We start from the raw sequence: 55,890 nt of genomic DNA on the forward strand, positions 1-55,890 counted from the left end.
CACGCGGACGAGTTCCTCGCGGTCGCGGCGGCGCTGAAGGACGGGCGCGATCTCAAGAAGACACCGGTGATGGGTTTCATCTGCGAGCAATCGATCTTGGTGTGGATGGATCGACGCGATGCCCCCAGCGCCCCCTTCGATGCGCCGCCGGATATGCCGTTCGCCTCGTCCCCCATGCCACCTGCGCCTGAGACAATGCCGAATGCCACCCCCGAGGCCGCGGACAAGTTGACCAGGCTGTTGCAGCCCGCCGGGCTGACCGAGCCCTGGCTCGAGGGCTATCTGATGGGGATCTGCACCGCGCCGATCTTCGTGACACCGTCGGATTGGCTCACGCCGCTGCTTCACATCGTCGGGCCCAGCATCGAAGCTGAGAAGGATCTGACCTGCTTCGTCAATCTGCTGATGCCGCGCTACAACGGCACCGTTGAGAAGCTGAGGGCGCCATACGAGGAGCTCGTCCCGGCCGACATGCCGCTGATCCCGATCTGGGCGGACGGCTACCTGACGGCCTGGGGGGCGACGAAACTCAACTGGCCCGTCAAGGTACTGGGGCCGCAGGGCAAGACAATCCGCAAGGCGCTCGAGCAGGCGACGGAGGGTCGGATCAAGCCGTCGGTGTTTCGGGACACGCTGCCGACCTGGCTGCGAGAGCGCTTCGCCGTGCAGAAAGGGTAATGGGCTCGGACAGGAAACGGGAGGGCGCTGGTCGTACCGTGCCTGATGGCCAAGCCATCCCGGGATGGCTACCCCGTGTGCTTGGACTTGAGGTTGCCCTGCCGGTCGTATGCGGGGATTTCGATGCGGTGATGTGGCGGTTTCACATCCTTGCGGTCTCGCGCCCGAGGGTGCCGATCCAACCAGGCCGCCATGCATGCTCAAGGGCCACAACCGTTCGGCCTCAGTCACCACCGTGACTAGCGGGGGCGGGATGAAGTACGTCCGGAAAACGCGGGCATCGGGGACGCTTAATCGGCCGTCGGCGAACGGCGTGTGACTACAGCCAGAGGCGGGCGCGGGTCCTGCAGCTGACACGGGTCGCTGTGAGCGATCGCCTGGCATTCTCCCGACAGTACGCGTTCCCCGGTTTTCTCGGCCAACCGCTCTCTCCCCGTTACTCCGTACAAAAGAAACACGGATCCAGAACGAGGGAACAGATTTCCCGAACCCTTGCCGGCTCTGCAAATCTGTTCCCTTGTTTTAGTCCTGTCGTCCCTCGCAGCCGAGCGGAGCGTTCCCCTCGGTATCGACCCGCTGCAGATCCGTCCCGGTGCGCGAGGTTCGGCATTCTCCATGTCTCGATGATGCCCACCGCCTTACCGATGCGAGAGGCGCGGAGGTTCAGCGGGGTTGTCACGGCAGGGGACTGAAGCTCGGGCGGCAGGGGAAACTTTGAGCCGACATGGAAGAGCTGAACCGAACTTGCCGCGCTATCATCTGCACCGGCTCAGCGCGCATCCCATCGAACGGCACACAGTGAAGGGCAGTTCCTTCTCCTGGAACGCGAATCACCAAGTGGGTGGGAGGGCAGGGGCGGCGCCGGAAAGGAGAATTGCCCCTCATCCACGGCGGTTATTTGGAAGGTCACGGCCTATGACGTCGCGTCAGTCGAAAAAAAACCTGCCGATCCGATTGCGGAGCTTATTCTTGCCAAAAACAGGAGGGGAACAGGCGCACGCTTCGACGCGAAGCGCAAAAAACCCTTGCATTCATACCTATACAGCAGGCCGCATGCATTGTCAACATTAGTTCGGGCCTTTTTTTATCCTTTGTTTCTAGAGGACAAAGACCTCCAAGGACAGGAGGCGCGGCCAAAACCGCGGCGCCGCGGCTCTTCTCGACCAATCCTTCGGTCTGTATACAAATCCTGGCCCGCCACTGAAGAGCGCTGCCATAGAAGAGGATTATACATGAGGACAGCGACGATTTCGCAGGCGCATCAGCCTCCCGATCTCAAGCACAAGGCGGCCACGCTCGACGAAGAGCTATCGGCGATGCGGAGGAAGCGCAGCCGCGCGCTGCGTGTTGCCCAGGGGTGTGACCACGTGCGGCTCACCCATGACATCGAGTTCACATTCCCGACTCGAGGCATCAGGCGAGAGCGCCTGAGCGACACCATCGCCGGGCATATTCCGGACGGCCCAGAGCCTAAGGCCCCGGGGGTCGATCAGCCGGCAAACGGCATGGGCTGCTTCAAGGTCTGGCTGTCTCCTGCAGCAGCGGCGGAAGCTCACACCTTGCGGAATGGAGCGGCGCAAATGTCTATCTAGACCCGTTCCCGCTCCGGCGACCCTTCCGTCGCCTGCATTTTCCAACCTGACTGAGGGCAAAGCCTGCGCGCATACAGCGTGACGGGACGGATGACGCACGGACATGCGCATCCTCCCGATCACGAAGCACGGGTTTAACCGCAGTCATTCACTTCGAACTCGCGCAATCCCGCACGGGACGCCGACCGGCTGCACGGTCGGCGCACAGACAAGGACGACATCATGAGTAAGTACACGCCCGACGCGTTCTCTCACTACCAATCCGCCTCGGAGATCGAAAACGATCTCTCGATGCAGGTCCCTTCGGTGACTCTGCTCACCTCCGAAGGTCCGCCATTGACCAAGACTACCTGTATCAGAGGTGACCACCTCTGCAAGACCTCATTGCCAACATTGAGCCACGGGATCGCAGAAATTCGATCCGTAGCCACCGCGAAGGCCCTGAAATGCCTGCTCGAAAGCCTCACTCGCAACCAGGCCATCTCGATCGGTGTGCTCAAAAAAGGCACTTCCGCTCGGATCGGGAGGAAAGGCCGCCTGAAGGGCCGCGAGATTTCCCGGACAAAAGACCATTTCCGCTTCCCGGTGGGCTCCGCCTGGCTACTATGGGACTACGATGCGAAATCGATGCCGCCGGAAGTCGCCCGGCGTGTCGAGAAGCTCGGTGGCCCACTGGAGGCCTTCTATCATATCTGCCCCGACGCCCGCTCCGCAGCGCAGGTTGTCCGGCCGTCATCTTCTGACGGCCTGTATGCGCCCGGGGTTCCGCTCGAAAGGAGTGCCGGTCGCCATGGGTACTTCCTCTTCCAGGAGGGCACCCGGATACCCGAGGCGCTCCGCGTCCTGCAGGAGCGGGCCTGGGAGGCCGGGCTGGCCTGGTTTGCCGTCAGCGCCAGCGGCGCCATTCTGGAGCGCTCGATCGTCGATATCACGGTCGGTTCGCCCGAACGCCTCATCTTCGAAGCCCCTCCCATCCTGATTGCCCCCGTCAAGCGGGCGCCCAGCCCCACTCTCGTGCAGGAAGGGGGGGCCATGGCGATCCCGACGCTGACCGAGGAAACTCGTATCCAGGCCGAAGCGCTGAAGACGGCGGCCAGACAGGCGGTCAAGCCGACTGCGAAGGCCACCAAGCAGCGCTTCGTCGAAGCGCGCACCGACGATCACGTCAGGTGCCTCGGCGTATCCAGAAGGGCGGCGGGACGCGCCGTGCAGGCCCTTCTCCAAAGCCGGGCGCTCGAGGACGACAGCCTTCTCGAGCTGGCGGATGGGCGCCGGGTTCGCGCCGGGGATCTGCTCGATGGCAAGGCAGGGCATCATCACATGTCGATGCCGGATCCTGTCGAGGGGATCGGCTACGGCCGAGACAAGGCCACGCTGTTTCTCGAGCCTCGCCCGGGGCATCCCGATGACGATCCATGCATCGTATCCCACGCGCACGGGGAGAAGGTGGTCTACCGTTTTGCACGCTTCGAGAACGCGGCCGTGGCGCCAGCCCATCCGATGCCGCCGACCGGTGACGAACGTGCGCCTGCCATTGCCGCCATGCGCGAGCGGATCGCCGAGTGGGGTCGCCTGAGCGACCAGTTCGCCCGAGCGCACTTCATCTCGCAAGTGGAGGCAGCGGAGACGATGCACTGCGGCGCACTCTGCCCAGGGCAGGATGCAACAGAGGCGGCCGCGGGCCGGGTCGAGGTGCTGCAGTGAAGGGGGGCGATATGAACATGAACGCCGCGCCGCAGATGGCCACGGGTCCGCGGGCCCAACTGCTCACGGGTGCTCAGGGCATCGGCAAGACGGCGGCCCTCGTCGGGCGGGATGGCCAGCCCGGACTGCTGCATCGCGGTCACGGACAAGGCTATGTGTCCGCCTTCTTTTCCCCGGACAATGCCAAGAGCGCCGAGGCCTACGCGGACTACGATGTCAATCGGCCGAAAGACGCGCCCAGCCCGGAGCCCTATCTCGTGCTGGGGCGCAGCGCCTGCGACCCCGAGAGCGGGGAACGGATGTGCCAAGTTCACGAGCTGGCTGAAGCGGCCGCGCGCCAGGGGGTCAATGTGCGCAAGGTGCTCTGCAGCCGCTGCCCGTTCGCCGAGAGCTGTCGATACCTGAAGCAGGAAGGTGCACTCGAAAAGGCGGGAGAGAGCGAGAAGGGCGTCGTAATCTTCGCACCGCATGAGTACGCGTATATCGCCCTGCCGGGCCATCTGCGGCCGGCGCGGGCGATCATCGACGAGCGGCCGAGGGACTTCGGCTGCCACTCCCATGTCGTGCCGGTGAGCGTCTGGAATGATTTCCGATCTCCATTCATGCGCAGCGACCGGTCACATGGCGCGATCGCGGATGCCTTCGCCGAGTACGACAGCCTGGTTGCGCCGCTGCTCGAGGCCATTCGCCACGCGGTGATGAAGCAGCCTGCCAGGGGGCTGGAGCTGATCAGAGAGGCAGTGCGGCAGCTGGCAGCGCCCGTTGATGGCGCATCTGCGCCTTTCACGATCTATGAAGGAAAAGAGCCGGCAGAGCTCATGAGACGGGCCGCCCGGCTTCTGCGCCAGTGGCGGGACAGGTCCCTCGAGCGCCAGATGGAACTGACCCTGTCCCGGGAGGGGCAGGACAGCCCGGACGCCGGCACTTTTCGGGAGCGGCTGAAGGGCCTTCTGCAAGCCCCCATGCCATCTTACGGGCGCGCGATGATCGGCATCTTCGAAGCGGTCGCCAAGGAGCTCGAACAGGATCACGGTCCTGCCCTACGGGCCGTGCATCGGCTGGAGCTGACCGGCGAGGAGAGTATCGTCGCGGAAGCCGTCAAGCCGCTCGCGCTCCCTGCCGGCATTCCGCTGCTGCATCTCGACGGCACCGGGGAGCTAGACCTGGCGCGCGCTCTGTTCGGTGCTGACATGGTGCGGTCCCATCACCCCGTCGAGCGGCTCGGCACCGCACTCTTCGTGTCGGGTCACAGCTTCAGCACCGCCTCGCTGACCGGGTCCGGCTGGGCTCAGGGTCGTCCCTCGCGCCCTGAGCGCGCCGAGGCGGTCCGCGAAGACTGGAAGCGGGTATTCTCGCAGCATCCGAAGAGCTTCATCGCCCTGCCTAAGAAAGCTGTCGAGGCCTTCGGCCTGCTCAAGGGGCATGAAGTCCGCTGGTTCGGGGCGCTGCGCGGACGCAACATGGCGGAGCAATGTGATACGGCGATCGTGATCGGTCGGCAGCAGCCCCGGGCGCGCGACATCGAGCGCATCGCACGGGCGGTGGCCGTTGCCCTGGACCGGCCGTTCAGTCCACTCCCCGAGCCGCAAGACGGATCATACGAGGATTACCCGGTCCGGCGCGTCGGGTTGCGGATGCGAGATGGAACGGGACACGCAATCAAGGTGGCTTACCATCCCGATCCGATCGCCGACATGGTGCTGCGGCAGGTCAGGGATGCGGAAACGACCCAGGCCGCAGACCGGGTTCGGGCCCACTTTCGACCGAAGCAGTTGATCCTCGCGGGGGCTTCGGTCCCGGATGTCACCTTCGACCGGGTCGTGCCATGGCACGAATTCAAGAAGGGCGGGACGAGGATCGAGCGCACGCTGGAGAGCCAAGTGCTGCCTCTGGCACCGGTCGAACTCGTTCGCGCCTTCCCCGACATCTGGCCGAACCGCAGAGCGGTGGAGCGGGATGAAGCAATGAGAGCTGTGCAAGAGGCGGTCGAGGTCGGACGTGGCATACAGGAGCACCTGCCTTCGGGGGATAGCCTGCCGCTCCAACTGGTTTCCTACACGCGTCCTCCGAGCGGCACCGGACGTGGGCAGCGGGCTCGGACATTCAAGGCGTTGGTCCTGGCTACCCCAGACGAAACGCCCGCACTCATCAAGAAATGCCTGGGTTCCGTGATCAGGATCGAGGTCCAGCCGCTTCCATCGTCGTCCTGAGGTTGAAGCTGACCACTCGCCATGCTGTCCGGCAACAGCATGGCGAATGGGTTCTTCCGAGATGCGGTTCGATCAATCGCCGATACGGGCGTGCCCGCGCCGGGACAGCTACCCATGTCCCGGCGCAGATTTTCGAGTCTGCCGCGCGCCCACTTCGGCGATGGGACGATGCCGCGCGCGTCCGCTGCCGGAAGATCACTCGAGTGGCATCTCCTCGTACGCATCCGGGGGAGGGCCTGCGATTGATCTTCGGCTGTCTGGCCGCTCCTGACGGCCGCAGCTCAAGGCCGCAAGATAGACAGCAGCATCTCGAGATCGTCGCGGGTCGGCTCCTGGTCGGCATCGATCAAGCGCTCCAGTTGGATCGCAGCGGCACCAGCTTGCCACATCCCGCCACCTTCGACGATCTCCAGAACTTCCCCTCCGACATCCTCGAGCGGCAGCTCTTCCATGAGCTCCGGCTCGGCCTGCGCCATGGCCCTGCGCGTCTGCTCGACGGCATGGTCTTCATTTCGAGCCCACCCGATCCAGCCATAGAGGCCTGCTTCCCGGCAGTCAGTTTCCCACTCGATCAACACGGAATAATATTTCAGTCGCTCTTGCACATCGGCCCCGCAAATACATGACGCAATTCATGATAGCGAAGCCGGATTTCGCCTGGATTAAGAGGGGCCAGGTTCTGGGCATTGGAAAGGCTTTGCGGCGTGCATCCCCTGGGTGCGACAGGGCAGGGTGAAAGTGCCCCGCCATGGCTTTCTTGGGGAGAGCGGAGGGGGTCCTTTCCGTGGATGAAAACCGTGTCCAGGGCGCGCGCCGTTCAGGACATCGGTGCATGTGGAACCACGCGGGGCAGCCGGGCCAGCCCGATGGAGCTTGACCCTGTTGATCCGGTCGCCTGGGGGGCAGGGGGACGAACCGGGGTGCAAAGGTGCCGGCACTTCCGAGGGACCCTGCATTGTCAACATTATGGTTTTCTTGGAAAAAAACGCCGCGTGGGGCCAGATAACTCTTGTCGAGCGGTTTGGCATTCGCTAGAAAGAGGACAACGGAAACGAGCGGCTCGAATGAGAGCGGCGCATCGAACCGTTAGCCGCCTGGCGGCTTAGAATACACATGGGTCAAGCTGCGACAGCTCCTGATCCAGAGGACGAACTCCCTGGAGAAGTCCGACCCTTCCGCTTTGGCGGCTTAGCCCCGGAGATCGATCTCCGGGGTTGTTCCCTTCAATAAGCTGGAGTGCACTAGTTGGCCATTCGGCCAGGGCCGCCAAGTGTATAGAAGGGCGTGGTGATTTCGGGCAGCCTGTCCGCTCTCTAGCAGAGTGCGAGTACAGGGGCGCCACACTCCCGGTCCCCAAGCATCGATTGCCAGGTCTAGCGCGATGTGAGGGCTTGGATCAGCGAAAGCGTCACAAGGGCCTTTCGGATCACGCGCGCAGGATTACCCCGTATTTCCTTCGTCAAGTCGGAGAATCCGGAAAGGCTGGACATAATGTGAGATCAATATGGCGAACCGGTGTCTAATTCGGCATGAGCTCGGATTAGGAGGGATGCTCTTGGGCGTGAAGTCGCGGCCCGGCCCCAAGGCCGGTGAGGACGACGCGGGCGGACAGATGATCATTCCAGCGATCAGGGCAATGGTCAACCGCAACAATTAGTCCCGTCAGGTCATTTTCGCCTTTAATCCATCCGGACCATCTTCTACAGGACGTATCCAAAAGCAGTATTGCGCCTAGATCGCGATTCAGGCGGCGCGCAAATCTTTGAGCCGATCCCGATGTCACCGGGCTCGAATCCTTTTGCGAAGGCATGGGAAGTATATTTTATGACCAGAATCGCCGTTGTTGATGACAACCTGAATCTATTGATCTCCGTGTCGGCAGCTCTGGAGGCAGAGGGCTTTGAAGTTTCAACGTATCGTGATGGAGCTACCATTATCAAGGAGTTTCCGAGGTTCGAGCCTGAACTGGTGGTGCTGGACGTAAAAATGCCCGGCATGGATGGCCTTGAGGTTCTCGAGCAGCTGCGCCAGATAAGTCAGATCCCCGTAATACTATTGACCGGCAAAGCTACCGAGGTTGACGAAGCGCTAGGGCTGCGCTTGGGCGCGGATGATTATGTGATCAAGCCCTTCTCCCAGCGGGTCCTCACGGAGCGCATATCTTCGCAATTGCGCAGGCGCGAGGCCCGGCTGGCAGAGCGGGGCACTCCTCACGTCCAGTCCCTCGGCGAAACTGATCCCGACGAATCCGATGCGCCATGCATCGATCATTCGAAGCTGGCAATGGATCCGCGCAGTTTTTCCGTAACATGGCAGAATGAGAATGTACCGCTTACGAAATCGGAATTTGCTTTGGTGTACTTCCTCGCCAGCAACCCGGACGTTCTCATGTCCAGAGACCGGCTCTTGGATGTTCTATATGCAGAAGATGCAAACGTGACGGACCGGAGCATAGATGGTCATATCAAGAGGATCAGGGCAAAGTTCCGTCACGTGGATGAGGGGTTTTCTTCCATCGAAACGATGTATGGAATTGGTTACCGGTACACCGGGGGTGATTATCGCGGGCGGCATAACGTTTTGCAGTCTCGATGACGTTGTCTTGGTGCCCGCAGATTCAGGCCCCTCCCTCCTTCTCTGGAACGCAATACGGCATTTCTAATTCAAACTTCCTGGTTCGGCCGGGGCTGCATCATGATGCTCCAACGCTGATCGGCAATATACGCCGTTACCCTCCATGTCGAAGAGCACTCCCGGCCCCGCCGGGCGCAGAAGGCAGCCGTCGCCGCCGATGGCGATCTGCCATGAGAGGCTTCTGGGTCAGCCAGGTTGGTACGTCGGAACTAACCGGTCGAGGCTGCGGGTTATTTCTGGAGCATCGGGGCAACCAAGATGATCCCCATCCCGGTAAGGCAAAAGATTGCGCCGATGATATCCCATCGGGTCGGGATCTGACCCTCCCCGGCCCACAGCCAGGCGATGGATGCAGCAATGTATATGCCGCCATAGGCCGCATATGCGCGGCCGGCGAACTCGACTTCGACCCTCGTCAACAAGTAGGCAAACAAGATGAGGGAGATGATGCCGGGGATGAGCCAAAGGGGCGAGCGGTCAAGGCGCAACCACACCCAGAATGCGAAGCATCCCGCGATTTCAGCGAGGGCGGCCAGCACATACATGCCGAAAGAGGAGAATACGTTGATTATGAGCATACTGCGCTCCAGCTCTGCGGCGACAGTTAGTTGAGGCGATTGACCTTGTGATCGTAATGCAGTCGAGGACATCGACGAGCCAGGCTTGCGAGTCCAGCCCACTCATCTCCACCGTCTCGATCAGGGTCATGGCCAGAGCCAGTGTCTCTCAACTGCTGTCGCAACCGGCGAAGAGCCGGTAGCGGTGGCCAATGCCTATCGGGCGCACCGCACGCTCGGCCGGATCGTTGTCGATCCCGAGGCGGCCGTCCCTAGGAACAGTTCGAATGACGACCAGCAAGAGGGCCCTCGAGGCTGTTCGGCCTCGTCTCATTGCCCCGCCGGCATTTGTGGCCTACGTGTCTCCCACCGGGCCTGGCTCATCCTGCTGGCACGCGGAGGCCTGGGCGGTAACGTCTCGCCCTGAAGGTCGGGCAAGGACATGATGCGCCGAGCATAGCAGAGCGGGACGGGCCGCAGGCCCTTGAGGGGCGGTTCAGATACGACGATCCGTATAAAGATACTTCCTATATAGCGGTGCGTCGCATCAGAAGCGCATTGCCCTTCCCGTTCGTCACCCCCAAGCCCGCGCCGCATGTGGCGGGCTGAAGCCTCGCCGGAATATCGAGAGTGACGCCCACGCCTCCAACCCGGACACCTCAGGGCGGAATGCCCGGCGATATCGCAGTCTGCGAGCGCTCGCTTTGTCCAGCGCATGCAAGCACCGCCCTCAGTCGCCCGGCCGTCAATCCCCTTTGTCCCATAGGGGCGATAAATGCCGGCCGTTCGCGCTGATACGTATCGCGCCGGATCTGGCTTTGGTCTTCGCCTTTCCCCGGCATGACAATTGCTTTTACGAGATGATCGAACCGAGCCAATACCCTTGTCTCCGTACTGGTACGGCTTGACGTCGCGGAGAATGACCCAGGCAAAGCATGTTGCTCCGGTTTGGCTTTTCTTGGGCGGCCGGACCACCTAGTTGGCGGAAGTCTTCGCTTGAGGCGCGAACCCGGTTTCGCCGCGTGGCCTCAAGTGAACGCAGCAATTACGACCTAGAGCTGAAAGGGTGACGATGAGCGACTTTGATCTGGACGACATGGATCTCGACGACCTCAAGAAACTGCGCAAAGCAGTAGATCGGGCAATTCAGGACTACCAGGAACGCAAGCGGACGCAGGCGCGGAATGCTGCCGAAGCGGCTGCGCGTGAGTTGGGCTTTTCCCTTGAAGAGTTGGTTGCCAGCAAGGGCACCAAGAAAGGTCGACCGACGTCACCAGCGAAGTACCGCAATCCGGACGACCCCGCGCAGACCTGGTCCGGCCGTGGTCGACAGCCGCAATGGATGAAGGATGCGATCGAAAGCGGCGCCGACAGAGATGACTTCCTGATCGAACGCTTCGAAGGCGGCCCTGCCGCCGGCTGACGGGCAGGAGCGTCACGAAATCTTCCAGCCCTTCTTCCCTCTGTTCTGCTGGCAGATGGAAAGGACGACCGAAAATTTCATTCGGTCGTCCTGGTTCTCTCTTCGGCATGGACGCTGAGAAGAGAGGGCCTTACCCCGGCCAAGCCGTTGGGGGCAGCATCTCTTCCGGAACAATGTCACTCAGATGCCTGCCGGACGCCTGCCCGCCATCATCTGCCGGGTGCGCTCCCGCAACTCGTCGGACGAGAAGGCCGCGGCCAGCGCGGTCGGCTTGGAGGGTGGCCGTTTGGCGTTCGCTGGCATGTCGATGAGACGAGCTTCGGTTGTGCCGCTCGGAGCGGGCGATAGTCGAACTGCCGGCTCCATGCCGGTAAACTTGCATGAACGACGGTGCCATCGAAATGCCTGCGCAAGGCGCTCGGTGACGCAAGCAGGAACGCATTCCTCTCCACTGGCCGCAGCCCCTCGAGATAGGCGAGGATCTGTTCATCTTTCAGCCGTGCGGCGATTTCCTGACGCTGATGCGGCGTGGGCGCTTGGAGATACGCCTTCATCGCCGGCACCAGGCGTGTGGGATCCGGAGCGTCCGATGACGCCTCGGGAGCAGGCGCACTCATTTCGAACTCCCGCGCGCGGTGCGCGGCCTCTGCTGCTGCATCGTGGGTACCTCCACGGCTCGATCCGAAGCCCAATGCGCGACCGACCTTCTGCGCGGCAATCAATGGTAAGCCGAAGAGCTTGAGAATGAAGTTCAGGATCTGGCGCGTCAGCTCCTTCAAGGCCTCCCAGGCCGCCTGGCTCAAGGTCTCAGGCCCGGGTGCGCTGGCGTGTTTCCGGCGACGAATGGGTAATGATGTCGGCATGTGTCTCTCCTTTCGCTGTGTACACGCTGGAGAGATCCGAGAGGCGGACGCATAGCACAAACTCGGGGTGCTGCGCTGCGCGACGGGCATCAGACGGTTCTGGACCCCGTAGCCTCTCGCTCGGCTGACAGATACGCAACGATGGACTCGAGGTCTGCAATCTCGCTCAGGAGATCGGACTGCGCCTCTTCCAGCGCATCACGCTCGGCCTCGGCTGCCAGTGCGCGCGCTTTCCAGCGCGCAAGGTAATCTCCGGTGACATTGGCGACCCGGTAGCCCTCGGGATCGAGTTCCACACGGCTACGCGGAGTGGTCGCCTGCGACAGAAGAATCGCGGTATTGAGAAGGCCCAGCATGGAAATCCCCTTTTGGCTCAATAACCCAATTGGAAAGAAATTCGTCATCGAGATCAATGGGCGAATTTCCAGGAAATCTAGCTTTGGTCGAAGCCGTGGTACATGTACCGAGGGGCGAAATTCACACTTTATAAATGACCGATAATGCCTCCCCTGCTACAGCACAGATGGATCCGCAATTGTAAGAAGATCGTCCTGGAAAAGAACGCCCTCTCACTCCAGTGAATGAACGCCGTGATGGTTCGCGCTTGACGCTGCCCGGACAGACCTCTACGGTCTCTGCATGGTCGCTCGCATCCTCATATCCCGTCTTTGATTGCATCCCTCATGCCAATGGCATGGGGACGTTTTCTCATGACGGGAGATGAAAAAGATGACCGACGATCCTTCTCGGGATAATAACTCTATCGATCTGTTCGCGGATATCGGCGATATCCCAGACCTGTTTCCGGAAGAAGATGGCTTCAGCTTGGCGGGTCTTGCCTCGGTTCTGATGTCCGAATGCATTCCGGAGGCGCGGGCAGAGGCCAAACAAAAAGCCAACCGCGCAATTCGTCGCTGGTGGGAGCGCCAAGGCGAAGCCGAACGTGCCGCCGCTGCGCAAGCTTGCCAGCTGCACTATCGGCCCGAAGCGGACCCGGCCGCAGGCAGGCGGACTTGCGACGATCTGTCGGACCTGCAGGAGGAGCTCTTCGAGATCCAGCTGCAGGATGCCGCCTTGCAGCTCGAGTTGGACGAGATGTCGCGCGAGGTCGAGCGGCGCGTCCAGTCGCGCCTGGCGGAAGAACGCGCCCGCAGGAAGCCGCCGGTTGCCGCCGAGGCCATCCCGCCGGAGTTCGATATGACCGGGGTGGCGACCGCACCGAACGAGGCCAATACCGAGGGCATGGGTCGCTACCTCCTCGATCCCGGCGCGCTGAAGAACCTGCCCGAGGGCGGCAAGCAGATCGAGCGGAACGCAGCCTTGCATGCGGCCTGCACCGGGCTGCTGCCATACCGGGAAATCCGGGATCGTGATCTCTTCGCTCGGATCCGACACCAGCTTGGCGAGAAGTACCCCCACGCCACCTCGGTGATCGACGAGTTATTGCGACCGCTGGAGCGCAATTTCGACATGGGAGAGGCGCGCTTGAAGCTGCGGCCCACGATCCTTGTCGGGGCGCCGGGCACCGGCAAGACCGCGCTCCTGCGCGACCTGGCGGCCGCTCTCGATCTCCCGCTCAAGGCGCAATCGGTCGCAGGTCAAACGGACAGCAATCTGTTCGGGGTTTCGGCGGGCTGGTCGTCCTCGCTGCCATCGCTCATGACAATGGTGATCGCATCGACGCAGGTTCTCAACCCGCTGATCGTGATGGACGAGCTCGACAAGGCCCAGACCTCGCACAACGGCTCGATCCAGGAGAGCCTCCTCCCTCTGCTCGAGCCGCTCGAGGCCGGGCACTATCACGAGCGCTACCTCGCCTCGGCTGTCGATGCCTCGCACATCAACTGGATCTTCACCGCGAACACGCTGGAGCGCATCACGGTGCCGCTGCTGTCGCGCTGTGACGTGTTCGAGATGCCCCATCCAAACGTCGCTCACGTGGCTCCGTTGGCGCGGTCGATCTTGCGCGCCTACGCGGACGGTCTTGGCCTGCGGCCGGACTTCTTCCACCTTACCCGGGGGGATCTGGAGTTCTTGGAGGAGACCTTCCCTCGGCACCGCAGCATTCGCGTGCTCGCGGAGCTCGTGCGGCAGCTCATCACCGACAATGGGCGGGGGATGGCGCATGCGTAAGCCGACATACGAGGCTGACCTCGCGCCGCTGGAGACGCGCTACAAGACACTGTTCACCACCTGCCTCGAGGACGGCACGCCATGGTCGCCCTTCTGGGGGTTCGAGATCGGCGCCGGATGGGCCGCACTTGTCAGCGATATGCTGGCCGAGATCGAGGCACAAAACATCGACGTCACGATCTGCAACATCCGCGAAAAGTGGGGGTGCCTGGATGTGCTCTACTGGACCCAGGATGCCGACATCGAGCCGATCATCGATCGGGCCGAAAAGCGCGCGGCGCAGACCTGCAAGCTCTGCGGCAACTCCCCGCGATTTGACCACCCGATCGATTGGGAATTGTGTCTCTGCAAGCCGTGTTGGGACAACTGGCCCACAAAGTCGAAGCTCCCGCTGCCAGGTGCCGGGTGAAAATGGGGAGGGGGAAGGTCGAAGACGTCCTGCCCCCGCCCCCCGACAGATGCCCTCCGCTTTGGGATTTCTCTAATCATTCCTGCCTAGGATCGATGGGGTGAACCAAGGAGGACACCATGTGAAGACCCTGCACCTGCAAGAGTTCGAGCGGCATCTCAAGAAAGCTCATTTGAAATCGCAGTACGTCTATATGCCGAATGGAAATCGCGTCCCCCCAGATTTCGCATGGGGCTGGATCACGAACGAACTCATCACGAGGGGTGCTTCCTTTCAGGCCATCGCAACTTTCTGTCACCCAAGGGGGCTTCCTGCTCTCGCCAATATCCGGCCTTTCTCTTCGAGAAAGGCTTGCCTGGATCATGTAGGATTTCACCTGCTCGATGAAACAGGGGCGGATGCAGATATGGACGAGGTCTGCGCGCGCGTCATCACTCTGAGGCCGGAACTAAGGATATTCGATGCTGCATTTGTGGAAGCCGAGACCGAGAAATGGGTCAGGATCGATCGAAGGGATCACCGAACATATTGCCTGCAGGCAGTGGGACGTCCCGATCTCGTGTTCGATGGCAGTATCCTGGAGTGGGATTATATCCTCGATGAGGAGGAAGAGAATCCGGTCTGGACGGAGCGGACGAAATACAGAACGGCCCGTGGAGGGTTCGTCGCCTTGAGGGAGCAAACAACGTTCCAAGGCCAAAAACGTCTTCTTTCCAATCACGAGTTTCAGACATTCCTCACGGAGGAAGAGGCAGACGAATTCCTCTATAGAGAGGAACGGCCAGATGGCTCACCAGAGGAACGGAGCCGCGCTCGAGCTCCTGACGCCGGCATGTCGCTTTTTTGAATGCGGATTGGACGCGTGAGTGCGTATCAGCAATGTCGGGCGCCAAAGACACGCAATGATTCTGATGGGTTGCGTTTTAAGATGCGATTAGACATCGCTCCACATCGGACCGGTCCGCGCTAATGAAAGACCCTCCCTGAACCTTTTTGAAAGGTCGCTCGAATACGTTCTTCGAGGGCCAGTAAAGTTCAGGGGCGGGATGGATGCTGTCATCTTCCGATATCAATATCGTGGAGCAAAGTTTCCTGGGTGATCTGCGAAGGTACATAGCTGGCGAGGCATGGCTATGCACTGCATGTCACTGGATCATTGATGAGCGACTGCGTGCGCATGCTTTGCTGCTCTGCTGTCAGGGTCTTGAGCAGCGCGGATACGGGCGTTCGGGGCAGGGGACCCAGGGTACATCACGCAGGGAGCTGCAGGCCTTGGGGCGGGATCTGTTCGCCGAAGCCAGGCCATTGATATGGTTTGATCGCTCGGTCTTCCTGACGAAGTACGCAGCTTGTGAACGTGCGCTCCGTCACGCCATCGAACAAGAGCCGACGATCCAGCGGAATAAGCTGGATATCGACAGCGCATCCTGGATCGGGTTCAAGGGGCCCGCGGCTGATGGCGGTCTTGGTGAAGGCGGGCGAACAGTCTGAGATGTACGCCCGCGAGGCAGGGGGGGGCGCCAGCAGCCGACAAGCACGAGCCGATGCGCTTGATTGCAGAACATACTCGGACTGCACTCGGTATTCGCAGGCGGACAACGCGATCTTTGCCGGACTGCCTCCACAGACTGCCACTCCAAAGACATACCTATAGATCCCCGCCACCCCTCAGAATTGTCAACATATTAGGCTCATGCTCATCGGAGCGCGCCGACCCGGCGTAGGCAATATCTTGCTTGCCGGGTTATTGGAATTGCGCCGTGACTGCCTAGTAGATAAAAAAGGCATGCAGCAAAGACACGGGCCGGTCACCCCGCTATGGGACGACCGACCCGCAATAAAAATAATATTCGCGAGGGAGGAGCTGCGCCCCTCCGGAATGAGCATGAGGAAAGCAGGATGTACTACATCATCGAGAGTAAATATGTTGGGCCAAATCCGGAAGAGATGGTGGATGAGGACCAAATCTTCATCACGACGGCGCCGGCACTGATGAACAGCAATCATGAGCCGTGCATTTCGGGGTGGTGTGGGACAACAAATGACAAGTCCATCACTGGCCACGGTGAATACCGTACGTGGGAAGAGGCTGAAAAGGCCATGTCGGATATCTTCGGCGATGTCCGCCAGTCAGATATTGATTGGGGGCCTCGGCTTTCCATGAATCCTGCAAAAGATCCCGCAGGCCTTACCGTTGCCGTGTATCGTCCAGGCGCCTATCAACCGCTGTCGCGGTCAGCAACAGAGGATTGGGTATCGGCTGCGCTTGCCCCGATCCAGGCTGACACCACGGACGAGCAGCTCGAGGAAATCGAAGAAGAACTGGAAGCAGAGGCGAACGAACAGGGCATGACCCTATATAGGGAGAGCCTCGGGTCGCTTCTGGAAAGAAAACGCGACGAGCTACGAGAAGAGCTCGAGGAAACCGAATAGCGCCGCCTGCTTCCGGTCGGCAATGCTGCCAATCTATCGGAGTTCGATGCCCGGCTAATGGTTGTCCCTGGCATCGAAAACCAATCGATGATGCAATCAGTCTATAGGTGAGCAGCCGGCATCCGATAGCGACTGGACCGCCAAACTGGCTGAGGAGTCATTGATAGCTACTCAGAATCTCGTGGTCGTACATCGCGGCGGGGTCATGGTCGGCGATGCCGGCGCGGACTTGCTCGATTATCGCGAGGGCAACGCTTTGGTCCAATCCGAGCTTCGTCGCGGCATCGCATGCCCGTGCAATATTGGCGGGAGAAATGTCTCTATGGCTGACCCTCGAGGATGAGGTGGCCTTATGGCGCTCCTGCCGAAGTTCCGAAACTCCGGCGGGGGCGAGCTTCGCTGTCGCGCCACTCCAAAGGAAAGAAGGGCCACGTAACTTTGCGTCGGCATGATCGATGAAGATGTCGAACACGATCCGGCGGAACAACTCGCGCCACGCATCTGCTTGGTCATACATGGGTTCTTGGCGGGACAGGGCGCCTGCCAGATACGGCCATCCGACATTGCATTCCTGCTGACCGGAGAGACCAGTGAGGGTCCGCCCGGATATGACTCCCTGCCTGCTTGCCTTGTCGCTCGTGCGGTCGAAGCGGTCTACGAGCAAGACCTGCCGGTCACCGACCTTCCGCATCTCAGCCTGCGGCACATCGATGTGACATGACCTGGCCAGCTGAAGCATGCTGAGCTCGTCCAGCAGCACGTCATCTTGGTCATGCACACTCGCAAACCGCGCAATGCAACAGCGGCCGTCTATATCGATAATCGCCTTGGGCCGCGAACCGCCGATCGTCACGGCATGGGTCAGCGGCGCTGCCAGCTCAGGGGGAAGTGGCAGACCCAGCTCCACTCGGGCGACCGCCTCGGCCAAAGCCTCAAGTTCAGTCACGGGGGCCAACCGTGCTTCGAAGCTGGTTGCTGATGCCTGGTAGGAAAGTGCGCCGATGCCATCGGTGCCGGCAAGTAACCCGTATCCGATATCTCCTATATCGATCTCGATTTCCGCTCCGCGTCGGTCGAGCTGTAGAGCCCGCAATACCCGACGCCCCCAAGCGCCCGGAGTGGCATCTCGTAGCGTACCGGTGAGCTCTGCGCCGGGAAGTGCACGCATGCCGGACGACAGGGGCAGATCCGGACCGAGCGCAATGGCATTCGGTCGATCGAGGTAGTCCGACATGTAGCCGAAATCATGCCGACCGTCCGTACCACGATGCAGCCGTCCAGCCGGTACGGGCTGGACCTCGCCCGGCAACCAGGTCCAGATGAAGGCCGATGAGGCTTCGGCTAAAGCGTGGCTGCGCGCAGTGGTCACCATCGAACTTTCACAGACAGGCGCAGTCCGCGCGTCGTTTCGACTATACCCCGGTTCTGGCCGGACGGCGACACCCAGGACCAAGGCGATATAGGGGAACCTGTTGCCGCGGGACTGCGGCTGCTGGAGGCCGAGGAGCGTCAAAGTGCTGCGCTGCAGGCTCAACTCAGCGCTGGCCTCGATGAGGCCTTGGCTGGCAGGCGTGCTCCCGGATCGGGGGAGCAGGCTGTTCGCCGCGCTTTTGCGAAGGCCCGCCAGCGGCACGCCGAAGGATGAAAACCTAGCGGCTGACGCCGCGCGCCGAACAGAGCTTGGTCGACATAGCGCTTTGGACGCTGGAGACGTTCGGGCCGCGTCAAGCTGATATCTACGAGACCGAACTGCTCGACAGATGCGCCGCCTTGGCCACCGGGCGGGCTGCCAGCCGCGATTGCTCGAACCTTCTCAATCGCGAAGACGACATCGGGTTGCGCTATGCCCGGGCGGGCGAGCATTTCCTGATGTTCATCGACATGTCCGATGAACTCGTCATCATCGACATCCTGCATGAGCGCTGTGACCTGCCAGCGCGCATCGCGGCGAACCAAGCGCGGCAGTGAGTGGCAGTCGAGGCATATCAACACCAGGCTAAGTTGAATGTCGTTCGATTTGCTGCGCTGCTTATAAGCGGCCGCTTCGCGCAGGGAGCAGACCTTAGTATAGCTGGAAGCCACAGCTCCACGCACTTGCGTTAACAGCAGATAGTGCAGCTGAAACCCTCCTTGAGAAGTTGCTCCACATCCATGATTGAGTAATAGTGAGCGCAACCAAAAGTTAAGGACGCAAATTGTCAACTCAACCGAAAACAACCGACGAAGAAGATGTTGAGTTTCAACAGCGCTTCATTGAGCAGGCAGAATATTTAGATCCAGAGAACTTTCTGGAGCTGAACGCCGAGCATCCGGATCAAGAGGTAATATTAGGAAAGCTTAAAGCTGGCGGGGCGAAGCTACTAGTAGGGCCGCGCGGATGCGGTAAAACCACCTTGATGCTCCGCGCCTACCGGGAGCTTCTCAGCTCGGAAAGTAGCTCGCTACCTATTTACGTGAACTTCAAGTTGTCCCTGAAACTCGAGCCAATGTACATCAACTCGCCGAACGCGAGTTTTTGGTTTCGCACATGGCTGGGGCTGCGAGTGGTTGAGGGAATGTGGAATGCTATTCTGGAGAGCGAGTCCTTAAGGCCCACAGACGGCCTTCCCGCAAAAGGTCAAATTGCGGACGCCATCTCATCTATTGAAGGCGGAGGCGACCTCCCACAAGCCATGCTGGAAAAGTACTCTCTTTCCAGTGTCGTTCAGTATATTGAAGAATATTTATCCGAGACAAGTTTGAAGCGGTGTGTGCTTCTTCTCGACGATGCAGCTCATGCCTTCTCACCAAAGCAGCAAGAAGACTTCTTCGATTTCTTCAGAGAGATTAAGAGCCGTAGGATTGCGCCGAAGGCCGCGATCTATCCCGGCATCACTACCAGTTCAGCGACCTTTCATGTGGGGCATGACGCCGAGAAAATTAATGTTTGGGTGAAGCCCTCTGGCGATGTGTACGAGAAGTTTATGCTGGAGCTGGGTGAGAAAAGGTTTGGGGGGCAATTCCCGAACGTCATCAGGGAATCTCCAGGCGTCGCGGAATTTCTGGCATACTCATCTTTTGGAATACCTAGGTCCTACCTTAACATGTTGCGGGCGATCGTAGAAGAAAAGGATAGATATACATCTCGAGACGGTACCTTGGATCGAAGAAAGGTTTTCGAACTATCCCGAGCTTCTCGAGAGATGAGTCATAACGTCTATGATTCTCTATCCATGAAGCTCCCTTCATACGCGAACTACATTCAAAGTGGTGCTAATATCTACCAAAAGATAGTCGCTGAGATAAAGGAGTTTAACAGAGGAAAGGACAACAAAAGTCACGCAGTGGAAATCGGCCTCAAGAAACCATTGAGTTCTGAGATTGAGAGAATCGTTGGATTCTTGCAGTATTCCGGGTTGCTGATGCCGTCAGGAGAAAATTCTCGGGGCGTCAAAGGGACTTTCGAAATTTATTCCGTGCATTTTGGAGATTTGATTACCCAGAATGCAGTTGTCGGCGCACGAACGAAAACGATCCCCCCGTTCTTAGAGGCGTTTAGATCTAAGCCACATCAGGCATGGCCCAGGCTGAGTTCTGCGACCCTTATGCAGCTAGGAACTTTGGGTGAGCACGCCTTTGACCTGACTCTTCCCCACTGCCAAAACTGTGGCGCAGAACGGATCAGTGAACACGCTAGATTTTGCCACAACTGCGGCGCTCAACTTAAATCGTCGTCGCTCTTTGAGGAGCTCGTTAGTCAAGACATTTCTGCATTACCCATCTCTGCCACCCTCGTAAAGAGAATTAAAGAGGGCTCGAAAATAAAGAAAGTTCGGGATATTCTTACTGACGCTGACAAGACTAACTTGCGCAGTGTTAAGATGATCGGCCCAATTCGCGCTCAGAGAATAGCACACTGGGCGGAAGAACATGTGGCTTGATCTGTAATGAATATTGAAGATTTTGCAAACGAAGCCCCATCAAGCGTTCGACTCGGTGACATTACAAAATCGCTACAGCAAATCAAAAATGAAGCTCCGATAGATTGCTTTTTGCGGGAGTTGCGAGCGACCTTACAGTACGGAACTCCGGCGCAAACCGAATCTAATGACTTTATCGGCAGGCTACTCGTGCTATCAATCGTTTCCGCTGCTGAGGGATATTTTCGCTCCATCCTGTCAGATGTAATCGAGATTTGCCCGACCGCCCAGGGGTGCTCTGCAGAAAAGAATGTGCAGCTTGGTGGGGTTTTGTGGCACGGGACGTCCGGATATAGCAGAAGCGTCTTTGAGCATTTCTCCTTTGCATCTGCGAAGGAGCTCAGGAAGGCCTCCAAGGAGTTCATTGGCTTTGACCTGAAAGATGCAAAGTTCGCTACACCTTTGGAGGAGTTTGACCGGGTATGCCATATTAGACACGCAGTCGTACATAATGGGGGCGTCGTTCCGGGAAAGAACGCGCTGCAGCTTCAAATTGCCCGATCAGGCGGGCAGCAAAAGCTCGTAATTGGATATGCGCAGCTTCAGGATATAGCTTCGGTTGTTGCAACGTTAGTGACGACATTTAATCGAGAGCTCTTCTTCGAAATGTGTCGACGCTGGGCAGTAGTATGGCGAGCTCGCACCGACTGGGATCCTACAAGAGAAGACAGGCTATTCAGTATGGTTTGGGCGAACTTCCACAGCAGAGAAGAGTTAGTAAGCAGAAGCGGTCGAACAAATATCACAAGAAAAAAATGCCTTGAGGGCGTTCGAGATGAGTTTGGTCTATGATCTGACTTCAAATGCAGGCGGCACATTTATAATTATGAAGTCTTGAGTGCAGTCCGACTAGGCTTCGGTTTAGTCCAATGTCAGCTTAGGGCTGTGAGTCACCGCCGCTGCGTCTGTCACGAATGACCGGTTTGGGCGGTTCGTGGCAGTATGCCGCCGCGAGCAAATCCTCTTGGAAAGGTTTGCCATCCACCTATAGTAGCCATATTAGAGGACGGAAGCGATGTATGGAAGTTAAGCATCTAGATTCATTGCAATTTGAGATCACTCGTTTTCTAGCCGCCAAAGCAGCGCTTAAGCAGCGAACGACATATCAACAAGTCGGGGAAGCGGTCGGTTGGAACCATCCGAACGGCCGCGGCTTGGGTACCCATCTCGAAGTTATTCTTCACTATCTTGCTGAGAAAAAACTGCCGCCTCTGACGACAGTTCTTGTCAGGAAGGGAGAGCGGTATCCCCATGAAGACGCGATGGAGTACATCCGCAACGTCCTCGGTAACATTGACATCGAGTCTACCCAGCAAGAGGTTTTTGCCTTTGATTGGGCCAGCGTGCCAGAGCTTCAGCCGGACCCGACTAAGCTTCCCGATGGCCGCGAAGTCTGGCTAACTTCGTTTTGGGGGTTTGATCCTTCACAATGGGGGTGCATCGGCTTTGCAGATGAGGCCAAGCGGACCCGTTTCCTTACACAATCACGGCCAGGTTCGCTGGTTGCCATCTATGTAACCAAGGGCAAAGGTCCCGAGGAAATGCGTGGCAAAGTTGTTGGTGTGCTGGAACTTTCTCACGAGATAGGCCATGCCCAGAACTATATCTCGGGTGATCGCTGGCGGAAGAAAGAGCTTGACCCCGCTTCCAAGGGTAAATGGCTACATGCCGTCAAAGCCACTCGCGCTTGGAGTATCGTCCCCGAAGACTGGAAGCGCGTGGAGGATATCTTTCCCGAGGCTTACGGTAGCGCACATCCTGAATTTATCGGCGCGAGCGGCGTCAAAATCGGGGCCGACGAAGCTGAAAAGCTGCTGCAATTAGACGTTCATGAAGTGCATGTCTACGGTAGCACCGAAGTTGCCGATCTGACGATCCAAACCCTTGAGAGCGCGCTCTTACCTAGTCGTGCTGTTCCGCCACCTTCCGCGCCTTATACGGTTGGCGAGACTGATGGGCCGAAATTTCTCTACATTCTTGAGTTGCAGGGGGATATTGCAGCGTATTTGGGATGCCCTGCCTCCGACGTCGAGGAACATTCGATCATCAAAGTCGGCTTCTCGAAAAGTCCGCTTGCGCGCAGGAACCAGATCCAAAGCGCCTATCCCTTTGGCTCGTATGAATGGTCAGTTCTGTTTCCCTCAACGATACCGGATGAAGCGCCTTATACAAATGCTGCGGTCGCTATTGCAGGGGAAGACGCAATGAAGAAGCGTTTGGTAGATGAAAATGCAAGGGCGCTTGGTGGCGAATTCTTCCTAGCGGAAGACTGGCTCGTCCGCAAAGCCTGGGCGGCCGGTAATTATGCCGCTCAGCAGGAGCAAGGTAAGTCTGAAATCAAATCTTAGACCTTATAATTTGGGGCGGGGCTGATCTTTCAACAGCGCAAATTCAGAGATGATCAGTAGGGCAGCCCGCCTATTGTTCTGGCATGTTCGCGCTACGGACTACACGGCGACTGCCACTTGCGGCAGCTTTGGGCTTGCTACGCTGCAGCGGTAGGGGACGAGACCAACGACGGCTTTGGGCTGCATTCGGCCAGTTAAGTTCGACAGCGTACGCTTCCCTCTAGGAAAACCTAAATTATTACATAATGAGCATTACACGCATAGGTTGTGTGTAGCGGGGCACTTTTTAAGAATTGGGTTGCGACAAACGCTCTATCCTGTCGCAAACACAGGAGTTTGGAAGATGGCCCACCGCGAGCTGGATCTACGAGAACGGCGTCTGCTCGAAGACCTTCTACAGGCGAAGATGTCCGTCGCAAACATTGCGGCGAGATTGTCCCGCCATCGCTCGACGATCTACCGCGAGATCCAGCGCAATCGGTTCGAAGACAGCGAGCTGCCCCAGCTCAGCGGCTACTACGGCATGCTGGCCCAGAAACGGGCTGCCGAGCGTCGCCACAGGCGTCGCAAACTGATCCGGATGACGGCCCTGCGCGAGGCCGTCATCGATCGCTTGAAAGCCGGTTGGTCGCCAGAACAGATCGCCGGGCGGCTCCGCTTCGAAGAGCATCGCAGCACCATCTGCCATGAAACGATCTACGCCTTCGTCTACTCGCAGGATGGTCGGAGCCAGGGCCTGGCGCGTCACCTGCCCGAGCGTCGCCGCCAGCGCAAACCCCGTTATGCCCGTCGACCCCGAAGTCTCGTCTTCCCATTGGAACGCGCGATCCAGAACCGGCCGGATCACGTCAACGACCGCAGTGGGTTCGGCGACTGGGAAGGCGATTTGATGATCTTTCGCAAGGAGTTGGGCAAGGCCAACGTCGCCTCGCTGGTGGAGCGCAAGACCCGCTATGCCGTCCTGTTCCGCAACAACGACCGCAGCTCCAAGCACTTGATGAACCGCCTGATCGCCCTGCTGTCGCCCCTGTCCGCACGGCGCTCGATCACTTTCGACCGTGGGCTTGAGTTCAACCGCTGGCGTGATCTGAGAACGGGAATGGGCACCGAGGCGTGGTTTTGCGACCCGCAGGCGCCATGGCAGAAAGGCTCGGTCGAGAACCTGAACAAGCGCGCCCGGCGCTATCTGCCGCGCGATACGGCCATCGCCGCACTGTCGGACCACGCGATGGTCGAGATCAGCGCGCAACTGAACGCCACCCCGAGACGCTGCCTCGGGTACTGGACACCCGCCGAGGCCTTCGCAGAGGAACTCCGCCAACTCGACCGGTCCTGAACCCGTGTCGCAACCAGCATTGAATTCACAAACCCTCAACCGGTCAATATCTTAGGGCCACCCTGTCCAGCCTCAGGGGCGCATTCCAGTGGGCCAGTGAAAATTGCGCTTCAGCGTGAGCCCACACCGGTCCGTCAGACCCCCTCGAGCGCCACGGCGATGCCCTGACCCACACCGATACACATGGTCGAGAGCGACTTCTCGCCCGAATTCAGATCGAGCGCGGCGGTGCCGGTGATCCGTGCACCCGACATGCCCAGCGGATGGCCGAGCGCGATGGCGCCGCCATTGCGGTTCACCCGCGCGTCGTCATCGGCGATGCTGAGATCACGCAGCGTGGCGAGCCCTTGGCTCGCGAAGGCCTCGTTCAGCTCGATCACCGCGAAGTCGCCCGGCGTCAGCCCGAGCCGCGCCATCAGCTTCTTCGAAGCGGGCGCGGGTCCGAAGCCCATGATGCGCGGCGCGACGCCCGCCGTCGCACCGCCGAGGATGCGCGCGATCGGGGTCAGCCCGTGCTTCTTCGCCGCCTCGGCGGAAGCGATAATGAGCGCCGCCGCTCCGTCATTGACGCCCGAGGCGTTGCCCGCCGTCACCGAGCCGCCCTCGCGGAACGGAGCGCGCAGCTTGGCCAGCGCCTCGAGCGAGGTGGCGCGGGGATGCTCGTCGGTGTCGACGATCTTCGGATCGCCCTTGCGCTGCGGGATCTCCACCGGGGTGATCTCCCGCGCCAGCCGCCCCGAGGCGATGGCCTCGGCGGCCTTGACCTGGCTGCGCAGCGCGAAGGCGTCCTGATCCTCGCGCGAAATGGCGAAATCCTCGGCCACGTTCTCGGCGGTCTCGGGCATAGAGTCGACGCCGTATTGCGCCTTCATCAGCGGGTTCACGAAGCGCCAGCCGATGGTCGTGTCGAATATCTCGGCCGAACGCGAGAAGGCGGTTTCGGCCTTGCCCATCACGAAGGGCGCGCGGGACATGCTCTCGACCCCGCCGGCGACGATCAGCTCTGCCTCGCCAGCACGGATAGCGCGCGCGGCGGTGATCACCGCGTCCATGCCCGAGCCGCAGAGCCGGTTCATCGTGGTGCCCGGCACCGTCACCGGCAGACCGGCGAGCAGGGCCGACATGCGCGCGACGTTGCGGTTGTCCTCGCCCGCCTGGTTGGCACAGCCATAGATCACCTCGTCGACGGCTTCCCAATCGACACCCGCATTGCGCGCCATCAGCGCGCGCAGCGGGATCGCCCCCAGATCGTCGGCACGGACCCCGGCCAGAGCGCCGCCATAGCGGCCGATGGGGGTGCGAATGTAGTCACAGATGTAGGCGTCGGTCATGTCAGAGCTCCGGAACGATAAGGTCGGCCACCGGGCCGTCGAGATTGAGCGTCGCGCCGGTCACGGCCTGTAGATCGCCCAGCGAGATCGCGGCGAGCTTCTCGCGCAGCACGAAGCGGCCCCCCTCGATATCCACCACCGCCAGCGAGGTGTAGACCCGCGTGACACAGCCCACGCCGGTCAGCGGCAGCGAACAGCGCTCGACCAGCTTGGGCGCGCCGGTCTTGGTGACGTGGTCGGTGATCACCGCGACGCGCTTGGCGCCATGCACGAGATCCATCGCGCCGCCGACCGCGGGCACGCCGCCCTTGCCGACGCTCCAATTCGCGAGATCGCCGTTCTCGGCCACCTCGAAGGCACCGAGGATGGCCACGTCGAGATGGCCGCCGCGCACCATGGCAAAGCTGTCGGCATGGTGGAAGAACGCCGCGCCGGGATTGAGCGTGACCGCCTTCTTGCCGGCGTTGATCAGGTCCCAGTCCTCCTGCCCCGGCGCCGGCGCGGGGCCGAAATCGAGGATGCCGTTCTCGGTGGTAGATCGCCTTGCGCCCCGCGACCTGGTAGCGCGCCACCATCTCGGGGAAGCCGATGCCGAGATTGACATAAGCGCCGTCCTCGATGTCCTGCGCCCCGCGCCAGGCGATCTGCGCGTTGGACAGCTTGATGTTCGCGATGTCGCTCATGCGTAGACCGCCCCCTCGATGTTGAGATCCTCTTCCTGGCGCGCATCCGGCACCGCGATCACCCGGTCGACGAAGAGCCCCGGGGTCACGACATGCTCGGGATCGATCGCGCCGGGCTCCACGATGCGGGTCGCCTGCACGATCGTGGTGGCGGCAGCCATGCACATCAGCGGGCCGAAATTGCGGCCAGCCTTGCGATAGACGAGGTTGCCGTGCCGATCGGCGGTCTCGGCCTTGACCAGCGCGTAGTCGGCCTTGAGCCAGCGCTCCTGCACGTAGCCGCGCCCCTCGAACTCCGCGGTGGGTTTGCCCGCCGCCAGCTCCGTGCCGAAGGAGGTCGGCGTGTAGAAGGCGGGAATGCCCGCACCGCCCGCGCGGATCCGTTCGGCCAGGGTGCCCTGCGGCACCAGCTCCAGTTCGATCCGGCCAGCGAGATAGGCCTCGGTGAAGGCGCGGGGATCCTTGGACTTCGGAAAGGAGCAGATGATCTTGCGCACCATGCCGGCGTCGATCATCGCGGCGATGCCGATCCGGCCGTTGCCGGCATTGTTGTTGATCACCGTCAGATCGCGCGGGCCGCGATCGATCAGCGCGTGGATCAGTTCGATCGGCGCGCCCGAGCCGCCGAAGCCACCGATCATCACGCTCGCCCCGTCGGGGATGTCGGCCACCGCGGCGGCGGGGCAGTCCCATGTCTTATCCATTCCTCGACCCCCTTGAGACGCCGCACCCGCGCGGCCCTGTGGTCTTCCTCCTACGAGGCTGTTGATCCGAGGGATAAGAGAAGTCGTTCGCATCTCGACATTTGTTCGGACTAAGGCCAATCCTGTGCGCATGCCGAACAAGACCCCCGATATCATCGCCTCATTCGCCAAGGGCCTCAGGGTGATCGAGGCATTCGACGCGGCGCATCCGCGGCTCTCGGTGGCCGAGGCGGCGGCGCGCACCGGCCTCGACCGTGCCACTGCACGGCGTTGTCTGCTGACGCTTGTCGCCGGGGGCTACGCCACCCATGACGGCAAGTATTTCACCCTGATGCCACGGGTGCTGCGGCTCGGCATGTCGGCGCTGGCGACGCTGCCCTTGGCGCAATTGGTGCAGCCTTGGCTCGACCAGCTGTCGGAGCGGGTCGGACAGTCGGCCTCGGTGGCGATCAGCGACGACACTGAGATCGTCTATCTCGCCCGCGCGGCGCAGCGGCGGGTGATGTCGATCGGGCTGATGCCCGGCTCAAGGCTGCCGGCGCATTGCACTTCGCTCGGTCGGGTGCTGCTGGCGGCCCTCCCCGAGGCCGAGGCCCGCGCCCTGATCGAGCGCAGCGACCTCGCGCCGCGAACACCGCTCAGCCTGACCGATCCGGAGGCAATCATGGCGCGGGTGTCGGCAGCACGCGCCGACGGCTACGCGATCATCGACCAGGAGGTCGAGCTGGGCCTGCGCTCGATTGCGGTGCCGCTGATCAATGCGCGCGGGCAGACCCTCGCCGCGCTCAATCTCGGCATGGCCGCGACCCAGGAGCGCGCCGAGACGCTGGCCGAGACCTACCTGCCCGAGATGCGTCGGGTCCAGGCGGGTCTAAAGCGCGTTCTCGCTTGAAGGGCCGATTTGCTCGACCGCGTCGCACAGCGCGGCGGCGGCGGCGAGCGCGCGACCTGTCGCCTGCGCCATCTGCGGCAGCACCATCCATTCGAGCTGCCAGGCAGCGCCCGAGCGTTCCTGTTCGTGGACCAGTGCCTGATGCATCGCCGACAGCTGGGTGGCGTTGTAGCGCGCCAGCGTGACCAGCAGCTCGGCCGCGACCGGGTTCTGCTTGTGCGCCATCGCCGAGGAGCCCCCCGCGCCTGACAGTGTCACCTCGCGAGGGGTCTGCTGGGCCATCAGGCACAGATCCTGCCCCATCTTGCCCAAGCCCCCCGAGATCAGCGACATCAGCCCCGCGAATTCGGCCACGCCGTCGCGTCGGGCGTGCCATTGCGGCGCGGGCGCCAGCCCTAGCGCCGCCGCCACGCGCTCCGCCACGGCCGCGCCCTGCCCGCTCAGATCGGCACGTGTGCCGACCGGCCCACCGAGTTGCAGCCGCGTCACCAGCGGCATGATCCGCTCCAGCCGGTCGAGATGGTCATCGAGCGGCCGCGCCCAGGTCTCGATCCGGTCGGCCACCGAGATTGGCAGCGCCGCCTGCATCCGCGTCCGCCCCATCAGTGCGCGGTCGCCGAAGCGGACGCGCAATGCCTCGAGCGCGGTGCGCAAGATGCCGATCCGGTCGCGGAGCAGCTCGCCGGTGTCGCGCAGCGCGCAGGCCAGCGCGCTGTCGATCACGTCCTGCGAAGTGGCGCCGCGATGCACCGCGCCCGCATCCTCGCCCGCCGCCCGCTTGAGCTGCGCGACCAGCGCCGGGACCGGCAGCCCGTCGCGCGCGGTGCCGTCGCGCATGGCATCCATGTCGATCCGCGCCGCCTCGATCGCCCGCGCCGCGCGCTCGGCCATCGCCGCATCGGCCAGCCCGGCGGCACCCAGGGCGCGAGAATAGGCCGCCTCGAAGGCGATCATCCGCGTCAGATCGGCCTCGGCGCTCCAGATCCGTGCCGCCTGCGGATCGCCGAACAGCCCCGACAGCCAGGGATGGTCGAAGACACCGCTCACCCGACCCGGTCCAGCATCTCGCGGATCATCGCCGCGACCTCGTCGGGCCGCTCGATGCAGGGCAGATGCCCCGCCCCGTCGAGGCAGCGATACTCGGCCCCCGGCACCAGCGCGGCGAGGGCCTCGACCAGTTCGGGCGGGGTCGCGCCGTCGTCGCTGCCCGCGAGGCAGAGCGTCGGCACGTTGATACTACGCGCCGCCTCGGTGAGGTCGGCGTCACGGATCGCCCGGCAGACCGCCGCATAGCCCGAGGCCGGGGTTCGGGTCAGCATCATCCGCCAGCCTGCCAGCATCTCGGGCTGCGCGGCGCGGTAGCCCGGCGAGAGCCAGCGTTCAAGAATGGCCTCGGACATCGCGGCGATGCCCTCGCGCTCGACCGTGTCGATCCGCGCGTTCCAGCTGGCGTTGTCGCCGATCCGATGGCCGGTGTTCGACAGGATCAGCCGCGCCACCAGATCGGGGCGGTCCGCCGCTAGGGCCTGCGCGATCATGCCGCCCACCGACACGCCGCAAACCAGCGCACCCGAGAGCCCGTGCAAATCCATCAGCCCGGCGAGATCGGCAGCATGCCCTGCCATGTCGGTCTCGCCCTCCTCGGACAGCCCGTGGCCGCGCTTGTCCCACAGGAGGATCGGGGTGTCAGGGTCGAGCCCGGCCACCACCGCCTGCCAAATCCGCAGGTCGGTGCCGAGCGAGTTGGCGAACACCACCGGCCGTCCCTGGCCCTCGCGGATCACGTGGTGCAGAACAGTGCCGTTCGGCGCGGCAAAACGCAGCCCACTCATGCCACGCCCTCCGGCATCCGCAGTCCCAGCATCTCGCGCGCCTGCCGCCATGTCGCGACGGGCCGCTCGTATTTTTCGCAGAGATCGACGGCGCGCTTCACCAGCGCCGCGTTCGAGGGCGCGAGCGTGTCACGGTCGAGCCGGACGTTGTCCTCGAGGCCGGTGCGGGTATGCCCGCCCTTGGAGATGGCCCATTCGTTGATCGTGAGCTGCGCCGCGCCGATCCCGGCGGCGCACCACTGCGCGTCGGGCGCGAGCCGCTTCAATGTCTCGATGTAGAAGTCGAAGATCGGCTCGTCGACCGGCATGGCGTTCTTCACCCCCATTACGAACTGCACGTAGAGCGGACCCGCGATCCGCCCATCTTGCGCCATGCGGGTGGCCTGCACGATGTGGCTGAGGTCACAGGCTTCGATCTCGGGCTTGATGCGATGCTTCACCATCTCCGACGCCAGCCAGTCGACCAGATCCGGCGGGTTCTCGTAGACCCGCGTCGGGAAGTTGTTCGAGCCCACCGAGAGCGAGGCCATGTCGGGTGCCAGCGACAGCATGCCGCCGCGCGCCTGCCCGGCGCCCGAGCGGCCGCCGGTCGAGAGCTGCACGATCATGCCGGGGCAATGCCTCTCGATCCCCTCCTTGAGCCGTGCGAAACGCTCGGGGTCCGAAGTCGGTCTGCCCTCGTCGTCGCGCACGTGGCAATGCGCGATGGTCGCACCCGCCTCGAAAGCCTCCTGCGTGCTCTCGACCTGTTCGTCGATGCTGATCGGCACCGCCGGATTGTTCTCCTTGGTCGGCAGGGAGCCGGTGATCGCGACGCAGATGATGCAAGGATCGGACATGCAAGGTTCCTCAGATGTCGAAGAAGATCGTCTCTTCCTCGCCCTGAAGACGGATGTCGAAGCGATAGGTGCCGTCGCCTTCGGGCTGGGCCATCAGCGTGCCGATCCGGTCGCGGTGCTCAATCCGCGACAGGATCGGGTCGGCGGCGTTGGCCTCCTGCTCATCGGCGAAGTAGATCCGGGTCTGCAGCCCGAGATTGATGCCGCGCGCCACGATCCAGACCGAGATGTGCGGCGCCATGAGCCGCCCGTCGCGGAACGGCACCGGGCCGGGCTTCAGAGTCTCGAAGGCGAACTCGCCGCTCTCCATGTCGCCCGCCTGCCGGCCCCAGCCGGTAAAGGCGGGATCGGTGCCGTCCTGCCCGGCATATTTGCCGGAGGTGTCGGCCTGCCAGATCTCGACCATCGCGTCCTTCAATGCCGCGCCGGTGCCGTCATAGACCGTGCCGCGCAGGGTGATCCGTTCGCCCCGAGCGTCGCCCAGGATCATCCGATGGCCGAGGTCTTGCGCGTAAACCCCCTCGATGTCTGCGAAATTCGGCAGCGCGCCGATATGCACATAGGGCCCCGCCGTCTGGCTCGGGCTTTCCTTCAGCCGCTCGATCCGCTGCATTACAGCCCCTCCATGCGGTTCTCGAACAGGGTCTGCCGCCGCCCCCTGAGCACGATGTCGAAGCGATAGACCCGCGCGTCCATCGGGATCGTCGCGGCCATATCTAGGCGGGCAACGAGGCTCTCGATCCCCTCGCGCGAGGGAATGGTGCCGACGATCGGGCAGTGCCAGATCATCGGATCGCCCTCGAAATACATCTGGGTGATCAGCCGTTGGCCCCAGCTCTGCCCGAAGACCGAGAAATGTATATGCGCCGGGCGCCAGTCGTTCGGCCCGTTGGGCCACGGGTATGGGCCGGGCTGGATGGTGCGGAACTCGTAGTTGCCGAATTCGTCGGTGATGCAGCGCCCGCAGCCGCCGAAATCTGGGTCCAGCGGGGCGAGATAGCCCTCCTTCTTGTGGCGGTAGCGCCCGCCGGCATTAGCCTGCCAGACCTCGACCAGCGAATGCGGCACGCCGCGTCCGTCCTCGTCGAGAACGCGCCCCTGCACCACGATCCGCGGCCCGATCGCGCCCTCGGGCGACTTGGCATAGTTGTGGATCAGGTCGGCATCGAGCGACCCGAGCAGGTCGCGGGTGAATACCGGACCGGTCTCCTCGCTCACCGTCGTCGGGAATGAGATCGGCGCGCGCGAAGGCGAGCGCGCCACCGAGGTCTTGTAGGCCGGGGTCAGCGCCGCCGGGTGCCAGGCGCGGTCGCGGGCATAGAGACCGCCGCCGGGGGCGACATGGCCGCCCGGCGTCTGGGTCACGGCCTGTTTCTGCTGGAACGCGCTCATGCCGCCTCCATCTCATCGAAGGTCTTCTTTGCGATGGCGATCGCGTGGTTGGCGCGCGGCACGCCCGCATAGATCGCGACATGCAAGAGCGCCTCGAGCACGTCCTCGCGGCTCGCGCCGGTATTGGCGGTGGCGCGGACATGCATCGCCAGCTCGTGGTCATTGCCCAAGCCCGCCAGCAGCGCGATGGTCAACATCGAGCGCTCGCGGTCGCTGATCGTGTCGCGGCTCCAGACATGGCCCCACGCCGCGTCGGTGATCATCGCCTGGAACGGCGCGTCGAACTCGGTCTTGGCCGCCTCAGCGCGGTCAACATGTGCATCGCCCAGCACCCGGCGGCGCGTTGCCATGCCCTTCTCTCTCATCTCGGTCATCGCGTTCCTCCCTATCTAGTATGGCAGGTCGATATACTTCTCGACCTGTGTGATGAGGGCGATCCAGTAGGCATAACAGCGCCGCGACGGCGACGATCCTTCTATGAAAAGTCTATATTGAAGCGCTTATGCCTGCTCCCCACTTACTTACTTCGGTATCTAAGTTAGACATGGATGAAAAGTTAATTTTTCATGGTCTTCCTAAATAGAAAGCATGGCGACGGCGATGTTGCGCAAATCAGCCTCGAGCATGACTGTTCCCTTTACCGCATTTCTTCAGCGGACGCCCTCGATCTCGGCCCTGCCGAGGGCCGAGCAGCGGTTCATGATGGCGATGCGGATCTGGATTTCGGCGGTTTGGTGGTCCGGGTCTCGTGACATGATCCTCTCGCCGCAAAGCTTCAGGCAGTTCATCACAGCCTCGACCCGACTTCGGACGTGATAGCCGGTCCACTTCTTCCAGAGAGTTCGCTCTAGATGCCGGGTCGCCCGCAGGATCGCGTTTCGCGCGGTAGCAGCGGGACAGTCATCTTTTCAGGCACGGCCATTACGGCAGATCGGTATGCCCGCGTCGGCGCCTCGGTCGATGATCGAGCCATGGCATCGTCGTGTATCGTAAGCGCCGTCTGCGGTGACCGTACCGATCGTCTCCTCCGGCGGGATCTGCGTCAGCAGGTCCGGCAGCAGAGGGCTATCGCCTTGACGGATCGAGGTTAAACTCGAACGCGCGCACATCCCCGGTGCCCGCGTTCATGGCAATGTGGACCTTACGCCATTGCCTCCGACGTGACGGGCCATGCTTGCGGGGCTGCCATTCGCCATCCCCACGAAACTTGATGCCGGTGCCGTCTGCAAGCAGGTTCAAGGGCTGTCTCATCTGGGCTGGGGCACGGTTTCTTGAGACAGTTCGTAGCGCTATTTCTCTGGATCAGGGGAGTACGATATGGACGACAAGAAGACGGCAACATCAGGCGCAACGGGGGCCACAGCCTCGTCGGCGCGCGCCCCCGACGCTGGCGACGAGGGGGCCGTGGCCGGCGGTACGAGGCGCTTCTCTGCGAAGCGCAAGCTGATGGCAGTTCAACGGCTGATGCGTGGCGAGAGCCTTGAGGCGGTGTCGCGTGATCTGAACGTTCCGGTCCACCGGCTGTCGGAATGGCGCGATCGGGTTCTCATGGCGTCGGAGAGCGCCCTGAAGGAGCGCGAGAGGGATGACCGCGACGAGGAGATCGCGCGGCTCCATGCCAAGGTGGGCGAGATCACCATGGCCAACGAGTTGTTGTCCGCGAAGATCGGCAAGCTGGAGAGCGGACGCCCTTTGGTCCGGCGGAGGTCGAAGAGATGAGCCGGGCGCATTCGATCTCCACACGGCGGCGCTACGGAATGGCGCGGGTCAGTGACGTCTGGAAGGTTCCTCAGGCCACCGTGTACCGGCATCGCGTCTCGAGCAGCGCCGCCAACGCAACGCAGCCACCCTGTCGCCGTGGACCCACAGGGGCGGCGCCCGATTGCGTGCTTCTGGAGAAGATCCGCGCCGTCATCGCCTCATCCCCCTTCTCCGGGGAGGGCTACCGGAAGATCTGGGCGCGGCTGCGGATACTGGGCATCCGCACCGCTGCGCGCCGTGTACGACGGATCATGAGGGAGAACGACCTTCTGGCCCCGCACCGTCCGGTCCAGCGGGACGCCCGCGCTCATGACGGGGCGATCGTGACCGAGAGGGTCGACCAGGTGTGGGGCACGGACATGATGTCAACGGCGGAGCAAAAACCGGCCACGTGGCGGCGCAATACCAGGCCAGTGACAGGGCGGGAGGCGCCATGACGCGCCCGCTTGCCCCGTAGCTGGGGCGTGGCAAGACAGACGCTGCTGATGCCGAGGCGATTTGCGAGGCAGTGACGCGGCCGACCATGCGCTTCGTTGCTGTGAAGAGCCGAGAGCAGCAGGGCGTGCTGATGCTTCACAAGACGCGCGACCTGCTGGTCCGGCAGAGAACGGCACTGATCAACGCGCTGCGTGCGCATCTGGCTGAGTTCGGGATCGTCACCGCCACCGGGCCTGGTGGCGTGAAGGCGCTGACCAAGCTTCTCCACGACGCGCGGGATGAGCTACCGGCTCACGCGCGCACCGCCCTGTCTTCGCTGGTTGCGCAGCTCGACAAGCTTGCCGCTGAGATCGAACGACTGGAAGCCGAGATCATGATCTGGCATCGGTCAGACGACACCAGTCGGCGCCTCGCGACCATTCCCGGCATCGGTCCCATCACGGCCTCCGCCATCGCCGCGTCTGTCCCCCACCCGACCCAGTTCAGGTCTGGCAGGTAATTCGCGGCCTGGGTCGGCCTGACACCAAGGTCGAACAGTTCGGGCGGCAAGGAGCGCCTGGGCGGTATCACCAAGCAAGGCGCCGGATATCTCCGACGTCTTCTCGTCGTTGGCGCAACCGCTGTCGTGCGCATGGTGCGGCGAGATCCACGCCACCAGCCATGGCTTGCCAGCCTGCTCGAGCGAAAGACCGTGCGTGTCGCGACAGTGGGCCTCGCGAACAAGACGGCACGGATTGCGTGGGCGGTCATGACACGGAAGGAGACCTACGCGGCCTGAACGGCATTCCCAGCGCCGGTCCACGAGGCGCCGGGATGGTGGAAGGGGCTGAGTGGTGAGGACGAACCGGTCAGACCGGGGATCGGCCAAACCCGGGGGAGCAGAGCGCTGTTAGCGCGTTGACCTGGTTAGGGACCCGATCTGCGGACTTCATCAGGGCCAGCAGGCATGTCGACCTGCGCGAACAGGCCGAACCCATGGATGCACCCGGCTGGCGCGCATCGCTTTTGAAGTCCCTTGCACCGCAGTGGCCGTCCACACATGTCCGGTGAAACGGGGCAAGACCAGGGGGCGGTTACAGCATCAAGGTCCATGGCGACCCATGTCTCATTGTCAATCAGCAGGTTCGACGGCCCCTTCGACCCAAGCTGGGGGATGTTCGACCAGGGTTCTTCCGGCGCCGGTTAAGCGCGTTAAAATCCGGCGCTGTTCGGTGGGTACCCACCGGCACAGTAGGCTTTCGATACAGTCTGTCGCCTGCCGGAGCGCCAAGCCGAACGAAAGCTTCTTGGTAAGGCGGCCGTAGTTTACGGCTTTGTCGAATTGAGGGAGGCGGCGGCATCCAGATCATGTTCGGATCGAACCAGATCTTCAGAAGGCCCTGCTGCTTGAGGGCTTCGTTGCAGGTCGGCCAAGTCCTAGTCTTGTAGCTCGGTGGAACGGGGCTGTTCATGCGCCCGGACTGCCACGCTGGATACACAAGCTGAATCCCATCTCGGCCTTCGCAAGACAAAGCCGTCCGCCGTCGCTCTTGCAGCCACTGTCATCTCCCTGCTCTCGAACTCAACGAGTTTCGAACCTGAAGTCTTTGTTTGACATATATTAGAGGTCTAACTTATAGTCTCAGTGCGGCGACAGCGTCTGACGAATATCCACGGAACCGGAAGAAATTTCACTGTCCTGTGCAATCTGGACACAGGAACTCATAAACATCTTTCGCATGCCAGCGGGTTTCCTTGCAGGGTTCGTCTTTTTCGGGGCTAGACAACCTATGCACAAACTTGAGGGTGTAGCTACGCGACATCCATATACCACTTTGTCCAGATGCGGCCGCGAGGATCGAACCCTGCATTAACCGATTCCTCCATTCGTTTAGAAGTACAAGCCCCATCACAATACAGAGATCCGGCAAAATGATCAAAACCGCATATGTGCCAAACGTTATTCTAGAGCCTGTAGTTCGAAACGCCATCATGGAAGACTTGGGAGCTGGCGGTGACTTGACAACTCGTTCCGTCCTTCCGGAGGCGACACGATACAAGGCCCGCTTGCGAGCGCGTCAGGATGCCGTTGTTTCTGGAATGCAATTGGCATCCCTTACCTTTCGACTCGTCGATCCCAGCCTTACCGTGGAAACAGTGGTCCCGGATGGCACTACGTGCAGGGCGGGAGATACCCTCATGCGAGTTGAGGGTTCAGCGTCATCCATTCTCGCCGCAGAACGTGTTGCGTTGAATTTTTCGGGACGTCTATCGGGTACGGCGACGCTTACATCGTCCTATGTCCAAGCACTTTCGGGAACGAAAACACGCATCACTTGCACACGCAAAACCACACCTGGTCTGAAACTGGTAGAGAAGCTCGCTGTTCTTCATGGGGGGGGATATAATCACAGGTTTTCGTTGTCTGACGCTATCCTGATCAAGGACAACCATATCGCAGCTGCCGGCGGAATCAAACAAGTACTACAGGCTGCCCATCAAAACACTGGACATATGGTTAGGATCGAGATCGAGATCGATAATCTAGCGCAATTGGATGAAGTGATTGAAGTTGGCGGAGCCGACGTTGTCATGTTCGACAACATGTCGACACAGGATATGTCAGAGGCGGTCAAGCGCATTGGCGGGCGCATGAAAACTGAAGCTAGCGGCAATGTTCGCCTCGACCGCTTGCAAGAAATTGCCGCCACTGGAGTTGACTACATTTCATCCGGTGCACTGACGCATTCGGCGGGAACAGTTGATTTAGGTCTGGATTTTTAGGCGCATTGCCCATCAGAGAAACGTTAAGACTTTCGCCCCTGAAAGTTGAACAGCAGGGGGCAGCGCCTAAAACGATAATTTCCTATTAAAGGAGGCTAGGCGGATTTCATGCCCCAGATGTTGGTCACCAGGGCGTGCCCATATGCATGAATGCTGAGCCAAGTGGCTTCCGCCGTCAAAGCGGAGGTCAATACCATATCATAGACAGGACCCAACTGGTGAGCCCCAACCCATGCGGAAGATCCGAATTATTATCTAGGAGGTCTCTATTGCGCGCCCCGGCATTGACAGAAAGAGCGGCTCTTCCGCTTGGTACCGCCCGCTGAAGAAGGGGCGATAGTCTGAGCCGTGCTTGGTGAAGGCAGGCACGATGTGCACACTATCTTCGCGGCTATGGCGGTGAGCGCCTTGCGACACCGATCCGGGCTGGACCGATCGGCCTCGACATAGCCGCCGGATGCTGTTGTCGCGTTGCCTGATGGCGATCTGACCGGCTATCCAGAAGGTTCGGCACAGGTATGCGGTGCCAAACTTAGGAAGTTTGGTTCGACCTCGAAAGGTGCCAGATTGATGGGTGAATAGGTCTAGGCCGCAGAACTTAGGGGAACTGGCGATGATGTTGAAAGCGGCGCGGATTGCCGACCTCGGGCAGCATGGTCAGCGCGTTGATTGGGCCGATGCCGGGAGTGGTCGTGGGCCTTCGCCGGGCGTCACTGCCCGGACAGCCACTCGACGGCCTACGTTGTGAACCGTCTGCGCCTTCCGCAAGAATACCGACAGACTCAACCGGATCCATGCCCCTTTATATTCCTCGTTCCCTAAGCTTCAGGGATTCAGACTGAAAGAGTTACATGGACGAACAAGCATTCAAGGACCGTGGCTTCGGCCAGACCATTGGTTTTGGCCGCCACTCGGCGCTGGTGGTGATCGATGTCATCAAGGGTTTCACCAATCCCGAACTGCCGCTGGGAGCCGACCTGTCAACGCAGATTGTAGCAATCAACGCGCTGATCGCTGATTTCGCGCACCGCCGCGAGCCGGTCTTCTTCACTATCGTACGTTACGACGAACCGGATCTGTCGGATGCTGGTATCTGGACGCTGAAACAGAGCGGGCTGAAGACGCTGGCGGCTTCCGGTGACGGAGCCGAGCTGGACCCCCGCCTGAACTTCGCTCCCGGGTCGCATACGTTGGTGAAGAAATACGCCTCGTCCTTCTTCGGCACCGACCTGGCGAGCAGGCTGGTAACGGAGGGTATTGATACGCTGGTCATCACTGGCTGCACAACCTCAGGCTGCGTGCGCGCGACGGCAGTGGATGCGTTGCAGCACGGCTTCCGCCCGATTGTGGTGCGTGAGGCAGTTGGCGACCGCAGTCAGGCCGCGCATGAACAGAGCATTCTGGACCTACAGGCTAAGTATGCTGACGTGATTCCCCTCAACGCGGCGTTGACACGTGAAGCGCCCGAGCCCTGTAAGCTCGTCTCCAGCCCGGTCAGAAGCTCGACCGGGTCGCAGGCATCCTGATGCCCCGCGCAGCCGCGGCGTTCTCATCCGCCTCGAGATTGGTGATGATGGCAAGAAGGCCCTTACGCAGCACCTGCACCTCGTCCTCCTTCAGCCCTTGGAGCGAGATCAGGTTCACCTCCTGCGCCATTGGCTCCAGCCGGTCACGCAATTCCCAGCCCCTGGGCGTCAGGAATATCTGCAGGGTCCGCTTGTTGCCGTCCATCTTCTCGCGCGTGATAACTCCCTGTTTTTCCAGCTTGGTTAGCGCGGTATGGGCCGTAGGCTCGGTCAAATGCGCCCTCTGGCTCAGCTCGCGCTGCGACAGCCCGTCATTGTACCAGAGGATCCGCAGAAAGATCCACTGACCGAAGGTGACGCCCTCTGCCTGTAACCGCATCTGCAGCGAGCGGTTGAAAGCTTTGGCGGCAAGACGAACGAGGCGTGCAAGGCGCTCTTCGGTTAGCTTGGGATCGAATTCTTCATGAAATTGCGGCGCAGGCTCATCCATATTGCATGGTCTCGGTCGGCTAGAAAGGAATGGCCCGCCAACGGCACGGTGCCGATGGCGGGCAACTCCTTAATGCGGTTCTTCGGTTAAGGGCGCAAGGGGCGGATACCTTCGCATGCCCGCCGTTCAGTCGTCCTGTTCGGCAGTCATCCCCTCGACCATTTCCTTGACGTAGCCGCGTAGGATGCGGGCATCGATTACTACGGCCTGGCCCGCGCGTACCATCGACACGGCCCTTTCTAGCGCCGCTTCGAAGTCGGCTACTGTTCCGACCGGGCCGATGCCTTCGGCGCCTTGGGCCCGGGCGAGGGCGGCGATGTCGATGTCTGGCTCGTCGATGGCTTGGCCGATGTGCTTGTTCTCGATCGGGCGATCTCGATCACGGGCGACGCGCTCTTGGTGAATCTCGTCGTTGAAGAACGAGCGGTTGTTTGCCACCACAATCAGCATTGGCACGTGCTGATGTGTCGCGGTCCAGAGCGCGGTGGCGCCCATTATGAAATCACCGTCGCCCAGCACCGCCACTGGCATGCGGCCAGTGCCCTTTAAAGCCAGCGCCGCGCCGACCACCATGCCGGGACCCGAGCTGATCCCTGCGCCGCCATCGTAGCCGAGGTAATCGAGCGGTCCGGTGAAGTCGCAATGCCGCCCGTCCCAGCCCAGCGGCAGGCGCACCAGCGTGTGCTCGTCCTCGGCCAGTCCCGCGCGCAGCACATGGGAGAGTGCGTCGAGCGACAGCACCTCGTCCGGATCCTGACCGTGCGCCGTCGGCGCGGTACGGGGCATCGCGGTTGCGGGCTCGAGGTCCAGCCGCTCGCAAAGCGCGGCCACCAGCGCGTCGGGCTCGGTCAGAATGGTGAGATCACTCGCCACCACATCCTGATGATCCATTGACCAGCCGTTGGTCAGCATCGGTTCCAGAGTTGCGTTAACCACCTTGGCCTCGGCCCGCATCGGCATCGCCTGCGCCAGAGTGCCAGCCGGGTCCACCCAGTCGAGGCAAAGCACGAGGTCGGCGGCCTTCAGCGCTTCGATCGAGTCGGTCGAGGGGAAAAAGCCCGGCGCGCCCACGTGCAGATTGTGACGCGTGGGGAAGGCCGCACCGGTCTTGATATCTGTGATCACGCGGGCGTTGAAATGCTCGGCCAGCGCCATGCGCCGCGCCCAGTCCTCGGCATCGCGCGAGACGCGGCCCATCAGGATCACCGGCGCCTTTGCTTCAGCCAGCATCCGCGTGAGAGCCGCGACCTGGCCTGCGCTGGCGGCGGGCGCTTCGGGAGCCGCGTGGCGGGCGGGGTCAGGTAGCGCCGGCATGGCGTCGACAGCAGTTTCCTGAACTGTTACGTCAAAGCAGACATAGGTGGGTGCCATTGGCGCGGAGGTGGTGATGGTCATCGCCCGCATCATCGAGGACAGCGAGGCAGACAGCGAGGCGGGCTGGTCGTCCCATTTGACATAGGGCCGCACTATCGCCGCTTGGTCGCGCGAGGTGTGCAGCCAGTCGATCCAGGGCCGACGCTTGGCCGCATCCACCGGGCCGGTGGCACCGAAGATCAGCATCGGCACGCGGTCACACCAAGCGTTGTAGATAGCCATCGCCGCGTGCATCAGGCCGACGTTGGCATGCAGCACTACCGCCATTGGACGGCCAGTGACTTTGGCCCAACCATGCGCGATTGAGACCGCGTGTTCCTCGTGCAGGCACAGCAGCATGTGCGGATCTTTGTTGCCCAAGTAATTGACAATGCTGTCATGCAGGCCGCGAAAGCTGGAACCGGGGTTGAGTGCGACATAGGGCATGTCTAGTTGGCGCAGCATCTCGGCCATCGCATCGCTGCCGTAGAGCGTCTTCACCTCACACGGCATGGGGTGGTCGGTTTCTCTGATCATGTTGTCTCCCGTTTCGAAATTCTTGTTCATTGTCAGACGCGTACCAGCGCCAAAATGATCACCCCAGCCATAGCCATGAGCGAGGCCAGTGCGAAAACCCGACCAGGACGCTCTTCAGTGTGCAGGACCCATGCTGCCAGCCAGGCGGCAAGAAACATCTCGATCGTGCCGATGATGGCCACGGCGGTGACAGTAGTGAAGCTGAGCGCCACGAATTGGGCGGTTTGGCCCAGTGAAATGGAGGCGGCGGCGATGAGCTGCCAGCCGGTGGGCCGGCGGAACAGCTCGGTCAGGTGGCGGCGGTAGGCGGCGCTGAACAGGCCCGCCAGCGCGAACCAGGCAAAGGCCGCCGCCGCGCCGATGAAGGCGCCGATCAGCGGATCGGGCAGCCAGCGCATGGCGAACTTGCGCGCGACATGAGAGCCGCCGTAGCTGGCCGCAGACATCAGCGCCAGCACTTGCCCAGTGTTACGCCCGCCCGCGGCACGCAGCGTCTCGACGTCATTCGTGGCGATCTCGCGTCGGTTGGTCAGCACCACCAGCGCCACAGCGGCGAAGACCAACACGAAGGCCAATGCGTTGGGGCCTGTAAGGCTCTCGCCTAGGAACAGGATGGCGAGGGCGGTGGCGAAGACCGGAATCAACCGGCGGATCAGACCGGTTTCGATGGCGCCTGCCAGTTCGATAGAGCGGAAGAAGAAAATCCGCCCCAACACCGTTGCCAGCACCCCCGCCAGGACGAAGATGGCCACGCCGGTCCAGAAGCCGGTGTCAATGAGCGGCAGCATTGGCCCCATGATCAGCCACAACCCGCCCGAGAACCCCGCCGTCAGCACGATGGATAGCAGGACGGCATTCCCCCTCCCCCCCTTTTCGCGCGCGTTCTTGGCCGCAGCGACGGAACCGAAGGCATAGCAGAAGGCGGCTAGAATGGCGAAGATCTCGCCGATCAAGGGGATCATGGGGACCTAAAGGGTCAGGCCGAGGCCTGTAATTCCTGCAAAAGGCGGGCCGAGGTCATCACTTCGCGCAGCGGCAGGCTGTTCTGCATAGCGTCCAGCTCTACCGAATAGCTCAGCCCCTGCCCGTCCCAGAACCACCAATACACGATCTCGCCCTGCTTATCGCGGATCGGCATGCGGAAAGTGGGAAACTTCCGCTCATCCTCGGGCAGCGCCACGCGATCTGCTTTCTCATGCGCCAGCCCTAGTCGGTCCAGCGCCTGCTCCAGTGGAATCATCGCGATCAGGCCTGGCGCCTGCGCAACATGCGCAGCAAGATCGGCCGGGCGGCTGTCCTGCAGCCCTCGAAACAGGCGCACGACCGGCGGGTAGCTGTCGTGTTCATGGGTGAGTTGAGCATAGGCCAAGCCCTTCTCCATACGGATCTCGACGATGTCGCCGGGTTGATAGCGGGTCATCTGGCGTCCTTTCCTCACAGACTGTAGGCTTCGAGGGTCGAAGGGTGGAACAGTTCGTCCACCTGCACGCGGCGCGGCGAGAGGCCCTGCGCAGAATGGTAGTCCAGAAACTTGTCCAGCACATGCGCATTGGCGCGCACGCCATAGCTCCAGGGATCGGGCCCCATCAGCACACGAGCGCGGTTCAGGGTGTCCTCGACGAAAGGCATAGTGACCTTGGTAGCTGAAGTATCGTTAAGCGCTTCCTCGGCCAGCCTCTTCGCCTCGGAGAACGCCTTGAGTAGCGCTGCAGGGAGGAAGGGGTATTCCTCGACCAGACTGCGGCGCACGCCGAGGACGTGCATCACCGGGAAGATGCGGGTTTGGCGAAAATAATCTTCGGCCGCGCCGATGCTGTCACGGAACAAGCGGCCGACATGAGGATGCCCCTCGGCAAAGCAGCGCGGCCAGCGCGGACCAATGAAGCCGTCGATTTCGCCTGCCGCCAGCATCCCGTTGAGCGTCGCGCCCTCGGGGGCAGACTCAATGCTGATGTCATCAGGCAAGGTCAGGGCGATTTTTTCAGGGCGGCCCGGCGTATCCATTCCGCCGCGCACCCAAGTTATGTCCGAGGGCTTGACGCCGAAATGCTCTTCTAGGATGCCGCGAACCCAGACATTGGCGGAAAGCTGGTACTCGGCGATGCCAATACGTTTGCCCTTCAGGTCCTCAGGGCGATCGATGCCGCAATCGGTGCGGACATAGACCGAAGTATGGCGGAACGCGCGGCTCAGGAATACCGGAAGTGCCACGTAATGTGGGTTCCCGCGCGCAACAGAGATCGAATAGGACGACAAAGAAAGTTCTGAGACGTCGAAAGCCTCATGCCGGAAAGCGCGGAAGAACATCTCTTCTGGCGACAGCAGCATTGGCACAGGATCGACACCGTCAATCTTGACACGCCCGTCGACGATAGCCCGCGTGCGGTCATAATTCCCCATGGCAAGGGAAAGTTTCAGATCGGACACGTGTTCCTCCTTTACGTGATGCCACATTGGCGCTGCAGTTCCACCGACTGACCCGTGGCCGCCGATTCTAGGATAGCGTGACAAATTTCGAGGCTGGCACGGCCCCATGCGCCAGTCTGGACCGGAGCACGATCCTCGCGCACGGCGCCGAGCAGCGCGTCGATGACAGGTCCGCGCGGGGCGGGTCCGAAGGGCACCTCGATGAAACGACGCTCGGTATCGCCGAACACGTCTAACCCGCCCGGCCTCAGTCGCAGGTCAGCACGATCGCACAACACGATCACCGGGCCGAAATGCTCGTTGTTCTCGGCTTCGATCAGCTCTGCTCCGCTGCCATAAGTGCGGGTCTGCTTGAGTGCAGCTTCGGCTTGCGGGTCGAGGCCCTCAAGGGCGCGGCGGGCCTTACCATAGGCAGCTAGATCCTTGCGCTGTCCCAGCTCGCTCACGCCATCCATCCAGAAGTCGCTGTCAAAATGCGCATAGCCCGAGTAGGTGAGGCTGGCGAAAGCGCCTGATGCGAAGGAGATCAGAGCGCTGAATGCCCCCTCGGTCGGCCGCGCAGGATCCCAAGCTCCGGTCATCGCAGTGACGCGGGTGGCCATGCCGCCGGCAAGCCTGCGCACGACATCGATCTGATGGATCGCCTGGCTGAATAGGATGCCACCCCCCTCTTCGGTGCGCAGCTCCTCGGGACGCCGGGGGCGGTAGAGAAAATCAGTATAGTTAAAGGCTTGGACCATGCGCAGCGCGCCCACTTCGCCGCTCTCCATCAGGCGGGCGGCAGCCTCGACTGGTGGGTCGAAACTATGGCTCGGACCAACGATCAGATGCTTGCCCGAGGCTTCGGCCGCCGCAACCATACGGTCGGCATCGGTCATCGAGATGGCGATGGGCTTGTCGACCAGCACATGCTTACCCGCTTTTAGGGCGGTGCACACGTGATCAGCATGCATCTGGTGGGGCGTAGCTATATAGACCGCTTCGACTTCGGGATCGGCGCAGAGCGGCGCGATGTCATCATAGCTCCGCCCCCCGAATTCCGTTTCGAAAGCCGCGCGGCTTTCCGCCCGCGGCGCGGCGGCGGCAACGAGTCTCACGCGCGGATCGGCGTTAAAGGTGGGGATCATCAACATGAAGCCGCGCCCTAGTCCGACAACGCCCAACCCCACGGGCTTCCGGGCGGGATCAGAGATCAAGGACCAGCCTCCCGCCCGAACAGGCACGCGAGACGCAGATCATGATCTTGTCGGCCTTTTCCTCTTCCATCAGCACCATGTCGCGATGATCTGCCTCACCCTCGATCAGGCGGGTCTTACAGGTGCCGCATGTGCCGCTCTCGCAGGAGCTGACGGTCTGCAGCCCGGCGTCGCGCATCGCTTCAAGGATCGAGCGGTCGGCCGGCACGATCAGCGTGGTGCCGCTCTTGCTCAACTCGACCTCGAAGGGCTCATCATCGGCGCGCACCACCTCGACCGGCTTGAAATCCTCGAAGTTGACGCGGCCTTCCGGCCAGTGACCCGAGATCGCTTCGATCTCTTCCATTAGCGGTTTGGGGCCACAGCAATAGACGTTCAGATTCTGCGGTTCGGCAAAATGGTCCCAGAAATCATAGATCTTTTCGGGATCACCTTTGTCGTGGTGGGCCATAACCCGGTCGCCGAAGGCGGTGGTCAGATCTTCCAGATAGGCCGCGTCTTCCGCGCTGCGGCTCACATAGATGATGTTGAAATCTTTGCCTTCACGCTCGAGATGTGAGGCCATGGCATAGATTGGGGTGATCCCGATGCCACCCGCGATCAGCAGGTAGCGCGGCGCATCCGCGATGGGAAAATCGTTCTCGGGCGCCTCGATGTTCAGTTCGAAGCCCTCGATCGCCTCGTCATGCATCGAGGCCGAGCCGCCGCGACTCGCCGGCTCCCGCTTGACGGCGATCTTATAGTGATCCGGCGCCGTCCCGTCATTGACCAGCGAATAACGCCGCATCGCACCCGAGGGGGTCTCAACCGTAATATGCGCTCCAGGGGTGAAATCGGGCAGCGCGCCCTCGCCCCCCGCGCCCTCGACGGGAGCCAGTGTGAATTCGGTGATATGCGGGGTCAGCGTGCGTCTCGCGGCGACGCGCATCCTGATGAAGTCCATTTCGCCCCTCCCAAAAAGCATGTATCGGCCCTTGCTCATTTAGATAGCTAAGTATATATTGTCAAGCATTCGAGATTGGCCTTCACGGGCCCGGGTTGCAGGAGGAGTACGAAATGCTGACCCCCGAAGAGAACGAAGTCCTGACCCGCGTAACGGGCGATGCGCCAATGGCGAAGCTAATGCGCCAGCACTGGACACCAGTCTGCCTGATGGAAGAAGTGGCCGAGCCCGACGGCAAGCCGTTGCGTGTCGAGGCGCTGGGTTCCTCCTATGTCGCCTTCCGCGACACCAAGGGGCGTCTGGGCATGCTGGACGAGCTCTGCCCGCACCGGAAAGCTTCGCTCGTCTACGGGCGCAACGAGGATTGCGGCCTGCGCTGCCTCTATCACGGTTGGAAGATGGACGTGGACGGCAACGTCGTCGCCATGTCTTCCGAACCCGAGGGCAGCCCCCTGATGGACAAGGTCAAGGCGCGCTCGTACCCGGTGCGCGAATGGGGCGGTTTCGTCTGGGCCTGGCTGGGGGACAAGGCCGACATGCCGGAATTCCAGCCCCCCGCCTTTGCGCCCACCGAGGACACGCCGGTCGCTATCCTGAAGATCCGCGTGCCGGCCAACTGGGCGCAGATCCATGAAGGCCAGATCGACAGCGCGCATTCCTCGTCGCTGCACTCTTCGACGATGAAACCTGCCCGTGTCGAGAGCGCGGCAGCGGATGACCAGTCCTGGTATCGTCCTTCGACCGACAAGTCGCCGCGCATGCAGACGGAAACCACCAGCTACGGCTTCCACTACGCGGCGATCCGCAAGCCGATCAAGAACGCGGCGACGCATCACTACCTTCGCATCACCGAGTTCGTGGCGCCCTATTATTCGCTGATCCCGCCCAACAACAACTACAAGGTCGCCAGCGTTATCGTGCCGATCAACGACGACGAGACGGCATTCCACTTTCTCGCCTTCGGTGGCCCGAACGTGCCTTCGACCGAGCAATGGCGGGCCTTCAACCACGCCGTACCAGGCAAGGACCTGGACGAGAAATGGCGCACGCTGCGGACCTTGGAGAACGACTTCAAGCAAGACCGCGCGCTGATGAAGGAAGGCCATTTCACCGGCGTTCCGGGCATTCCGAACGAGGACATCATTATGTGGGTGTCGATGGGCAGTCGCGTGCAGCGCCATACCGACGTCCTGGGCGCCTCCGACCTCGCCATTGTCGAGTTCCGCCGCCTGATGACCGATGCCGCGCAGAAAGTGGCTGAGGGCGGCAAGGCGATCGGCACCGATGCCTTCGCCATGCAAGCGCACATCGCCTCAAAGGAGGGGGTCTATCCGAAGGAGGTCGACTGGCGGACGCTAGTGGCGGCCAAGGTCGACCAGGCGGCCGAATAACTGCGCGATACAGGCCTTCTTACGGTCTGGCGGCCTGCATCTGGCGTCTGCGCCCGTGCGGGCCTTTCTCGTGCCGTTTCAGCCATGGTCGAGTCGTGCCTGCAGTTCGGCCACGGTGCGGCGCAGAAGCGCCGCTAGCGCGTCCGCGCGGCGCGCGATGCGCTCGGTCGGGCCGTGCAGTCCGATGCCCAGCTGTCTTGGATGGCCTGGCGGGACAGGGATTAGTATTGAGATCATCGAAGCATCCCAATGCACTGTACGATGCTCGGGGATGTCGAGCAGATCGCGCGCGTGCAGGATCGAGACGTCGGTCTCGCGGTTCGCATCGAGTATAGCCTCGAAGGCGGCCTGCGGGAAATCCCGGGCCGAAATCAGCCCGGCCGCCAGCGTGCGGCGGTAGATCTCCAGCGCCTCGGGGCGGGGGTAACGCGCCAGCATTAGCCAGCCGGTGCCGTTCTGCACCATCAGCCGCCGGTCGCCCGCGCGAATATAGGTGTTGCGCCCCTCATGCCGGTGCAGCGATGTGACGTAATCGACGCGCAGGTCGCTGGCCGCGGCCAGAACCACCGGCTCCTCTGCCGCGTTGCGCAAGCGGCAGAGCAAGTCAAAGAGCACCGTCTGCTCGTAGGCATCGACCTGCATCCAGTCGCTCAGCTTCTGCAGGCGCGGCGCGGGCAGATAGGCATGGGTGACAGGATCGATGGTCATGTAGCCCATGTCGACCATGGTACGCAGCAGGGCCGTCAGGCTGGAAACCGGATAGCCCAGCATCGCGCTCAGTTCATGCAGGCGCGCGGGCTGCCGGTGGCTTGCAAAGAATTCGAGGATCTCGAATACCCTGGCGGCTGATTTCACCTTCTCGGCGATCATGGCGCCGATCCCTCCTTGTTCGCTGCGCAAGCGCTGGGTTGCGCGCGGCAATCTAGGCCGGAGCGCCGGGCAGAGAAAGGGAACCCACACCCTCACCGGTAAGGCAATTCTTCGGGCGCAGATTTCATATCCTCGAAATCTGCGTCCCGCCGCCGGTTCGCGTTGACGGCGGCACCCAATCGGCAAGGCTGGGCCGGGAGAGGCCTAACCGGTCATCCGCCCATGGGGCGCTTTGCCCCCTTCCTGCCACACCAACCCGAGGCTGCCCCCGGACCCACCGGTTGGCAGCGGTCACGACGAGGTCTTATGAACGATATCCAACTGTCATGCCCCCTTCCACCCCGAGGCGGCACCATCTGCGTCGTTGGTGCGGGCTTCATGGGCTGCGTGATCGCTACGCTCTATGCGCGTCATGGCTACGCGGTGGTGCTGTGCGACACGGATGCCGCCATGCTCGACAGCTTCGCTGACCGCGCGCGCCCGATCGCCACGAGCTTTGCCTCGGACCCAGCCGGGGTCGACGCAATACTGGCCCAGGTGCGCTCCGAGGTCTCGCTGGCCGTAGCGGTGGAGGGTGCCTTCCTAGTGCACGAGGCGGTCCAGGAGAAGCTGGAGACCAAGCGGGCGCTCTTCGCCCAGCTCGACGCGCTCTGCCCAGCAGATGTGGTTCTGGCCACCAATACCTCGTCGCTGCTTCTCTCGGACATCGGCGCCGGGGTGCGGCGGCGCGAGCGCCTTCTGGGCCTGCATTACATCACGCCGGGCCACATCATCCGCGCGATTGAGATCATCTCGGCTGATTTCACCCCACCGTCGCTGGTCGACTGGGGCCGCGCCTTCGTCGAATCGATCGACCATGTGGGCGTGGCCTGCGGCGAGCGACCCGGCTTTCTGATCAACAAGATCCAGTTCGCCATGCTGACCGAGATCTACCGCTTGATGGACGAGGGCCTCGCCAGCCGCGACGACATCGACGCGGCCGTGCGGCTCAGCATCGGGCCGCGCCTCGCGCTTTGGGGGCCGCTGCTGACCGAGGACCTGATCGTGTCCAAGGCGACCGCGCTGGCGGTGACCGACTCGCTGCACCACCAGACCGGGGACGAGAATTTCCGGGGCCGCCCGGTGCTGCGCGAGCTTGTCGAGAAAGGACATATGGGAGCGATTAGCGGTCGGGGCTGGTACCGGTTCGACGCGTCCTATAGCGAGATCGTCGAGGAGCGCGACCGCCAGCTCACCGACCTTCTGGAGTGGCTGCGCGAGCGCGACCCGGTCGGCCGGCTGGCGCCGCGCTGAAACGCGCGAAGGGGGCGGATGATCCGCCCCCGTCCCTTTTCCTGCGTTCTCCTGGCCTCACTGACCAGCGAGGTTGATGTGCACGTTCTTTTCCTGCGTGAACGAGATCAGCTCGCCGATCCCCTCCTCGCGGCCCAGCCCCGATTGCTTGTAGCCGCCGAAGGGTGCGCCAAGAAAATGGCGCCCGACCTCGTTGATCCAGACGAAGCCCGCCTCGGCACGCCGCGCCGCGCGATGCGCCCGGGCAAGGTCGCGCGTCCAGATCGAGCAGGTCAGGCCTAGGTCGAGGCCGTTCACCTCGTCTATCATCCCATCTTCATCCGACCAGCGACGTAGCACCAGCACCGGGCCGAAGATCTCCTCGCGCGCGATGCGCATTTCGGCAGTGACATCAGCGAAGATCGTGGGCTCGACAAAGCAGCCCTCGGCCATCGCGCCCTCCGTCACCGCCTTGCCGCCTGTGATGAGGCGTGCGCCTTCGGCTTTGCCCGAGGCAATATAGTCCATCACCCGGTTGAAATGCTCGCGCCCGACCAATGCGCCCATCGTTGTCGCCGGGTCCGTGGGCAGGCCGGGCTTGAAGCGCGATACCGCCGCGGCCAGCCGCTCGACCACCGCGTCGTAAAGCTCATCGTGCAGGAAAGCACGGCTGGTCGAGCCGCAGGACTGCCCGCACCAGCTAAAATTCATCCCCGCCACGATCGCATTGGCAACCTTGTCGGGGTCGCTGTCGGGATATGCGATCAAGGCGTTCTTTCCGCCGAGTTCGAGCAGCAGCGGCTTCAGCGTGTCGCTAGCCGCGCGCATCACCGCGCGCCCCGCATTCACCGAACCGATCAAGGTGACCTTGTCGACCCCCTTGTGGGAGGCAAGTGCCGCGCCCGCCTCAATGCCGCCGGGCAGCACGGTGAAGACCCCCGCAGGTAACAGCCCGTCGATCAGCTCGGCCAATCTGAGGGCCGAGAGCGGCGCCTGGACCGGCGGCTTGATGATGACGGCGTTGCCGGCGGCCAGCGGCGCACCCATTTTGCCACCGCAGAACATCAGCGGATGGTTGAAGGCGAGGATCCGCGCCACCACGCCCAAGGGTTCGAGCAGCGTCATGTTCACGCGTTCGGGGCCCATCGGGATGGTGTCGCCCTTCATTTCGGTCACCAAGCCCGCGAAGAAATCCATCTGCGCCGCCGCGACACCTGCATCGCCGCGCATCTCAGTATAGGGATTGCCGCAATTGGCGGAATCGAGCAGCGCCAGCTCGTCGCCGTGTCGGCGAATGATCGCGGCGATCTCTTTCAGGATGCGTGCGCGCTCCAGCGGAGCCACCTCGCGCCACGCGCGAAAGCCCAGACGGGCGGCGGCCACGGCGGCGTCCACATCCGCCCCACCCGCGGTCGCGACCTCAGCCAGCACCTTGCCGGTCGCCGGATCATGAGTCGGATCGGTGCGGCCGGCCACGGGCGCATGCCAAGCGTTGCCGTAGTAGAGCCCGAGATTCGCGGGCAGGGTCGGTTTGAGCATGGAGCCCTCCTTGTCACAAGGCAGCGGGCGGCGGGGGCCGCCGTTTCGAAAACCGTCAAAGCAGCGACGGCAGCAGCGTCGTCAGCCCGGGCACCAGCGCCAAGACCAGCATCCCCAGCACATAGAGCAGCACGAAGGGCCAGGCCGAAGAGAACACCTTGCCGAGGCTTGCCTCGGGCCAGGCGCTCTTCAGTGCGAAGAGCGTGTAGCCGAAGGGCGGGGTCATGCCCCCCACGGTGATGTTCACGAGAAACAGCAACCAGAACCAGATCGGGTCAAATTGCAGTTCCGCGATGATCGGCAGGTAGATCGGGATCACGATCAGCATCAGCGCAATCTGGTCGATGAACATGCACAGCACGAAAGGCAGCAGCATGAGCAGGACCAGCATCACCCAGCGCGGCTGGTCGAGGCCCACCACCCATTCGGTCATCGCCGTCGCTCCACCGGTGAAGGCAAGAAGCTGGCTAAACAGCTTCGAGCTGGCCATGATGAACAGGATCATCGCCGCGACCTTTACCGAGGAAACCAGCGCCTCGCCGATCATCTGCGGTGACAGGTTGCGATAGATCGCGGCCGTGATCAGCGAGCCGATCACCCCCATCGCGCCCGCCTCCGTTGGGGTAGCGACGCCGGCCAGGATCAGCCCCATCACCATCAGGATGATGATTGAGAAGGGCACGATGCGCAGCAGCGCCCAGCCCTTATCAGCTAGCGTGGTGCGGGTGCTCTCGTCGGCCTCGTCGGGTGCGAGGGACGGATCGATCCAGCAGCGGGCGAAACAGTAGCCGAGGAAGATCGCCGCGAACATCAGGCCGGGCAAGATCCCCGCGATCAGCAACCCTGCGATCGATACCCCCGCCAGCGTGCCTATGATGATCACGAGGACGCTGGGGGGGATCAGCGGCGCGAGGCTCGCGCCTGCCAGAATGCTACCTGCCGATAGCCGGGCGTCGTAGCCGCGCGCCGTCATGCCCGGCAGCAGCGAACGGCCCAGCATTGCGGCGACGCCCATCGCGGCGCCCGATAGCGTGCTGAACACAGTGGCGAGCACGATCGACAGCACGTATTGGCGCCCCTTTACCCGGCCGACCAGCGTGTCGATGGAGCGGAACAGCACCTCAACGGAATTCGAACGGAACAGAATCTCCCCCATCAAGATGAACAGCGGAATGGTGACCAGCGATTGCGTCGTCGTCGTCTCGTAGAGCGAGTTAACGAACATACCGTAGCCCGTTGGCCCCATGATGATCGCGACCGCCAGCAGGTTGACCAACAGGAAGGCCACAAAGACGGGCAAGCCCACTGCCATGAAGCTCAAAAGCAGGGTCACGCCGGTAACCACGGCGGTGATCCCCTCAACCATGGGTCACCTCCTCTGGGGTTTCAGTGCCAGACAGGTCCGCGCCGCAGGCGAGACGCAAGAAATACAAGCCGGAATTGCCGACGCCATAGGCGATAAAGGCCATGAGGATCCATTTCGGGATGCGCACCGTGGTCAGCGTCGCGGTGCCGCGTTCGGCCAGGTGCCGCACCTCGCCCAAGCATAGCCAGGTCGCCCAGAGACAGGTCGCCGCCGCTACCAAAAAGCCCATGCGCAGGATCAATGGACGCCGAACGCTCGCAAGGTCCGGCAGGATCGTGACCGCGACATGCCCCCCCTCGCGCGTCAGCCACGGCCCGGCGCAGAAGACCGAGATCAGCAGGAGAAACGAGACGAAATCACTGGCCCAGAGCGTCGGCGCGCCGAAGGCGTAGCGCGAGACGACCTCGTAGGCATAGATGAGGACGATGGCTGCCAGTGCGCCGGCGCCGACGAAGAACGCCAGCCGGGTCAGCGCGTCCTGAAGCCGCAGGATCGGTCGCATGGGCGATAGCTCCAAGGAACGGAACGACGCGCGGCGCTCAGCCGCCGCGCGTCCGGAGTCGGATCAGCCGTCGAGGTCCGCCTCGGTGGCAAGGCGGCGCATCTTCTCGATCGTTTCGGCCGATTGCGTCGCGGCAAGGTCGAACACGCCGGAAAACCAGGCCTGATCGAGCATCTCGGCATGCGGGTCGCTCAGCTTGGTAACACTCATGCCCGCCTCTTCCAGCGCGGCGCTTTCCTCGGCGACCAGCGTGTCGAAGAGAGCGTTGGCCTCGATCTCGAAGGTGCGCGCGGCGGTCTCGATTTCGGCGCGGGTCTCGTCGGGCAGGCCGCTCCAGGTCTCGAGGTTCATCAGCACAAGGTGGCCGACTTGGCCGAAGCTCGGGCGCATCATGTAATCGGCGACCTCGAACCAGCGGTAGGACATCGCGCCGATAGTCGGCCAGGCCGCGCCGTCGATCACGCCGCGTTCGAGGGCGGGATAGATCTCGCCGCCGGGCAGCACCACGGGCGAGCCGCCCAGTACGTCGATCGCCGGGTGATAGATCGGCGTCCCACGAACGCGGCGGCCCTGCAGGCCATCCTCGCCCAGCGGCTCCTTGAGCATGATATGATAGCCGTTTAGATCATATAGCACGGCAATCAACTTCAGCCCCAGGGCTTGGTATTCCGCATCAACCGCGTCCCAGATCCCGGCCGCGCGCAGCGCCTCGGTATCTCCCGACAGCCCATCGAGCGCCATGCCTGTCGAGGTCTCGTTGAAATGATAGGCACCATTGGTGAATAGAAGGTCGAAAAGACCGCGCGACACCGGGTCGAACTGCTCGAAGGGCGGCACCGTCTCTGGCCCCATCACCGTCATGCCGAGTTCCGTCGTAACCGCTTCATCGAGTGTTTCGAGGAAGGGGTGCAGGACGTGGTTGACCACGGGATAGCTGGAATCCCAGCTCGAGAGGAGGCGCAGGTCGCGCGCCTCGGCCGAGTCGGCGAACCCCGTGGCCAGCCCCAGCGCCGCAGCGCCTGCGACCGTCACCCATGCCGAGATCGAAATATGTCTGGAAATCATGGAAATGCTCCTCCCCTAGCCTTCCGGCCGAGCGACCCGTGCCGCACAGTCATGCTTTGAGCCGTGACCCCAACCCAGAATAGTAAGTTATCTAAGCTTATGGATGGGAGATCCACTTGTCATCGTTGCCGCCAGCGTCGGCAGGACATTTCACATACATGAAATCCTTCCGTTCGCGCGGGTCAGGATGCTGCTAGCCAGCGACCGAAGCGGCGGTTCAGGAAGGGCAGAATGAGCCCGGTGTTGAGCCCGGTCAGAAGCAGCGCGACGATGAACAGCGAGGCCGCGATCGGCATGTCGCGGGTGAAAGGCCTCGTCAGTGCCACGAGGAGGATCAGCGCAGGATAGACGGCCAGCATGCTGATGACCCAGCGTTTCCAAAATTTCGGTTGCGGCGCATGCGGCGCGGCGGTTTCTGTCGATTGGGTCACGTCTGTCTCTCTTTAAAGGGAAAGAGCGGCCGGATGAAACCGGGCCGCTCTCTTGCCGGAGGCTTGCATCGGTATTAGCCGGTGGCGTTCCGATGCAGGCCGCCGCGACGGCCGGCCACGACATGTCGGCCCAAGAGCATCAGGCCGCTCAAGATCCCGACTAGCGCGACAGGGGCAAATGGCGTGATGGCCGCGATACCGGCCGCTGCCAGCAGAACCCGTTCGACCGGGGAAACCGGCTTGCTGGCGAAGGCCTCAACGGCAACCGCGATGGCCAAGGTTGCGACGATCCCGCCGACGACCGCCAGCACGTTGGAAACAGGGTCGGCCAGAAGCATCAAGGCCGGGTTCCAGACGAAGGCGAAAGGCACAAGGAAGCCGATCGAAGCCAGCTTCACCGACGTGAAAGCGATCTTGAACGGGTCCTCTCGCGCGATCGCTGCCGCCGAGAGCGCAGCCACCGCGATCGGGGGGGTCAGAGCCGACAGGATTGCGAAGTAGAGCAGGAACATGTGGCTTTGCAGAACGGCGTAGCCCAGCTGGGCCAAGGCGGGGCCGACCAGCACGGCCGCAAGGATATAAGCGCTCGGCGTCGGCATCCCGAGGCCTAGGATGATCGTCACCAGAGCGGCGATGAACAGCGTGAGTACAGGTTGCGCGTTGCTAATCACCAGGATCACGTTCGCGGCCTTCATCCCGAGGCCGGTCATGGACAGGCCGCCGATCACCAGCCCCGCGGCGGCGCAGGCGCCTGCCACTGGCAGGATGCGCAGCGTGGTCTCGCCCAGCCCCTCGATGATCTGCCAGAGAGACAGACGGGTCGCCTTGAGCAACATCGAAGCGGCGATGACGCCGGCCACGCCGATGCCGGCGGTGAAGGTCGGAGAATAACCCGCGAGCAGCGCGACCACGATGCCGATGATCGGCAGCAGGAATACCCAGCCGGTCCGGAATGTCTGCGCGACCGACGGCATCTCGTCCTCGGAGGGGCGCAGGTCGTCGCGCACCGCGCGCAGATGGACTTGGCTGAAGACGCCGAGGTAGTAGAGCAGCGCCGGTACCACGGCCGCGACGACGACCGCGTTGTAATCGACGCCGGTGTATTCGGCGAGGATGAAGGCGGCCGAGCCCATGATCGGCGGCATCGCGCTGCCACCGGTGGAGGCCGCGACCTCGACGGCGCCGGCGAAGCGAGCCGAATAGCCGAGCCGCTTCATGACCGGAATGGTGATCGAGCCCGTCGCCACCACGTCCGATGTCGGGCTGCCCGACATCGTGCCGTAAAGACCTGAGGAAATCACCGCGATCTTCGCGGGGCCACCACGGGTGCGCCCGGTCAGCAGCGCCGCGAGGTTGAAGAAGAACTCTCCCCCGCCTGCCTTCGACAGGAAGGTACCGAACATGACGAAAAGGAAGACATAGCTGGCGACAACCTGGATCGGCACTCCGAAGACGCCGTCCGTGGTGAAGACTAGGATGTCGAGCAGGTAGGCGAATTCATCCACCCCATGCCCGAAGGGCGGCGGCAGAAGATACCCGAACCAGTTGTATGCCAGAAAGGTCACGACCACGGTGGTGAGTCCAAGGCCAGTCGTCCGGCGCGTCGCCTCAAGCGTGAGAAGCAAGAGCGTGATGCCGAAAAAAAGTTGTGCGGGCGTGAACGGGTCCAGCAGGCTGATGCGGTCCGCGATGGTAGTCGCATTCACGAAAAAGAAGATACCCGAAGCTAGACTGAGCAGCGAGAGGATGATGTCGTAGAAGGGAATGTGGTCGGGCGCGTCGGGCGTGGCGCCGATCGCGGCGAACATGATCGCATAGATGCCGGAGACGAAGAGGATGCCCAGAACCAGCGGATCCGAGATAGTGAATAGATTCGCGTATATCACCCAGGCGGAGAAGACAGCGGCCACTACCACGATGGCGCGTTGTTGGCCGGCCGCAAGATCCCTTTTGCGACCGGTGGCGACTAGTGGCCCGATCATTGTGATAGCCCTGCCTCGCTGTAGGCGCGGGCGGCTCCGGTGTGAAACTCGAGCACGCTGGGCTTGGCAAGCAGCTCGGCCGTCAG

The 55,890-nt window shown here is 62.1% G+C and carries 51 protein-coding genes and 6 pseudogenes (2 of these 57 only partly in view); 24 read left to right on the forward strand and 33 right to left on the reverse strand.

What is annotated here, in order from left to right:
* The 4 genes from ACRAQ3_RS20805 to ACRAQ3_RS20820 form a co-directional block, all read left to right on the forward strand.
* Positions 1-678 carry the final stretch of a UPF0149 family protein gene (locus tag ACRAQ3_RS20805; RefSeq protein ID WP_322338259.1) on the forward strand. Its footprint begins 1,458 nt before the window's first position, so only the last 678 of its 2,136 coding nucleotides appear in the window; the start codon falls outside the window, past its left edge; the stop codon is at positions 676-678.
* 1,232 nt (positions 679-1,910) lie between these two features.
* Positions 1,911-2,270 carry a hypothetical protein gene (locus tag ACRAQ3_RS20810; RefSeq protein WP_322338258.1) on the forward strand — a complete coding sequence of 120 codons (360 nt, stop codon included), beginning with the start codon at positions 1,911-1,913 and terminating at the stop codon, positions 2,268-2,270.
* A gap of 222 nt (positions 2,271-2,492) precedes the next feature.
* Positions 2,493-3,974, forward strand: a complete 1,482-nt coding sequence (locus ACRAQ3_RS20815) for a hypothetical protein (RefSeq protein WP_432257157.1) — start codon at positions 2,493-2,495, stop codon at positions 3,972-3,974.
* An 11-nt stretch (positions 3,975-3,985) separates the two neighbouring features.
* Positions 3,986-6,184, forward strand: a complete 2,199-nt coding sequence (locus ACRAQ3_RS20820; RefSeq protein WP_432257158.1) for a hypothetical protein — start codon at positions 3,986-3,988, stop codon at positions 6,182-6,184.
* Positions 6,185-6,465: 281 nt separating this feature from the next.
* Here ACRAQ3_RS20820 and ACRAQ3_RS20825 read toward each other — a convergent pair whose 3' ends face one another.
* Positions 6,466-6,660 carry a hypothetical protein gene (locus ACRAQ3_RS20825; protein WP_432257159.1) on the reverse strand — a complete coding sequence of 65 codons (195 nt, stop codon included), beginning with the start codon at positions 6,658-6,660 and terminating at the stop codon, positions 6,466-6,468.
* Positions 6,661-8,008: 1,348 nt separating this feature from the next.
* On the opposite strand from ACRAQ3_RS20825, the gene ACRAQ3_RS20830 reads away from it, so the two are divergent.
* Positions 8,009-8,779: a response regulator transcription factor gene (locus ACRAQ3_RS20830; RefSeq protein WP_432257160.1), complete on the forward strand. Its 771-nt coding sequence runs from the start codon at positions 8,009-8,011 to the stop codon at positions 8,777-8,779.
* Positions 8,780-9,048: 269 nt separating this feature from the next.
* Here ACRAQ3_RS20830 and ACRAQ3_RS20835 read toward each other — a convergent pair whose 3' ends face one another.
* Positions 9,049-9,396, reverse strand: a complete 348-nt coding sequence (locus ACRAQ3_RS20835) for a YnfA family protein (RefSeq protein ID WP_432257161.1) — start codon at positions 9,394-9,396, stop codon at positions 9,049-9,051.
* A gap of 26 nt (positions 9,397-9,422) precedes the next feature.
* A pseudogene (locus ACRAQ3_RS20840) lies at positions 9,423-9,646 on the reverse strand (transposase domain-containing protein); the annotation flags it as partial.
* A gap of 801 nt (positions 9,647-10,447) precedes the next feature.
* On the opposite strand from ACRAQ3_RS20840, the gene ACRAQ3_RS20845 reads away from it, so the two are divergent.
* Positions 10,448-10,798, forward strand: a complete 351-nt coding sequence (locus tag ACRAQ3_RS20845) for an H-NS family nucleoid-associated regulatory protein (RefSeq protein ID WP_432257162.1) — start codon at positions 10,448-10,450, stop codon at positions 10,796-10,798.
* A 209-nt stretch (positions 10,799-11,007) separates the two neighbouring features.
* Here ACRAQ3_RS20845 and ACRAQ3_RS20850 read toward each other — a convergent pair whose 3' ends face one another.
* Entirely contained in the window at positions 11,008-11,661 is a 654-nt protein-coding gene (locus ACRAQ3_RS20850) for a hypothetical protein (protein WP_432257163.1), read from the reverse strand.
* A gap of 89 nt (positions 11,662-11,750) precedes the next feature.
* Positions 11,751-12,065 carry a hypothetical protein gene (locus tag ACRAQ3_RS20855; protein WP_432257164.1) on the reverse strand — a complete coding sequence of 105 codons (315 nt, stop codon included), beginning with the start codon at positions 12,063-12,065 and terminating at the stop codon, positions 11,751-11,753.
* 316 nt (positions 12,066-12,381) lie between these two features.
* Between ACRAQ3_RS20855 and ACRAQ3_RS20860 the strand changes: the two genes are divergently transcribed.
* The 5 genes from ACRAQ3_RS20860 (at position 12,382) to ACRAQ3_RS20880 (ending at position 16,636) form a co-directional block, all read left to right on the forward strand.
* Positions 12,382-13,794, forward strand: a complete 1,413-nt coding sequence (locus ACRAQ3_RS20860) for an AAA family ATPase (RefSeq protein ID WP_432257165.1) — start codon at positions 12,382-12,384, stop codon at positions 13,792-13,794.
* A complete protein-coding gene (locus ACRAQ3_RS20865; RefSeq protein WP_432257166.1) occupies positions 13,787-14,203 on the forward strand; it encodes a hypothetical protein in 417 nt (138 codons plus the stop codon). The genes ACRAQ3_RS20860 and ACRAQ3_RS20865 overlap by 8 nt, the downstream gene beginning before the upstream one ends.
* A 121-nt stretch (positions 14,204-14,324) precedes the next feature.
* Positions 14,325-15,050 (forward strand): hypothetical protein, encoded by a 726-nt coding sequence (locus ACRAQ3_RS20870; protein WP_432257167.1) that lies wholly within the window; start codon positions 14,325-14,327, stop codon positions 15,048-15,050.
* A 203-nt stretch (positions 15,051-15,253) separates the two neighbouring features.
* Entirely contained in the window at positions 15,254-15,694 is a 441-nt protein-coding gene (locus ACRAQ3_RS20875) for a hypothetical protein (protein WP_322338245.1), read from the forward strand.
* A gap of 408 nt (positions 15,695-16,102) precedes the next feature.
* A complete protein-coding gene (locus ACRAQ3_RS20880) occupies positions 16,103-16,636 on the forward strand; it encodes a hypothetical protein (RefSeq protein ID WP_322338244.1) in 534 nt (177 codons plus the stop codon).
* A 157-nt stretch (positions 16,637-16,793) separates the two neighbouring features.
* On the opposite strand, the gene ACRAQ3_RS20885 is transcribed toward ACRAQ3_RS20880, so the two are convergent.
* Positions 16,794-18,008, reverse strand: coding sequence for a type II toxin-antitoxin system HipA family toxin (locus tag ACRAQ3_RS20885; RefSeq protein WP_432257168.1), 1,215 nt, complete (start codon positions 18,006-18,008; stop codon positions 16,794-16,796).
* Between the two features lie 284 nt (positions 18,009-18,292).
* Between ACRAQ3_RS20885 and ACRAQ3_RS20890 the strand changes: the two genes are divergently transcribed.
* The 5 genes from ACRAQ3_RS20890 (at position 18,293) to ACRAQ3_RS20910 (ending at position 24,279) form a co-directional block, all read left to right on the forward strand.
* A complete protein-coding gene (locus ACRAQ3_RS20890; protein ID WP_432257182.1) occupies positions 18,293-18,604 on the forward strand; it encodes a type II toxin-antitoxin system RelE/ParE family toxin in 312 nt (103 codons plus the stop codon).
* A 227-nt stretch (positions 18,605-18,831) separates the two neighbouring features.
* The gene (locus ACRAQ3_RS20895; protein ID WP_432257169.1) at positions 18,832-20,556 is read left to right on the forward strand and encodes a hypothetical protein; all 1,725 of its coding nucleotides are present in this window, start codon (positions 18,832-18,834) and stop codon (positions 20,554-20,556) included.
* Positions 20,557-20,562: 6 nt separating this feature from the next.
* Complete coding sequence (locus ACRAQ3_RS20900; protein WP_322338239.1) at positions 20,563-21,387, forward strand: hypothetical protein; 825 nt, start codon at positions 20,563-20,565, stop codon at positions 21,385-21,387.
* A gap of 227 nt (positions 21,388-21,614) precedes the next feature.
* Positions 21,615-22,943: a hypothetical protein gene (locus ACRAQ3_RS20905; protein WP_322338238.1), complete on the forward strand. Its 1,329-nt coding sequence runs from the start codon at positions 21,615-21,617 to the stop codon at positions 22,941-22,943.
* A gap of 343 nt (positions 22,944-23,286) precedes the next feature.
* Positions 23,287-24,279 carry an IS30 family transposase gene (locus ACRAQ3_RS20910; RefSeq protein ID WP_322338237.1) on the forward strand — a complete coding sequence of 331 codons (993 nt, stop codon included), beginning with the start codon at positions 23,287-23,289 and terminating at the stop codon, positions 24,277-24,279.
* Between the two features lie 134 nt (positions 24,280-24,413).
* Here the strand turns inward: ACRAQ3_RS20910 and pcaF are convergent, their stop codons facing one another.
* The 3 genes and pseudogenes from pcaF to ACRAQ3_RS20925 all read right to left on the reverse strand — a co-directional run bounded on the left by pcaF (position 24,414) and on the right by ACRAQ3_RS20925 (position 26,997).
* Positions 24,414-25,610, reverse strand: a complete 1,197-nt coding sequence (gene pcaF, locus ACRAQ3_RS20915) for a 3-oxoadipyl-CoA thiolase (protein ID WP_322338236.1) — start codon at positions 25,608-25,610, stop codon at positions 24,414-24,416.
* A 1-nt stretch (position 25,611) separates the two neighbouring features.
* Positions 25,612-26,293, reverse strand: a pseudogene (locus tag ACRAQ3_RS20920) (3-oxoacid CoA-transferase subunit B).
* On the reverse strand, positions 26,290-26,997 hold the full coding sequence (locus ACRAQ3_RS20925) for a 3-oxoacid CoA-transferase subunit A (RefSeq protein WP_432257170.1): 708 nt from the start codon (positions 26,995-26,997) through the stop codon (positions 26,290-26,292). Before ACRAQ3_RS20925 ends, ACRAQ3_RS20920 begins: the two are co-directional and overlap by 4 nt.
* 130 nt (positions 26,998-27,127) lie before the next feature.
* Between ACRAQ3_RS20925 and ACRAQ3_RS20930 the strand changes: the two genes are divergently transcribed.
* Positions 27,128-27,889 (forward strand): IclR family transcriptional regulator domain-containing protein, encoded by a 762-nt coding sequence (locus tag ACRAQ3_RS20930; protein ID WP_322338234.1) that lies wholly within the window; start codon positions 27,128-27,130, stop codon positions 27,887-27,889.
* Here the strand turns inward: ACRAQ3_RS20930 and ACRAQ3_RS20935 are convergent.
* The 7 genes and pseudogenes from ACRAQ3_RS20935 to ACRAQ3_RS20965 all read right to left on the reverse strand — a co-directional run.
* Positions 27,869-28,936 carry a 3-carboxy-cis,cis-muconate cycloisomerase gene (locus ACRAQ3_RS20935; protein WP_322338233.1) on the reverse strand — a complete coding sequence of 356 codons (1,068 nt, stop codon included), beginning with the start codon at positions 28,934-28,936 and terminating at the stop codon, positions 27,869-27,871. The genes ACRAQ3_RS20930 and ACRAQ3_RS20935 overlap by 21 nt on opposite strands.
* Entirely contained in the window at positions 28,933-29,721 is a 789-nt protein-coding gene (gene pcaD / locus ACRAQ3_RS20940) for a 3-oxoadipate enol-lactonase (protein ID WP_322338232.1), read from the reverse strand. Before pcaD ends, ACRAQ3_RS20935 begins: the two co-directional genes overlap by 4 nt.
* On the reverse strand, positions 29,718-30,560 hold the full coding sequence (locus tag ACRAQ3_RS20945; RefSeq protein ID WP_432257171.1) for a 3-keto-5-aminohexanoate cleavage protein: 843 nt from the start codon (positions 30,558-30,560) through the stop codon (positions 29,718-29,720). Before ACRAQ3_RS20945 ends, pcaD begins: the two co-directional genes overlap by 4 nt.
* 10 nt (positions 30,561-30,570) lie before the next feature.
* Positions 30,571-31,173, reverse strand: coding sequence for a protocatechuate 3,4-dioxygenase subunit alpha (gene pcaG, locus ACRAQ3_RS20950; protein ID WP_322338230.1), 603 nt, complete (start codon positions 31,171-31,173; stop codon positions 30,571-30,573).
* Complete coding sequence (gene pcaH, locus ACRAQ3_RS20955) at positions 31,173-31,952, reverse strand: protocatechuate 3,4-dioxygenase subunit beta (protein ID WP_322338229.1); 780 nt, start codon at positions 31,950-31,952, stop codon at positions 31,173-31,175. The genes pcaG and pcaH overlap by 1 nt, the downstream gene beginning before the upstream one ends.
* On the reverse strand, positions 31,949-32,326 hold the full coding sequence (gene pcaC, locus ACRAQ3_RS20960; RefSeq protein WP_322338228.1) for a 4-carboxymuconolactone decarboxylase: 378 nt from the start codon (positions 32,324-32,326) through the stop codon (positions 31,949-31,951). Before pcaC ends, pcaH begins: the two co-directional genes overlap by 4 nt.
* Before the next feature lie 276 nt (positions 32,327-32,602).
* Positions 32,603-33,194, reverse strand: a pseudogene (locus tag ACRAQ3_RS20965) (IS5 family transposase); the annotation flags it as partial.
* A gap of 75 nt (positions 33,195-33,269) precedes the next feature.
* Here ACRAQ3_RS20965 and ACRAQ3_RS20970 point away from each other — a divergent pair.
* The 3 genes and pseudogenes from ACRAQ3_RS20970 to ACRAQ3_RS20980 all read left to right on the forward strand — a co-directional run.
* Positions 33,270-33,671 carry a transposase gene (locus ACRAQ3_RS20970; protein ID WP_322338227.1) on the forward strand — a complete coding sequence of 134 codons (402 nt, stop codon included), beginning with the start codon at positions 33,270-33,272 and terminating at the stop codon, positions 33,669-33,671.
* Positions 33,668-34,150, forward strand: a complete 483-nt coding sequence (locus ACRAQ3_RS20975) for an IS3 family transposase (protein WP_322338226.1) — start codon at positions 33,668-33,670, stop codon at positions 34,148-34,150. The genes ACRAQ3_RS20970 and ACRAQ3_RS20975 overlap by 4 nt, the downstream gene beginning before the upstream one ends.
* A 26-nt stretch (positions 34,151-34,176) precedes the next feature.
* Positions 34,177-34,929, forward strand: a pseudogene (locus ACRAQ3_RS20980) (IS110 family transposase); the annotation flags it as partial.
* A gap of 561 nt (positions 34,930-35,490) precedes the next feature.
* On the opposite strand, the pseudogene ACRAQ3_RS20985 reads toward ACRAQ3_RS20980, so the two are convergent.
* Positions 35,491-35,602, reverse strand: a pseudogene (locus ACRAQ3_RS20985) (IS5/IS1182 family transposase); the annotation flags it as partial.
* Between the two features lie 460 nt (positions 35,603-36,062).
* Here ACRAQ3_RS20985 and nadC point away from each other — a divergent pair.
* Positions 36,063-36,914, forward strand: a complete 852-nt coding sequence (nadC, locus tag ACRAQ3_RS20990; protein ID WP_322338225.1) for a carboxylating nicotinate-nucleotide diphosphorylase — start codon at positions 36,063-36,065, stop codon at positions 36,912-36,914.
* Between the two features lie 289 nt (positions 36,915-37,203).
* On the opposite strand, the pseudogene ACRAQ3_RS20995 reads toward nadC, so the two are convergent.
* A pseudogene (locus tag ACRAQ3_RS20995) lies at positions 37,204-37,599 on the reverse strand (transposase); the annotation flags it as partial.
* Between the two features lie 166 nt (positions 37,600-37,765).
* Here ACRAQ3_RS20995 and ACRAQ3_RS21000 point away from each other — a divergent pair.
* Complete coding sequence (locus ACRAQ3_RS21000) at positions 37,766-38,440, forward strand: isochorismatase family protein (RefSeq protein ID WP_322338223.1); 675 nt, start codon at positions 37,766-37,768, stop codon at positions 38,438-38,440.
* Here the strand turns inward: ACRAQ3_RS21000 and ACRAQ3_RS21005 are convergent.
* The 7 genes from ACRAQ3_RS21005 to ACRAQ3_RS21035 all read right to left on the reverse strand — a co-directional run bounded on the left by ACRAQ3_RS21005 (position 38,409) and on the right by ACRAQ3_RS21035 (position 45,371).
* Positions 38,409-38,930 carry a MarR family winged helix-turn-helix transcriptional regulator gene (locus tag ACRAQ3_RS21005; protein WP_432257172.1) on the reverse strand — a complete coding sequence of 174 codons (522 nt, stop codon included), beginning with the start codon at positions 38,928-38,930 and terminating at the stop codon, positions 38,409-38,411. The genes ACRAQ3_RS21000 and ACRAQ3_RS21005 overlap by 32 nt on opposite strands.
* Before the next feature lie 126 nt (positions 38,931-39,056).
* Positions 39,057-40,850, reverse strand: a complete 1,794-nt coding sequence (locus tag ACRAQ3_RS21010; RefSeq protein ID WP_322338221.1) for a thiamine pyrophosphate-binding protein — start codon at positions 40,848-40,850, stop codon at positions 39,057-39,059.
* A 2-nt stretch (positions 40,851-40,852) separates the two neighbouring features.
* Positions 40,853-41,782, reverse strand: coding sequence for a DMT family transporter (locus ACRAQ3_RS21015; protein ID WP_322338220.1), 930 nt, complete (start codon positions 41,780-41,782; stop codon positions 40,853-40,855).
* A 14-nt stretch (positions 41,783-41,796) separates the two neighbouring features.
* A complete protein-coding gene (locus tag ACRAQ3_RS21020) occupies positions 41,797-42,240 on the reverse strand; it encodes a hypothetical protein (RefSeq protein ID WP_322338219.1) in 444 nt (147 codons plus the stop codon).
* 14 nt (positions 42,241-42,254) lie between these two features.
* On the reverse strand, positions 42,255-43,247 hold the full coding sequence (locus ACRAQ3_RS21025) for an ABC transporter substrate-binding protein (protein ID WP_322338218.1): 993 nt from the start codon (positions 43,245-43,247) through the stop codon (positions 42,255-42,257).
* A gap of 11 nt (positions 43,248-43,258) precedes the next feature.
* A complete protein-coding gene (locus ACRAQ3_RS21030; RefSeq protein ID WP_432257183.1) occupies positions 43,259-44,440 on the reverse strand; it encodes a Gfo/Idh/MocA family protein in 1,182 nt (393 codons plus the stop codon).
* Positions 44,433-45,371 carry a PDR/VanB family oxidoreductase gene (locus ACRAQ3_RS21035; RefSeq protein WP_432257173.1) on the reverse strand — a complete coding sequence of 313 codons (939 nt, stop codon included), beginning with the start codon at positions 45,369-45,371 and terminating at the stop codon, positions 44,433-44,435. Before ACRAQ3_RS21035 ends, ACRAQ3_RS21030 begins: the two co-directional genes overlap by 8 nt.
* A gap of 128 nt (positions 45,372-45,499) precedes the next feature.
* On the opposite strand from ACRAQ3_RS21035, the gene ACRAQ3_RS21040 reads away from it, so the two are divergent.
* Positions 45,500-46,777 carry a Rieske 2Fe-2S domain-containing protein gene (locus tag ACRAQ3_RS21040; protein ID WP_322338215.1) on the forward strand — a complete coding sequence of 426 codons (1,278 nt, stop codon included), beginning with the start codon at positions 45,500-45,502 and terminating at the stop codon, positions 46,775-46,777.
* Between the two features lie 78 nt (positions 46,778-46,855).
* Here ACRAQ3_RS21040 and ACRAQ3_RS21045 read toward each other — a convergent pair whose 3' ends face one another.
* On the reverse strand, positions 46,856-47,647 hold the full coding sequence (locus tag ACRAQ3_RS21045) for a helix-turn-helix domain-containing protein (RefSeq protein ID WP_322338214.1): 792 nt from the start codon (positions 47,645-47,647) through the stop codon (positions 46,856-46,858).
* A 306-nt stretch (positions 47,648-47,953) separates the two neighbouring features.
* Here ACRAQ3_RS21045 and ACRAQ3_RS21050 point away from each other — a divergent pair, with 306 nt between their 5' ends.
* The gene (locus ACRAQ3_RS21050) at positions 47,954-48,940 is read left to right on the forward strand and encodes a 3-hydroxyacyl-CoA dehydrogenase family protein (RefSeq protein ID WP_322338213.1); all 987 of its coding nucleotides are present in this window, start codon (positions 47,954-47,956) and stop codon (positions 48,938-48,940) included.
* Between the two features lie 57 nt (positions 48,941-48,997).
* Here the strand turns inward: ACRAQ3_RS21050 and ACRAQ3_RS21055 are convergent, their stop codons facing one another.
* The 7 genes from ACRAQ3_RS21055 to ACRAQ3_RS21085 all read right to left on the reverse strand — a co-directional run.
* The gene (locus ACRAQ3_RS21055; RefSeq protein ID WP_322338212.1) at positions 48,998-50,458 is read right to left on the reverse strand and encodes an aldehyde dehydrogenase family protein; all 1,461 of its coding nucleotides are present in this window, start codon (positions 50,456-50,458) and stop codon (positions 48,998-49,000) included.
* Positions 50,459-50,513: 55 nt separating this feature from the next.
* Positions 50,514-51,824: a TRAP transporter large permease gene (locus tag ACRAQ3_RS21060; RefSeq protein ID WP_322338211.1), complete on the reverse strand. Its 1,311-nt coding sequence runs from the start codon at positions 51,822-51,824 to the stop codon at positions 50,514-50,516.
* Positions 51,817-52,326, reverse strand: a complete 510-nt coding sequence (locus ACRAQ3_RS21065) for a TRAP transporter small permease (RefSeq protein ID WP_322338210.1) — start codon at positions 52,324-52,326, stop codon at positions 51,817-51,819. Before ACRAQ3_RS21065 ends, ACRAQ3_RS21060 begins: the two co-directional genes overlap by 8 nt.
* Before the next feature lie 63 nt (positions 52,327-52,389).
* Entirely contained in the window at positions 52,390-53,391 is a 1,002-nt protein-coding gene (gene dctP / locus ACRAQ3_RS21070) for a TRAP transporter substrate-binding protein DctP (protein WP_322338209.1), read from the reverse strand.
* 182 nt (positions 53,392-53,573) lie between these two features.
* Complete coding sequence (locus ACRAQ3_RS21075) at positions 53,574-53,822, reverse strand: hypothetical protein (protein ID WP_322338208.1); 249 nt, start codon at positions 53,820-53,822, stop codon at positions 53,574-53,576.
* 74 nt (positions 53,823-53,896) lie between these two features.
* A complete protein-coding gene (locus ACRAQ3_RS21080) occupies positions 53,897-55,804 on the reverse strand; it encodes a TRAP transporter permease (RefSeq protein ID WP_322338207.1) in 1,908 nt (635 codons plus the stop codon).
* Positions 55,801-55,890, reverse strand: the 3' portion of a protein-coding gene (locus ACRAQ3_RS21085) for a TAXI family TRAP transporter solute-binding subunit (protein WP_322338206.1). Its footprint extends 894 nt past the window's final position; 90 of the gene's 984 nt are visible here — the last part of the coding sequence; its start codon lies beyond the right edge, outside the window — the gene reads right to left on this strand; the stop codon is at positions 55,801-55,803. The genes ACRAQ3_RS21080 and ACRAQ3_RS21085 overlap by 4 nt, the downstream gene beginning before the upstream one ends.

The organism is Limimaricola sp. AA108-03, assembly GCF_050847355.1.
Taxonomy (GTDB): Bacteria; Pseudomonadota; Alphaproteobacteria; order Rhodobacterales; family Rhodobacteraceae; genus Limimaricola.

Bases quoted from the DNA above. Each gene is read 5' to 3' on its own strand.
- ACRAQ3_RS20810 (WP_322338258.1), top strand. From the start codon at position 1,911: ATGAGGACAGCGACGATTTCGCAGGCGCATCAGCCTCCCGATCTCAAG.
- ACRAQ3_RS20815 (WP_432257157.1), top strand. From the start codon at position 2,493: ATGAGTAAGTACACGCCCGACGCGTTCTCTCACTACCAATCCGCCTCG.
- ACRAQ3_RS20820 (WP_432257158.1), top strand. From the start codon at position 3,986: ATGAACATGAACGCCGCGCCGCAGATGGCCACGGGTCCGCGGGCCCAA.
- ACRAQ3_RS20825 (WP_432257159.1), bottom strand. From the start codon at position 6,660: ATGGCGCAGGCCGAGCCGGAGCTCATGGAAGAGCTGCCGCTCGAGGAT.
- ACRAQ3_RS20830 (WP_432257160.1), top strand. From the start codon at position 8,009: ATGACCAGAATCGCCGTTGTTGATGACAACCTGAATCTATTGATCTCC.
- ACRAQ3_RS20835 (WP_432257161.1), bottom strand. From the start codon at position 9,396: ATGCTCATAATCAACGTATTCTCCTCTTTCGGCATGTATGTGCTGGCC.
- ACRAQ3_RS20845 (WP_432257162.1), top strand. From the start codon at position 10,448: ATGAGCGACTTTGATCTGGACGACATGGATCTCGACGACCTCAAGAAA.
- ACRAQ3_RS20850 (WP_432257163.1), bottom strand. From the start codon at position 11,661: ATGCCGACATCATTACCCATTCGTCGCCGGAAACACGCCAGCGCACCC.
- ACRAQ3_RS20855 (WP_432257164.1), bottom strand. From the start codon at position 12,065: ATGACGAATTTCTTTCCAATTGGGTTATTGAGCCAAAAGGGGATTTCC.
- ACRAQ3_RS20860 (WP_432257165.1), top strand. From the start codon at position 12,382: ATGAAAAAGATGACCGACGATCCTTCTCGGGATAATAACTCTATCGAT.
- ACRAQ3_RS20865 (WP_432257166.1), top strand. From the start codon at position 13,787: ATGCGTAAGCCGACATACGAGGCTGACCTCGCGCCGCTGGAGACGCGC.
- ACRAQ3_RS20875 (WP_322338245.1), top strand. From the start codon at position 15,254: ATGCTGTCATCTTCCGATATCAATATCGTGGAGCAAAGTTTCCTGGGT.
- ACRAQ3_RS20880 (WP_322338244.1), top strand. From the start codon at position 16,103: ATGTACTACATCATCGAGAGTAAATATGTTGGGCCAAATCCGGAAGAG.
- ACRAQ3_RS20885 (WP_432257168.1), bottom strand. From the start codon at position 18,008: ATGGTGACCACTGCGCGCAGCCACGCTTTAGCCGAAGCCTCATCGGCC.
- ACRAQ3_RS20900 (WP_322338239.1), top strand. From the start codon at position 20,563: ATGAATATTGAAGATTTTGCAAACGAAGCCCCATCAAGCGTTCGACTC.
- ACRAQ3_RS20905 (WP_322338238.1), top strand. From the start codon at position 21,615: ATGGAAGTTAAGCATCTAGATTCATTGCAATTTGAGATCACTCGTTTT.
- ACRAQ3_RS20910 (WP_322338237.1), top strand. From the start codon at position 23,287: ATGGCCCACCGCGAGCTGGATCTACGAGAACGGCGTCTGCTCGAAGAC.
- pcaF (WP_322338236.1), bottom strand. From the start codon at position 25,610: ATGACCGACGCCTACATCTGTGACTACATTCGCACCCCCATCGGCCGC.
- ACRAQ3_RS20925 (WP_432257170.1), bottom strand. From the start codon at position 26,997: ATGGATAAGACATGGGACTGCCCCGCCGCCGCGGTGGCCGACATCCCC.
- ACRAQ3_RS20930 (WP_322338234.1), top strand. From the start codon at position 27,128: ATGCCGAACAAGACCCCCGATATCATCGCCTCATTCGCCAAGGGCCTC.
- pcaD (WP_322338232.1), bottom strand. From the start codon at position 29,721: ATGAGTGGGCTGCGTTTTGCCGCGCCGAACGGCACTGTTCTGCACCAC.
- ACRAQ3_RS20945 (WP_432257171.1), bottom strand. From the start codon at position 30,560: ATGTCCGATCCTTGCATCATCTGCGTCGCGATCACCGGCTCCCTGCCG.
- pcaG (WP_322338230.1), bottom strand. From the start codon at position 31,173: ATGCAGCGGATCGAGCGGCTGAAGGAAAGCCCGAGCCAGACGGCGGGG.
- pcaH (WP_322338229.1), bottom strand. From the start codon at position 31,952: ATGAGCGCGTTCCAGCAGAAACAGGCCGTGACCCAGACGCCGGGCGGC.
- pcaC (WP_322338228.1), bottom strand. From the start codon at position 32,326: ATGACCGAGATGAGAGAGAAGGGCATGGCAACGCGCCGCCGGGTGCTG.
- ACRAQ3_RS20970 (WP_322338227.1), top strand. From the start codon at position 33,270: ATGGACGACAAGAAGACGGCAACATCAGGCGCAACGGGGGCCACAGCC.
- ACRAQ3_RS20975 (WP_322338226.1), top strand. From the start codon at position 33,668: ATGAGCCGGGCGCATTCGATCTCCACACGGCGGCGCTACGGAATGGCG.
- nadC (WP_322338225.1), top strand. From the start codon at position 36,063: ATGATCAAAACCGCATATGTGCCAAACGTTATTCTAGAGCCTGTAGTT.
- ACRAQ3_RS21000 (WP_322338223.1), top strand. From the start codon at position 37,766: ATGGACGAACAAGCATTCAAGGACCGTGGCTTCGGCCAGACCATTGGT.
- ACRAQ3_RS21005 (WP_432257172.1), bottom strand. From the start codon at position 38,930: ATGGATGAGCCTGCGCCGCAATTTCATGAAGAATTCGATCCCAAGCTA.
- ACRAQ3_RS21010 (WP_322338221.1), bottom strand. From the start codon at position 40,850: ATGAACAAGAATTTCGAAACGGGAGACAACATGATCAGAGAAACCGAC.
- ACRAQ3_RS21015 (WP_322338220.1), bottom strand. From the start codon at position 41,782: ATGATCCCCTTGATCGGCGAGATCTTCGCCATTCTAGCCGCCTTCTGC.
- ACRAQ3_RS21020 (WP_322338219.1), bottom strand. From the start codon at position 42,240: ATGACCCGCTATCAACCCGGCGACATCGTCGAGATCCGTATGGAGAAG.
- ACRAQ3_RS21035 (WP_432257173.1), bottom strand. From the start codon at position 45,371: ATGCGCGTCGCCGCGAGACGCACGCTGACCCCGCATATCACCGAATTC.
- ACRAQ3_RS21040 (WP_322338215.1), top strand. From the start codon at position 45,500: ATGCTGACCCCCGAAGAGAACGAAGTCCTGACCCGCGTAACGGGCGAT.
- ACRAQ3_RS21045 (WP_322338214.1), bottom strand. From the start codon at position 47,647: ATGATCGCCGAGAAGGTGAAATCAGCCGCCAGGGTATTCGAGATCCTC.
- ACRAQ3_RS21050 (WP_322338213.1), top strand. From the start codon at position 47,954: ATGAACGATATCCAACTGTCATGCCCCCTTCCACCCCGAGGCGGCACC.
- ACRAQ3_RS21055 (WP_322338212.1), bottom strand. From the start codon at position 50,458: ATGCTCAAACCGACCCTGCCCGCGAATCTCGGGCTCTACTACGGCAAC.
- ACRAQ3_RS21060 (WP_322338211.1), bottom strand. From the start codon at position 51,824: ATGGTTGAGGGGATCACCGCCGTGGTTACCGGCGTGACCCTGCTTTTG.
- ACRAQ3_RS21065 (WP_322338210.1), bottom strand. From the start codon at position 52,326: ATGCGACCGATCCTGCGGCTTCAGGACGCGCTGACCCGGCTGGCGTTC.
- dctP (WP_322338209.1), bottom strand. From the start codon at position 53,391: ATGATTTCCAGACATATTTCGATCTCGGCATGGGTGACGGTCGCAGGC.
- ACRAQ3_RS21080 (WP_322338207.1), bottom strand. From the start codon at position 55,804: ATGATCGGGCCACTAGTCGCCACCGGTCGCAAAAGGGATCTTGCGGCC.